The following is a 57671-nucleotide window of genomic DNA, read 5'->3' as shown; positions in this document are numbered from 1 at the left end:
AGCCGGGTTGATCCACACCAGCACGCTGATCGCCTCGGCCGTGGGTGGCTGGGTGGCCGGTATTCTTTCCGACCGCATCGGCCGGGTACGCACCCTGCAGTTGACGGTGCTGTGGTTCGCCTTCTTCACCTTCCTGTGCGGCTTCGCCCAGAACTATGAGCAACTGCTGATCGCCCGCACCTTGATGGGCTTTGGTTTCGGCGGCGAATGGACCGCCGGTGCGGTGTTGATCGGCGAAGTGATCCGTGCTCAGGACCGAGGCAAGGCGGTTGGCATGGTGCAGTCCGGCTGGGCCATCGGCTGGGGCCTCACGGCGATTCTCTATGCGCTGCTGTTCTCATGGTTGCCGCCAGAGCAGGCCTGGCGTGCACTGTTCCTGCTGGGGCTGGTACCGGCGATCTTCGTGATTTTCGTTCGCCGCCTGGTCAAGGACCCCGAGGTATACCGCGAGGCCAAGTCGGTGGAAAACGCCGAGGCACCTTCGCACTTCTACGAAATCTTCGCACCGGGCATGCTCTGGACCACTGTACGTGCGTCCCTGCTGACCACTGGCGCACTGGGTGGGTACTACGCCATCACCTCGTGGCTGCCGACCTTCCTCAAGAACGAGCGCGGTCTGAGCGTGCTGGGCACGGGTGGCTACCTGGCCATGGTGATCGTCGGCTCGTACGTGGGTTATGTGGTCAGCGCGTACTTGTCCGACCTGCTGGGGCGCAAGAAGAACTTCATCCTGTTCGCCGTGGGCTCGTTCGTCATCGTGCTGCTGTACACGCAGATGCCGGTCAGCGATGGGGTGATGCTGTGGCTGGGCTTCCCGCTGGGCTTCTTCGCATCGGGTATCTTCAGCGGCATGGGCGCATTCCTGACCGAACTGTTCCCCACGCGCATCCGGGGTTCGGGGCAGGGTTTCTGCTACAACATCGGCAAAGTCATTGCGGCGCTGTTCCCATTGCTGATCGGCATGCTCGGCCAGAACGTGCCCCTGGGCCTGGGTATCGGCGTGTTTTCTGCGGTGTCCTACGGCATTGTGATCGTGGCCGCCTTGAGCCTGCCGGAAACACGCGGCAAACAGCTGCTGGCGCGGTAAGGTAGGCCTATGAACAACAACAAGGGAGACCGCGTGGTGGAACGCCTGCTACTCAATTGCGACATGGGCGAGAGTTTCGGCAGCTGGCGCATGGGCCTGGATGCCGAGGTCATGCCTTATATCGATTGCGCCAATATCGCCTGCGGCTACCACGCTGGCGACCCCAGCATCATGCGCCGCACCGTGGCTTTGGCGTTGGAGCACGGCGTGACCATCGGTGCGCACCCGGCCTACCCGGACCTGGTCGGCTTCGGCCGCCGCTCCATGGCCTGCAGCCCCGAGGAAATCCGCGACCTGCTGCACTACCAGATCGGTGCGCTGGACGGCATCTGCAAAGTGCTGGGTGGCCGCGTGGCCTACGTGAAGCCCCATGGTGCGCTGTACAACGACATGATGGCCGACCCGCTCAAACTGCGCACGGTGCTGGAGGCCGTGGCAGCCTACGACAGCACCCTGCCGCTGATGTTGATGGCCACCGCCGACAACCGGGCCGCCCAGGCCTTGGGCGATGAAATCGGCGTACCGCTGTGGTTCGAGGCGTTCGCTGACCGCGCCTACACCGCCAGCGGCCACTTGGTATCGCGCCGCTTGCCGGGTGCGGTGCATCACGACCCGGCGCTGGTGGTGGAGCAAGCCGTGCGCCTGGCCCGTGGTGACACACTGGTAGCGGACGATGGTAGCGCCCTGCGCCTGCAGGCAAGCACGCTGTGCGTACATGGCGATAACGACAGCTCGGTGGCGGCGGTGCGGCAGATACGCCAGGCCCTCGATGCCTTGGAGCCGCGATGAAAGCGCGCATTGAAGTGGTGGCCATCGACAGCCTGATGGTGCGCTTGTTCGACCGTATCGACGAGGCCAACATGCCGTGGATGCTTGCAGCCAGCCAGCGTTTGAGTGCAGCGTTCGGCGAGCATCTGCTGGACCTGGTGCCGTCCTACACCACGCTGATGGTGCAGTTCGCCCTGCCGCCTGGCGAGGCGAGGGCACTGATTGATCAGGCGCTGGAAGGTTTGCAGCCCGACGCCGGCGGCGGCGGGCGCCGACATGAGATCCCGGTGTGGTACGACGCCAGTGTCGGCCCTGAACTGCCTGTGCTGGCGGCCCGTAGCGGGTTGACTGAAGCCGAGGTTGTTCACTTGCACAGCGAACGTGATTACCCGGTTTTTGCTTTGGGGTTCGCCCCCGGTTTCGGTTTCATGGGCCTGGTGGACGAACGCCTGGCCAGCCCACGCCTGAGCACCCCGCGCAAGCGGGTGGCGGCGGGTAGCGTGGGCATTGCCGAGCGCCAGACGGCGGCGTATCCGGCGGTATCGCCGGGTGGCTGGAACCTGATCGGGCGTACCCCGGTGCGCTTGTTCGACCGAGAGCGTGAGGGCTACAGCCTGTTGCAACCGGGTGATCGGGTGCGTTTCGTGCCGGTTTCGCGTAGTGAGTTCCTGGCCTTGGGCGGTGATGTGGAGGCGCAAGGATGACGCAGTTGAAGATCGAGGCCAGTACGCCGTTGTGTCAGTTGCAGGACGCCGGGCGTTTCGGCGTGCGCCATCTGGGGGTAACCCAGGGCGGCGCGTTGGACTGGGTGGCGATGCACTGGGCCAACTGGCTGCTGGGCAACCCGTTGGCGGCACCGGTGGTCGAGGTGGCGCTGGGGGGCTTTTGCGTGGTGGCCGAACAGGATTGTGTGCTGGCGCTGGCCGGTGCCGACCTGGACGCGCGCGTCGATGATCAGCCGATCGCACCTTGGCGCAGCTTTGCCCTGGGCCAGGGGCAGCGCCTGACCCTGAAGCAGCCCAGGCAGGGTGTGCGGGCATACCTGGCGGCACCGGGTGGGTTCATGGGCGAGGATGTACTGGGCAGTTGTGCCACGGTGGTCCGTGAAGAACTGGGTGGCATCGATGGCCAGGGTGCCGCGTTGGCTAAAGGCCAGGCATTAAGTTTCACCGGCAGCGATGCAACCCTGCGCGAGGTGCCGCACGCACTGCGTCCACAGTACCCGCAAAAGCCTGTACTTGACCTGGTGATGGGCGCGCAGATCGGTGAATTCAGCGGTACCAGCCTGTTCGAGGCCTTCAACCGGGAGTGGACACTGGACAGCCGGGCGGACCGCATGGGTATCCGTCTGTTGGGGCCGCAGCTGGTCTATCAGGGTGCACCGATGATTTCCGAAGGGATACCGCTGGGGGCGGTGCAGGTACCGCCGGATGGGCAGCCGATCGTGTTGCTCAATGACCGGCAGACCATTGGCGGTTATCCGCGGCTGGGGGCGTTGACGCCGTTGGCGCTGGCGCAGCTGGCGCAGTGCATGCCAGGGGCGGTGGTGCGGTTCAAGGCGGTGGTGCAGGACGAGGCTTGGCGGGAGCACCAGGTTTACCTGGACCGTTGGCGGTGAGGCTGCCAGCCCTTTCGCGGTAAACCCGCGAAAGGGCCCATAAAGGCTGCATCACTTGGACAGATACCGCATCCCTTCCTCCAACCCCTGCAAGGTCAACGGGTACATCTTGTCCTCGATCAAGTCCCTCACCAGATGGGTCGAAGCCGTGTAATCCCAAGCTTGCTTCGGATACGGGTTGATCCAGATGATCTTCCTGAATTTCTCCATGAACCGCTGCATCCACACGTACCCGGCCTCTTCGTTCCAGTGCTCCACGCTGCCACCTGGCTGGGTGATTTCGTAGGGCGCCATGGCCGCGTCGCCGACGAAAATCACTTTGTAGTCGTCGCCATACTTGTGCAGCAGGTCGAAGGTGGAATACCGCTCCGAGGTGCGGCGCAGGTTGTTCTTCCACACCGACTCGTAGAGGAAGTTGTGGAAGTAGTAGTACTCCAGGTGCTTGAACTCGGTTTTACAGGCTGAGAACAGCTCTTCGCAGACCTTGATGTGGGCGTCCATCGAGCCGCCGATATCGAACAGCAACAGCAGCTTGACGGTGTTGCGCCGTTCCGGGCGCATCTGGATGTTCAGCAACCCTGCGTCACGCGCGGTGTGGTCGATGGTGCCGTCGATGTCCAGCTCTTCGGCGGCGCCTTCACGGGCGAACTTGCGCAGCCGGCGCAGGGCCAGCTTGATGTTGCGTGTGCCCAGTTCCACCTGATCGTCGAGGTTCTTGTACTCGCGCTGGTCCCACACCTTTACCGCTTTGCCTTGGCGTTTACCGGCCTCGCCAACGCGAATGCCTTCGGGGTTGAAACCGCCCGAGCCGAACGGGCTGGTGCCGCCGGTACCGATCCACTTGTTGCCGCCAGCGTGGCGTTCCTTTTGCTCTTCAAGGCGTTTCTTGAATGCCTCGATCAGCTTGTCCAGGCCGCCCAGCGACTGGATCTGCGCGCGTTCCTCCTCGCTCAGCGAGCGCTCGAACTCCTTGCGCAGCCAGTCTTCGGGGATCAGTGCCTCGATATGCCGGTCGAGGTTTTCCAGGCCTTTGAAGTAGGCGGCAAAGGCCCGGTCGAACTTGTCGAAATGGCGTTCGTCCTTCACCAGGATGGCGCGGGCGAGGTAGTAGAATTCGTCCATGTCGGCGAACACCACGTGCTTTTGCAGGGCCTGATGCAGGTCCAGCAACTCGCGTACCGATACCGGCACCTTGGCCGCACGCATTTCATTGAACAGGTTGAGCAGCATGGCCCGGCTCCTGTCAGCGGTTGCCGCGCCGGCTCATGAAGGCCAGGCGCTCGAGCAGTTGCACGTCCTGCTCGTTCTTCACCAGCGCACCGGCCAGCGGCGGAATGGCCTTGGTCGGGTCGCGTTCGCGCAACACCGCTTCACCGATATTGTCGGCCATCAGCAACTTGAGCCAGTCGACCAGCTCGGAGGTGGACGGCTTTTTCTTCAGGCCCGGCACTTTGCGTACGTCGAAGAACACATCCAGCGCCTCACTGACCAGCGACTGGCTGATGTTCGGGTAATGCACGTCGACGATCTGCTGCAAGGTGGTGCGGTCGGGGAAGGCAATGTAGTGGAAGAAGCAGCGGCGCAGGAAAGCGTCCGGCAGCTCTTTTTCGTTGTTCGAGGTAATGATGATGATCGGGCGTTGCTTGGCCTTGATGGTCTCGTCGATTTCGTAGACGTAGAACTCCATCTTGTCGAGTTCTTGCAGCAGGTCGTTGGGGAACTCGATGTCGGCCTTGTCGATTTCGTCGATCAGCAGAATCACCCGCTCTTCGGCCTCGAAGGCCTCCCACAGCTTGCCCTTTTTCAGGTAATTGCGCACATCGTGCACCTTGTCCACGCCCAACTGCGAATCGCGCAGGCGGCTGACTGCGTCGTACTCGTACAGCCCTTGGTGGGCCTTGGTGGTGGACTTGATGTGCCAGGTGATCAGGCGAGCGCCGAACGAGGCGGCCAACTGCTCGGCGAGCATGGTCTTGCCGGTGCCCGGTTCACCCTTGACCAGCAGCGGGCGTTCGAGGGTGATAGCCGCATTTACCGCCAGTTTCAGGTCGTCTGTGGCGACGTAGTCGCGGGTGCCTTCGAACTTCATCGGTTTGTCCTCTGTTGTAAGCCTGTACAGGCCTCTTCGCGGGTAAACCCGCTCCTACACAGAACGGCGCAAGCTTGAGGGCTGCGCGGTCCTGTGCAGGAGCGGGTTTACCCGCGAAGAGGCCGGTACAGGCAACACATGAATTTATTTGTCACCGACTATAACGCGGGGTTAGGCAACTGAAAACGCAGACCGGGTATTCAGTCCCTGAATGCCCCGTCACGCCGACTCAGTCGGCATCCGGCGCCCCCCGCTCATACCGGGCATTGAACGCCTGGATAAACCCGTTGCGCAGGATCTGCAAGAACGCCTCGAAGGCGCTGATATCCTGCTTGTGCACGCTGCCACTGAGTTCCACGCGGGTGGCGAACTGGTTTTTCGGCTGGTTCTTCAGGACCGTCTCGGTCGCACCCACCAAGGCCTCCCACACCGAGCGGAAGAAGCCCTTGTCCTTTTTTTCGACGTCCTGTTGCCAGTCGAACACGTCGACATCGCGCAGCAGCGGCTTTATATAGCCATTTAGCCGGCCGTTTTCCGCCTGGGCCTCGATCACCACGTCACCATGCCCGGCATTGAAGTCGAACTTGCCATAGGCGCTGGCAAAATCATTCAGTTTGCGCAGTTCGATGCCGGTAGCGCGAAGCCTGAATTTGAAGTCATCGAAATCACTGAACGGGTCGAAGGTGGCACGGCTTTCTACCTTCGCATCGCCCGCGATGAGCGCCGTACCTTCGAAACTCGCATCGCGACGGCCTTTTTTGTCGCGAACATTGGTCAGGTTGCGGATGTTGGCGTTCAGTTGTGTGGCCTTGAGGTCGACCGGTGGTTTGGAGTTGAAGTTGCGGAAGGTCAGCACGCCGTTGTCGATTCGCACTTCGTTGAGGGTGATGGGCAGCAGTTTTTCCAGCTGCTGGCGCCAGTCGGTGCCCCGGCCCGTCTGCGATGCCTGTTTGCTGCCACCGTCGACGAAATTCAGCTCGGGGCGCACGAAGGTCACTTCGGCCACCACCGCTTTGTCGTACCACAGCGAACGCCAACTCACCGAAAGGTCGATCAGCGGCGCGTCGAGAAACGGTACCGGCACCTTGCCGCTGGTCTTGACGATTTTCAGGCCATTGATCTGGTATGCGCCGCGCCACCAGGCCAGGTCCACATCGGCTACCTGGCCGCGGTAGTCACCCATGTCGGCCAGTTTGTCGTTCAGGTAGTCGCGCACCAGGTAGGGCAGGGCCAGGTGCAGGGCAACCAGCAGCACGATCAGGCTGCCCAGGCCCAACAGCGGCCAGCGATAACGGGCTCTCATCGGAGCGTCTCCAAGGCAGGATGTGCGGTTGACCGCGACGCGCCCCGCTGAGTTCGAACAGGCTTTACGGGCCATCGGCCGGGGCTTACCCTTGAGGTCTTTCCCTGCTTTTTTTTCATGCCAAGGACCCCTGCCATGAGCCGTATCTTTGCAGACAACGCCCATTCCATCGGCAACACGCCGTTGGTGCAGATCAACCGCATCGCCCCTCGCGGTGTGACCATCCTTGCCAAGATCGAAGGGCGCAACCCAGGTTATTCGGTCAAATGCCGCATCGGCGCGAACATGGTCTGGGACGCCGAGAGCAGCGGCAAGCTCAAGCCGGGCATGACCATCGTCGAGCCTACCTCGGGCAACACCGGTATCGGCCTGGCCTTCGTTGCCGCTGCCCGTGGCTACAAGCTGATGCTGACCATGCCCGCTTCGATGAGCCTGGAGCGCCGCAAGGTGCTGAAGGCGCTGGGCGCCGAACTGGTGCTGACCGACCCGGCCAAGGGCATGAAGGGCGCCATCGAGAAGGCCAACGAAATCGTCGCCTCCGACCCCGCCCAGTACTTCCTGCCGGGCCAGTTCGAAAACCCGGCCAACCCGGCCATCCACGAAAAGACCACAGGACCGGAGATCTGGAACGATACCGACGGTGCGGTTGACGTGCTGGTGGCGGGCGTGGGTACCGGTGGCACCATCACCGGTGTATCGCGCTACATCAAGCACACCCAGGGCAAGGCGATCCTCTCGGTGGCCGTGGAACCCGTTTCGTCGCCGCTGATTACCCAGACCCTGGCCGGCGAAGAACTCAAGCCCAGCCCGCACAAAATCCAGGGCATTGGCGCCGGTTTCGTGCCGAAAAACCTCGACTTGTCGATCGTCGACCAAGTGGCGACGGTGACCGACGAAGAGTCCAAGGCCATGGCCATTCGCCTGATGCAGGAAGAGGGCATCCTGTGCGGCATTTCTTGCGGTGCGGCCATGGCGGCGGCCGTGCGCCTGGCCGAAAAGCCGGAAATGCAAGGTAAGACCATCGTCGTAATCCTGCCCGATTCGGGCGAGCGTTACCTGTCGAGCATGCTGTTCAGCGACCTGTTCAGCGAGCAGGAAAACCAGCAATAATCGGCGTTGCCGCTGATCCGGCGCAAGGTTGGGCGGCCTGGTTTATTGCAAAATCTTCATCAATGCGATCCCGCCCGGGTTGTTTTTACCTCGGCGGGATCGGTTTATGATGGCAGGATGATTTTTTGGAGAGCAGGCCGCGCAGCCCTGGCTCTTCCCCAAGGAGTGAAAGCATGACCTTTTCCTTTGCAGCCAAGGCGGGTGTCTTGCTGGTGTTTTTCGGCAGCGTGCTGTTCGTGCACCTGCGCGGCAAGGCCCGCCTGCCGGTGTTGCGCCAGTTCGTCAACCATTCGGCGTTGTTCGCCCCCTACAACGCGTTGATGTACCTGTTTTCCGGCGTGCCGTCCAAACCCTACCTGGACCGCCAGCGCTTCCCAGAACTGGACGTGCTGAAAGACAACTGGCAGGAGATCCGCGAAGAGGCCATGCGCCTGTTCGACGAGGGCTATATCCGCGCCGCCGAAAAGGACAACGACGCAGGCTTTGGCTCGTTCTTCAAGAAGGGCTGGAAGCGCTTTTACCTGAAGTGGTACGACAAACCCCTGCCGTCGGCCGAAGCTTTGTGCCCGCGCACGGTCGAGCTGGTCAGCAGCATCCCCAACGTCAAAGGCGCGATGTTCGCCCTGCTGCCCGGCGGCAGCCACCTGAACCCGCACCGCGACCCATTCGCAGGCTCGCTGCGCTACCACCTGGGCCTGTCCACGCCCAACTCCGACGCCTGCCGCATTTACGTGGATGGCCAGGAATACGCCTGGCGTGATGGCGAAGACGTGATGTTCGACGAAACGTACGTGCACTGGGTCAAGAACGAAACTGACGTTACGCGGGTGATCCTGTTCTGCGACATCGAGCGCCCACTGAGCAGCCCGCTGATGACCCGCATCAACCGCCAGGTCAGTGCCTTCCTCGGCCGTGCCACCGCGCCGCAGAACACCGACGACGAGCGCGTGGGTGGGATCAACCAGGCGTATGCCTGGAGCAAGCGCTTCAGCAACAAGATCAGCAGCCACGTGAAGCAGTTCAAGCGCGCCAACCCCAAGGCCTACCGCGTGCTGCGGCCGGTGCTGGCGGTGGTGGTGGCTTACGCACTGTACCGCTGGTTGTTCTGATTGCGGCCTGCGTAGAGCGCCAGATTGATGGGGCGCTCTACGTACAGGAACCTTCAGCCAAGCCCTTCCAGCAAGCCATCAGCGCGGACCAGATCGACGATTACCTGCTCATCTACCGCGTATACGCCCCGTGATGCCCTCCACACCAGATGCTTGTCCTGCAAGGCGATGAGCGCTTGCTGAACCCCCGGCACCTCGGCCTTGATTTCGCTTTCCTGCACACCCGCCCGTTCCATCGCTTTGGCGTACAGTGCCAGGGTTGGGGCCTCAAACGGTGCGTATTCATTACCCTTTACGCACATGACGCGTAGAACGGCGGATTGAATCGGAGTGAGGCTGTGGATCACCTTTTTCAGGTTCGCGTTAAGGTCATTGGCTTGCGCCTGAACAAGCTCTCGGAACCGTGCCGGTACGGCTTCGGGCTCGATGCTGAAGTCGAAGCGTATTTCATCTGCTGCCGCGCCCAGTAACTCAGGGCGGTAGCCGCTTTCTTTGAACAGTTGGAACACCTCTACCGGGTCGAGTGCGCAGGGGAGATCGATGTTGGCGCAAAGCCAGTCGATGAAGTCCTGATCCAGCGTTGGGAACTGCACCATCGCAGCGCCGAAGAACGCCTGATCTTTGCTATTGCGCAGCATGGCCAGTTTGTCCCGGTTCGAGCCCGTGCAAACGATGCGCAACCCATGGTGCTTCGAGCTGTTGAGTTCGTCCCGGGCCGCTTTGAGGGCGAACAAGGCTGCTATTCCCTGGTCGGTCGTGATTGCATGTTGCGCCTCGTCGATGATCAGCACGATGATCTTGCGTGATTCGTCGGAGAGCGCGACCAGCGCACTGGTGAGATCGACATCTTGCCCCAGCCCGATCTTGTCCACGCTGAAATTCAGGCCACCTACGGTTACCTTCTCCATGCCAGTGGACTTTGCCAGCCGCGTAATGAAGCCTTCGTTACGCCCGAGCGCCTCACGCACGGTTTCCACGATGACTTGGCCTGGGTCTTTGGTCAGGTCTTTCCAGAGGTCGGCGTACAGCACGATTGCCTGCGCAGCTTCGAGAGCGGGTCGAAGGTCTTCGCGTGCAAAGGTGGATTTACCGGTACGCCTGGGGGCCGCCAGAAACACCCCCGAGCTTGCTGCACTGCCCACGGCAACTTGCATGATCAATTTCGACAGCCGCGATGCTAGCGCTGGGCGGTGATAGACGGTTTCCGGCATTACGGCCTCCCATACAGCTTTATAGTCAATTATAGAGTGATTATAGAGCTATTATAGGCCGTATGAGAGGCGTGGTTTATAGGCAATTATAGGTCGACTATAGATCGATTATAGGGAGCGTAAAGGTGATGGGGCGCATAGCGCCCCTCGGTCACTCAAGCCGGCTCTAATGCCTCGACCACCTTCCCACGGCTCAGGTGCACCACCTTGTCCGCCGTATCGAAGTACCGGTCATCATGCGAGATCACGATGATGGTCTTGCCCAAACGCTTCAGGTCCGGCAACAGCTCGGTGTAGAACACCCGGCGGAAGGTTGGGTCCTGGTCCGCCGCCCACTCATCGAACACCAGTACCGGCCGCCCATCCAGCCAGGCATTGACCAGCGCCAGGCGCTTGCGTTGCCCGGTCGACAAGTCGGTGGTGGTGAAGGCGCCATCGCGTACGCTGACCTTGTGGGCAATTTCCAGCCGTTCCAGGTAACGCGTGGCATCGCTGGGCAGGCTGTGCTCGTGCTCGGGCAGGTCTTCGAACAGGTAGTAATCGGCGAACACGGTGGTGAACAGCTGGCGATAGTCGTCCAGCGCCTCCGGGCCGACGGCCTTGCCGTTCAGGCGCACTTCACCGCGTTGTGGGGCGTACAGGCCCAGTAGCAGCTTGATCAGCGAAGTCTTGCCGCAGCCGTTTTCCCCGACGATGAACAGGATTTCGCCCGGTTCGATGCTCAGGTTCACAGGCCCAACGCGAAACGGCTCGTTGCCGTCCACGGGTGGGTACGCGTATTCGACGTTGTGCAGCTCCAGGTGCGCGGTAGCCGGGGTTTCGCGCTTGACCGGCGGCTCCAGCAGCAGGTGCGGTTCGGGCGAGGAGAAGCGTTCGGACAGGTCGGCTATACGGCGGAACGCCACCTGGGCGCGGCCGAGGATCGGCAGGTTGCCGATCAGCGTTTCCAGCGGGCCTTTCATGTACAGCAGCACCAGCACGAAACCGCTCATCACCGCCGGGTCATTGCTCGGCCACAGCGATTGCAAGGCCAGGGTCAGGCCGATGACCACGAAGAACAGCATCGACCCCAGGCTCTTGGCCGCCACGAAGATGTTGATGGCGCGGATGTGAGTGTTGGCGATGAAGTCGGCGGTGCCCTGGATGTTGCGCGTCAGCATGGCATGGCGGCGACGGCGGTCGATGCGCAGCTCCTTGGCCCCTTCGGCAATGGCCGAATAGTGCTTCTGCAGGTTGTCTTCGGCATCGCGGGCGGCGTTGAAGCCAGCCACGCCTTTTTGCCGTGCCACGTACTGGATGCCGCTGCCGATGCCGATGGCTGCCAGGGTGATGAGGAAGATCGGCCACGACAGCCACGCCAGGTAGGCCATGCAACCGGTTACCGTGGTGAGCGAAATGGCCAGCGGTGCAAAGGCGAAGGCAAAGTCGCTGATGGTGTCGACGTCGCGGGTCAGCACGGGGATCAGGCGGTGGGTGCGGTAGCGCTCGATCTGCTCGATCGGTGCCGACAGCACCTTGGCGCCCAGGTCCTTGCGCAACCGGGCAATGACCTTCTGGCCGACGTAGTTGGTGCCGCTGTCGGCCGCCACGCTACTGACCAGGGCCAATACACAGAGGCCGGCAAAGGCCAGGATCACACCCTGGCTCATGCCGCCTTCAGCGTGCAGGCCCTGGTTGACGGTGGCCAGCAGCGCAGTGACGGCCAGGCCGCCGACCATGCCCAGCAGCACCGAGACGATGACCGCCGGGCGGTAAGGTTTGAGCAGGCCCAGCAGTTCGCGGATGGCCCCGGGGGAGGAGGTTTTCATGAAGCGTGATCTCGCTGGTGAAAGTGGGGGGCGGGGTCAGCTACCAAGGGTCAGGGTGCCCTTCATCAGGGTGCTGTGGAACGGGAACGAGCAGTAGAAGCTGTAGTCGGTACCGGCCTTCAGCGCCTTGGTATCGAGGGTGACGCTGTCCTTCTCGCCACCACCGATCAGGCGGGTATGAGCGATCACCCGTGTGTCGCCAGGCTTGACGTAGTCCTGCGCCTCGCCGGCCTTCAGGCCGTCATCCAGTACGCCCTGCATGTCGGCCTGGGTGCTCAATACCCAGTTGTGGCCCATCACGTTCTTGGGCATGTCGCCTGGGTGGGTGAGGGTAACGGTGAACGTGGTGCAGGTTTTGGGCACGCTGATGGCGGCCTTGTCGAAGGTCATCTGGTCGGTGCCGTGGATTTCCATGGCGCATGGCTCCGCCGACCAGGCGGCAGGGGCCGTGGCGAGCAGGGCTAGGAGCAGAAGCTGGCGAGTCATGTACGGTTCCTGGGCGATAAAAGGGTGCACATCGTTCAGACGAACCGGCACGCGCTGGCTTTACCTGTGAGTGCTGCCCTGGTGAATTTCCCGCGGGCCCGCTCGTTCACCTAGTCAGGCGCCGTGATGGCGCACAACCCGATTTCGCCGCCAACGCGGCCCTGGCTTGAGGTGACCGTACATGAGTGAACTGCTGAGCTTTGCCATCGAACCGCTGGACGCTGCGCGCGGCAACCTGCCGCTGCTGGTGCGCGCACCGGAGCCGGGGATCGACCTGCTGGAGGCTTTTACCGAATTGCAGCCGCTGGTGGATCGGCACCTGCTGCAGGCTGGCGGCATCCTGTTCCGCGGCTTCGAGGTGGGTGGCGCCGAAGCCTTCCGCCAGTTTGCCGCCTCCTTCGGTCACCCACTGCTCAACTACGAGTTCGGTTCTACCCCCCGCAGCAACGTGACCAAAGGCGTGTACACCTCAACCGAATACCCGGCGCACCAGAGCATTCCCCTGCACAACGAGCAGGCCTACACCCTGGAATGGCCGATGAAGATCTGGTTCTACAGCGTCATCCCCGCCGAGACCGGCGGCGAAACGCCAATTGCCGATAGCCGCGAGGTGTACCGACGCATGCCGGCGCGCATTCGCCAGCGCTTGGAGGAGAAAGGGCTGATGTATGTGCGCAACTATGGCAACGGCCTGGATGTGGAGTGGTCGCAGGTGTTCAACACCGAAGACCCGCGCCAGGTCGAGGCGTACTGCCGGGCGCATGCCATCGAGTGCATCTGGAAGGACGACGGCGAGCTGCGCACGCGCCAGCGCTGCCAGGTGGTGGCGCGCCATCCGGTAACCGGGGATGACGTGTGGTTCAACCAGGCCCACCTGTTCCATGTGTCGAACCTGCAGCCAGAGGTGCGTGAATCGCTGATGGACATTGTCGAGGAAGAGGACCTGCCACGTAACGTGTATTACGGCGACGGTACGACCATCGAGGATTCGTTGCTCGATGAAGTGCGCGGGGTGCTGGATGAATGCACCATCAGCTTCCCCTGGCTGACAAACGATGTGCTGATGCTCGACAACATGCTCGCGGCCCACGCCCGCTCGCCGTTTACCGGTAAGCGCAAGGTGGTGGTGGCGATGGCCGAGGGGCACAGCGAGGTGTTGGGCTGATAGGTGTTTGTCGTGGGAGGTGCAGCGCCTGTGAGATCGAGCGCCGCCCGCGCGGCGCTCGATCTCACAGGCGCCAAATTCCCAACGGCGGGCCCCTGGTGGCCCTGCTTCAATCCCCCCCTAAATCAGCCCCCCATGCCTTCGTCTGACAGTTACCGCTCGACTGCCAGGACACCGCTCGACATGAATGCTGATCAAACGCTCAAGCTCGCCCGCCGCTTCATCGAACTCAGCCCCGACAAGCGCCGCCTGTTCCTCAAGGCGCTGCAGGGCGAGGGCATGGATTTTTCCGTGCTGCCGATCGCGCACGGGGTGGAGGTGGCCGAGCGCGACCAGCTGTCGTATGCCCAGCGGCGCATGTGGTTCCTCTGGCAGCTCGACCCGCAGGGCGCAGCGTACAACCTGCCGATGGCCGTGCGCCTGCATGGTCCACTTGACCTGGCCGCTCTACAGCAGGCTTTCGATGCCCTGGTGGCGCGCCACGAAACCCTGCGCACTCGGTTTGTCGCCGACGGCGATGACGTGCGCCAGCAAGTAGACGCCGTGGCTGCTCCGTTGCAGCTGCGCCAGGACGCCTTGGCCAGCTTGGACGAAACCGCCCGCCAGGCCGCGGTCGAACGCATCGCCGAAGCCGAAGCTCTGGCCCCGTTCGACCTGGCCAGTGGCCCATTGCTGCGCGTACGCCTGCTGCAACTGGCCGCACAGGAGCATGTACTGCTGCTGACCCTGCACCACATCGTCGCCGACGGCTGGTCGATGAACGTGCTGATCGATGAATTCCTGCACCTGTACGAGGCCGCCGTAGCCGGCACCGAGGCCACACTCGACGCGCTGCCAATCCAATATCGCGACTTCGCCCTGTGGCAACGCAGCTGGCTGGAGGCTGGCGAGCAGGAGCGCCAGCTGGCCTACTGGCAGGCCCGCCTGGGCGAGGACCATTCGCCGCTGGAGCTGCCACTGGATCGTGCCCGCCAAGGCCGGCCCAGCTACCGGGGCGCGCGCCACGAATTCCCCGTCGCCGCAGACGTTGCCGAGCGCCTGCGCGGTGTGGCGCGCAAGCACAACGTCACCCTGTTCATGGTGTTGCTGGCTGCCTTCAAGCTGCTGTTGCAGCGCTACAGCGGTCAGGCCGCGATCCGCGTCGGCGTGCCCATCGCCAACCGCAACCGTGCAGAAGGCCAAGGGCTGATTGGCTGCTTCATCAACACCCAGGTGCTGCACACCGAGATCGACCCGCTGCTGGATATCGCCGGCCTGCTGCAGCGCGTGCGCGAAACCGCCGTGGGTGCACAAAGCCACCAGGACTTGCCCTTCGAGCAGTTGGTCGAAGCCCTGGACCTGCCGCGCAGCAGCGAAAGCCCGCTCTTTCGTGTGCTGTTCAACCACCAAGCGCAGGTGGCGGATGTGCAGGCCATCGAGACTCGCTCCGGCCTGAGCCTGGCGCCCATTGCCCTGGAGAAGCACAGCGCACGCTTCGACCTGGCGTTGGACACCCACGAACGCGCCGGGCAGTTGCATGCCGCGTTCACCTACGCGACGGATGTATTCGAGGCGGCCACCATCGAAGCCCTTGGCGAGCAGTGGCTGGCGCTGGTGCAGGCGCTGGCTGCCGAAACGGCTGGTGCTGTAGGCGAGCTGGCATTGCCGGGTCTGGCCGCAACCCTGGGCGCCCCCGCGCAGGCCGCCGAGTCGCCCAGTGTGCAGCAACGCTTTGCTGCAGCCGCCAGTCGTCACCCCGAGCGCATCGCGGTAGTGGCTGCGGGCGAACAGGCGAGCTTCGCCGAACTCGATGCCCGCGCCGAGGCCATTGCCAGCCGCCTGGTCAAAGCCGGGGTAGGGCCAGACACACTGGTTGGCGTACTGGCCGACCGCAGCGTCGGCATGCTCGCCAGCATTCTGGGGGTACTCAAGGCGGGGGGCGCCTACCTGCCGCTGGAGCCCGAGCAGCCGGCTGAGCGCCTCGCCTACATGCTGACCGACAGCGGCACCCGCCGGGTGCTGGCCCCCGGTAACTGGCAGGCCGAGTTGCCCGCGGCTGTGCAGCACCTTGACTGGGCGCAAGCGGGCAACGGCAGCGTCGCACGCACCGCGCCGGCTGCGGCAAACCTGGCCTATGTGATCTACACCTCTGGCACCACCGGCCAGCCCAAGGGCGTGGCGATCAGCCACGGCGCCCTGGCCAACTATGTCGATGGCATGAGCGCGCGCCTGCCTGTCGAGCGAATCCGCAGCATGGCCCAGGTCTCGACCCCGGCTGCCGACCTTGGCCACACCATGCTGTTCGGCGCACTGTGCGGCGGCCACACCTTGCACCTGTTGCTGCGCGAACAGGTGCTGGATGCCGAAGGTTTCGCCGCGTACCTGGCCGAACACCAGGTGGATGCCCTGAAGATCGTGCCTTCACACCTGGAGGCCATGCTGGTGGCTGGCCGCGCGGCGCTGCCGAGCCAGTGCCTGGTATTGGGTGGCGAGGCCATCAGCCCAGGCCTGCTGGGCAAGATCCGCCAACTGGCCCCGGCGCTCAAGGTGTTCAACCACTACGGCCCGACCGAAACCACCGTCGGCGTGCTGGTTGCCGAACTGAGCGAACAAAGCAGCCTCGGCCAGCCGTTGGCCAACACCCGCGTGGCAGTGCTTGACCGCTGCCTGCAGCCACTGCCGGCCAAGGCCAAGGGCGAGCTGTACATAGGCGGTGCAGGCCTTGCCCGTGGCTACCTGAACCGCCCGTCGCTCACTGCTGAGCGCTTCGTGCCCGACCCGCACGGCAGCCACGGCCAGCGCCTGTACCGCAGCGGTGACTGGGTACGCCAGGGCAACGACCTGCAATTTGCCGGGCGTATGGATGGCCAGGTGAAGATCCGTGGCTACCGTGTCGAGCTGGCCGAAATCGAAAACCAGCTGCGCGCACTGGACGGTGTGGCCAATGCCCTGGTCCGCGTGCAGGGCCAGGCGCCGCAATTGCAACTGGCTGCCTGGCTGGTGCCCAGTGAAATGCCTGCCGACTGCCAGGCCTGGCAGGATTCGACCCGCGCCACCCTCAAAAGCCGGCTGCCCGAACATATGGTGCCGACCCACTTGATGGTGCTGGAGCACCTGCCGGTCACCGCCAACGGCAAGGTCGACGTCAAGGCGCTGCCCGAGCCGGTCGCCACCCTGCAGGCCTACCAGGCACCAGAGAGCCCGCTGCAAGTGCAGTTGGCAACGATCTGGGCCGAAGTCCTGCAAGTGCCGCAGGTTGGCCTGACCGACAACTTCTTTGCCCTCGGTGGCCATTCGCTGCTTGCAACCCAGGCCGTATCTCGCGTGCGCAAGCAGTTGGGCGTAGATATCCCGCTGCGCACCCTGTTCGACACCGTCGACCTGCTGGCCTTCGCCCAGGCGGTGGCGGAGGGCGAGAAGGGCACGGGCCTGGACATCGAAATCCTCGACCGCCAGCAGCCGCTGCCGGTGTCCCGTTCGCAGAACCGCCAGTGGTTGTTCTGGAAGCTCAACCCACAAAGCCTGGCCTACAACACGCCGATGGCCGTGCGCATGCAGGGCAACCTCGATCGTTCGGCGGTGCAGGCCGCACTGGATGCACTGGTGGCCCGCCACGAGTCACTGCGCACGGTGTTCGTCGAAGCCGACGGCTTGCCGTGGCAGCGCATCCTGCCAGCCGCCACGGTGCCGATCGGCTTCGAAGACCTCAGCGGCCAGGACCACGCGGCGCAGCTGCGCAAGCTGGAAGCCGAAGCCTTTGTCCCGTTCGACCTGGAGCATGGGCCTCTGCTGCGTGCCCGTCTGTTCAAGGTGAATGCGCAAGAGCACCTGTTGTCGCTGACCCTGCATCACATCGTCTCCGATGGCTGGTCGATGAGCCTGCTGGTGCGCGAGTTCGCTGCCGTCTACAACGCGGCGGCCACAGGCCGGCAGCAGACCATCGAACCCTTGCCGGTGCAGTACGCCGACTTCGCCGCGTGGCAGCGCAAGTGGCTGGCCGAAGGGCAGATGCAGGCGCAGATCGATTACTGGAAGGCCCGCCTGGAAGACGACTTCGAAGTGCTCGAACTGCCCGCCGACCGCATTCGCCCGCAGGTCAAGAGCTACCAGGGCAGCCGCTTCGACGTGCGCCTGCCGCTGGCCCTGACCGAGCGCCTGCGGGCCCTGGCAGTGGCGTCCAACGCCACGCTTTTCCATGTATTCCTGGCGGCCTATGCCATCGTACTGTCGCGTTACAGCCGCAAGGACACGTTGAACATCGGGGTACCCGTCACCAACCGCAACCGCCTGGAGCTGGAGGGGCTGATCGGCTTCTTCATCAACGTGGTGGTAGCCCGCATCGGCGTCGATGGCAGCCAGCCGTTCCCGCAACTGCTGGCGGCGATCAAGGAAACCACCTTGCAGGCTCAGGCCAACAAAGATGTGCCGTTCCTTGAAGTGGCCGAGGCGCTGTACCCGGACCGCGACCAGGGTGTGAACCCGTTCTTCCAGGTGCTGTACAACCACTTGCGCGACCTGGGTGAGCAGGTATCCAGCGATGCCCTGCACGGCTTGCAGGTCAAGGAAGTGGACCTGCTGGAGCCCGGTGCGCAGTACGACATCTCGCTCAACACGCTGGAACGTTCCGATGGGGTGACGGCCTCGTTCAACTACTCCACCGACCTGTTCGACGCCGCACGCATCGAACGCATGGCCGGTCATTGGCAGGCGTTGCTGGAAGCTATCTGCGCCGAGCCGCAGCGCTGCATTGGCGAGCTGGGCTTGCTAGGCAGTGCCGAACACCAGCAACTGACCCATGGCTGGAACCCGGCGTCGCAGGCCAGTAGCGGCCTGTGCGCACACCAGTTGCTGGAGCACCAGGCAAGTCTGCGACCAGACGCTGTGGCGTTGATCTTCGACGACCAGCAAATGACCTACGCCGAGCTCGACCGCTGCAGCAACCAGCTGGCGCATCGTTTGCGGGCGCTGGGCGTGGGCCCGGACCGTCTGGTCGGCGTGGCTGTCGAGCGCGGCCTGCGCATGGCCCTGGCGCTGGTTGCCATCCACAAGGCGGGTGGCGCTTATGTGCCGCTGGACCCGGACTACCCGCAGGAGCGCCTGGCCTACATGGTCGAGGACAGCAGCATCGGTTTGTTGCTGGCCGACGTGCCTTCGCGTGAACGCCTGCAGTTGAGCACACCGCTGCCCTGCGTGGTGCTGGAGCCGGGTAACGACTGGCTGAGTGCCTGGCCTGCCGAGCCGCTGGCCAACCTGGCCGCGCCGGAGAACCTGGCCTATGTGATCTATACCTCCGGCTCCACCGGCATGCCCAAGGGCGTGGCCATCGATCACCATGCCTTGTCGGTGTTCTGCCAAGTGGCTGGTGACTATTCGCGGCTGAGCCCGAATGACCGCGTGTTGCAGTTCGCCACCTTCAGTTTCGACGGCTTCATCGAGCAGTTCTTCCCGCCGCTGGCCCAAGGCGCTTGCGTCGTGCTGCGCGATCTGCGGCTGTGGGACACCGCGACTCTGCTGGATGAAATCAACCGCCACGATGTCACCGTAGCCGACCTGCCAGCCGCCTACTGGCGTTTACTGGCACTGGAGCGCCGCGCACCGGAAGCCTATGGCCGGCTGAAGCAGATTCACGTCGGTGGCGAGGCGGTGCCAGAAGACGCCCTGCGTGCCTGGCTGGCCGATGGCCCAACCGCAGTGCGCCTGTTGAACACCTATGGCCCGACCGAAGCCACCGTGGTCGCCACCACCTATGACTGCTCGCAGATGACCCCGCAGCAGATCAGCCAGGGTGGCGTACCCATTGGCCGTGCCATACCAGGCCGCAGCCTGCATGCCCTTGACGATGGCCTGGCGCCAACCCCGGTGGGGGTGCCAGGCGAGCTGTTCATCGGCGGGGCAGGTTGCCTGGCACGCGGTTACCACCAGCGGCCATCGCTGACTGCCGAGCGCTTCATCCCTGACCCGTTCGACCCGGTTGGCGGCGGCCGCCTGTACCGCACCGGTGACCTGGGTTGCTATGACGAAAACGGCCAGCTGGCCTATCGCGGCCGGGCCGATCACCAGGTGAAAGTGCGCGGCTTTCGCATCGAACTGGGCGAGATCGAGCAGTACCTGCGCGCGCACCCGGACGTGCGCGAAGCCACTGTACTGGCCATCGACCTGCCTGCGGGCAAGCAGCTGTGCGCCTATGCCGTGCCGGTTGAAGGCCATGACGGCGACCTGCGCCTGGCCTTGAAGCACTACCTCAAGGCCAGCCTGCCGGACTACATGATTCCGTCTTATCTGGTGACCCTGCCGAGCATGCCGCTGACCCCAAGCGGCAAGCTCGACCGCAAGGCCCTGCCGCTGCCTGACCCGAGCCAGCCGCAGCATGACTACGAGGCGCCGCAGACCGAGCGGCAACAGCAGTTGGCCAATATCTGGGCGCAATTGCTGAGCGTCGCCAGGGTCGGCTTGAACGACAACTTCTTCGAGCTGGGCGGCCACTCCTTGCTGGCCGCCCAGGCAGTGTCGCGGATCAACGTCGAGCTGGGGCTGGACATCCCACTGCGGCTGATCTTCACCCACCCCGAGTTGCGCGCCTTCGCCCTGGCGCTGGATGAACAGGCCCTGTCGCTGACCGACGATGGCCTGAGCGATATCGAAAAAATGATGAACGCATTCACAGAGGCCTGACATGGAACTCACTGCAGCACAACGCATCGCCCAACGTTTCGTCGGCCTCCCCGTGGAGCAACGCCAGCAGATCCTGGAAAAGATGCAGGCCAGCGGGCAGAGCTTCCGCCTGCTGCCCATCGTGCCGGCACGCCAGGGCCTGGCACGCATTCCGCTGTCGTACGCCCAGCAGCGCCTGTTGTTCCTCTGGCAACTGGAGCCCGACAGCCCGGCCTACAACGTGCCCATTGCCGTACGCCTGAAAGGCGCACTGGACCAGGCGGTGCTGCAACAGGCGCTGGACGCGCTGGTGCAGCGCCACGAATCGCTGCGCACGCGCTTCGCCTCCGTGGAGGGTGAATTCCACCAGGAAATCCTCGACCCGTGCCCGCTGCCCCTGGAGCTGGTGATGTTCGACGGCGAGCCCGACGCAGCATCGCTGAGCGTGGCCGTGGACGCGGCCCTCAAGCAGCCGTTCGACCTGCTGAGCGGGCCGCTGCTGCGGGTGACCTTGCTGCGTGTGGCGGACCAGGAGCACGTACTGGCGCTGAGCATGCATCACATCATCTCCGACGGTTGGTCCAGCGATGTGCTGGTGCAGGAGTTCATCCAGCTGTACACCGCCCTGGCCGAGGGGCGGCAGGCCGATTTGCCGGCTTTGCCGATCCAGTACGCCGACTACGCCATCTGGCAGCGCGCCTGGCTTGAAGCCGGTGAAGCACAGCGCCAGCTGGCCTACTGGCAAGCGCAGTTGGGTGACGAGCAGCCGGTGCTGAGCCTGCCACTGGACTTCGAACGCCCGGCCACGCCAAGCCAGCGCGGTGCGGTGGTGCGCGTGGATATTGCGGGCGAACGGGCCGAGGCCCTGCGCAGCCTGGCACGCAAGGGCGGCCACACGCTGTTCGTGCTGGTACTGGCGGCCATGGCGGTGGTGCTGTCGCGCTACAGCGGCCAGGCCGACATCCGTATCGGTGCACCGAATGCCGGGCGTAACCGCAAGGAACTGGAAGGCCTGATCGGCTTTTTCATCAACACCCAGGTGCTGCGCGTGCAGGTGGACGAGCGCGCCACTTTCACCGCACTGCTGGAACAGGTGAAAGAGGTGATCGGCGGCGCCCAGTCGCACCAGGAGTTGCCGTTCGAGCACCTGGTCGACGCCTTGTTGCCTGAGCGCAACCTGGCCCACAACCCGCTGTTCCAGTTCAAGATCAACCAGCATGTGGCCACCAGTGAGGCGGGGCGTCAGCGCCTGGGCGCGCTGGAGGTGGAAGGCTTTGCCCGTGACGGCGGCGATGCTCGCTTCGACTTGGCCTTCGACTTCGCCGACAAGGCCGACGGTATCGAAGGCTACTTCACCTTCGCCACCGACCTGTTCGAGCAGGCCACCATCGAGCGCATGGCGGTTTCGCTGCGACAGGTACTGGAGGCACTGGTCCGCGACCCGCAGCAGGCGATCGTCGATTGCCCGGAAGTACCAGTAGTGTTGCCAATGGCCGGACAGGCCTATCCACAGGGCGACTTCCTGGGGCTGTGGCGCCAGGCAATGGTTCAAGGCCAGGCGCGCGGCGGCGTGCGTGCGGGTGACCGGTTCATGACCCAGGCCGGGCTGGAGGCCGGGTCCAACCGCCTGGCCAATTACCTGCGCCAGCGCGGTGTTGGCGCAGGCAGCGTCGTTGCCTTGTGCCTGCCGCGCTCCATCGAATGGGTCAGCGCCTTGCTTGCGGTGCTCAAGACCGGTGCGGCCTACCTGCCACTGGACACCCAGCAACCGCAGGAGCGCCTGCAACAACTGCTTGCCGACAGTGCTGCCACAGTGCTGCTGCACGAGCCAGGTGATTCGCGTTTCGTGGGCCTGGATGGCCTGCAGGTGATTGCCTGCGACCACAGCGCCTGGGCAACCTGCAGCGACAGCCCGCTCGACGTGGCAGTCGCCCCCGAACAGCCGGCTTACCTCATCTACACCTCGGGCTCGACCGGGCAGCCGAAAGGCGTGGTGATCAGCCATGGGGCGCTGGCCAGTTATACCCAGGCGGTGCTGGAGCGCCTGCAATTGCCGGCAGAGGCAAGCATGGCAATGGTCTCCACCACGGCGGCCGACCTTGGCCATACCGTGCTGTTCGGCGCCTTGGCCTCGGGCCGCCTGCTGCACTTGCTGCCACAGGAATTGGCTTTCGACCCGGATGGTTTCGCCAGTTACATGGCGCAGCACCAGGTTGGCGTGCTGAAACTGGTGCCGAGCCACCTGCAAGGCTTGCTGCAAGCAGCCCGCGCTGCCGATGTGCTGCCTGGCGAAGCGCTGATCCTTGGCGGCGAAGCATGCAGTTGGGGCCTGTTGGAAAAGATCCGCGAGTTGCGCCCTGGTTGCCGGGTGATCAACCACTATGGCCCGACCGAAACCACGGTTGGCGTGCTCACCTTCGAGCCCGGCCAGCCCGTGCCAGGCTGCCGCACGGTGCCGGTCGGCCGCCCACTGGGCAACGCTAGCGCGCAGGTGCTGGATGGCTATCTCAACCCGCTGGCGGCGCATGTGCCCGGCGAGTTGTACCTGGGCGGGCAGGGCGTAGCCCAGGGTTATCTCGGCCAGCCTGGGCTGACGGCCGAACGCTTCGTGCCCACCGAGGACGGTGCCCGCGTGTACCGCACCGGCGACCGTGCGCGGCTGACTGCCGATGGCCTGATCGAGTTCATCGGCCGTGCCGACGACCAGGTGAAGATTCGTGGCTACCGCGTGGAGCCGGGCGAAGTGGCTCGCCTACTGGCGGGCTTGCCCGCAGTCCGTGAGGCCGTGGTGCTGGCCCTGCCGCTGGACAGTGATGCCGAGCGCCTGCAACTGGTGGCTTATGTGGTCGCCGAGGCTGGCGTCACCGAGCAGCAACTGCTGGCACAGTTGCAAGCACGCTTGCCTGAGTACATGGTGCCGGCACAGATGCTGCTGCTCGAACGCCTGCCACTGACCGCCAACGGCAAGCTCGACAAGCGCGCACTGCCGGCACCGGGCGCTGTCAGCCGAGGCTTCGTGGCGCCGCAAGGTGAAATCGAAGAGAAGCTGGCCGCCGTATGGGCCGATGTGCTCAAGCTGGAGCGGGTCGGCAGCAGCGACAACTTCTTCGAGCTGGGCGGCGACTCGATCCTCAGCCTGCAGATCATTGCCCGGGCCAAACGCCAGGGCATCAAGATCACCCCCAAGCAGTTGTTCGAACAACAGACCATCGACCAACTGGCGCAGGTGGCCAAGCGTATCGAGGCCAAGCAGCCAGCGGCGGCGCTCGTGGACACGGCTCTCAGCGGCGAGGTAGCCCTGCTGCCGGCCCAGGCGCGGTTCTTCGAGATGGATGTGGCGCAACCGGCGCACTGGAACCAGTCGGTACTGCTCAAACCCGCCAGCCCGGTACAGTTGCAACAGCTGGAGGCCGCCTTGCGTGCGGTGGTCGAGCAGCATGATGCCCTGCGTCTGCGCTTCACCCGTGGCGATGGCCAGTGGCGGGCACGCTTCCAGCCGTTGGGCAGCGCACCGTTGCTGCACCAGCGCCAGTTGGCTGCGCTAGGCGAGCTGGATGCTGCCGGCAACGAGGTACAAGCCAGCCTGAACCTGGAACAGGGGCCATTGCTGCGTGCCGAACTGTTCGATTTCGCCGATGGCCAGCAGCGTTTGCTGCTGGTGGTTCACCATCTTGTGGTCGACGGCGTGTCGTGGCGGGTGCTGCTGGAAGACCTGCAAGAAGCCTACAAGCAATTGCTGAACGGCCAGGCCGTAAACCTGCCCGCCAAGACCGCTGCAGTACAAACCTGGGCCGAACGCCTGGTCGCCCACGCCGGCAGCCCTACGCTGCAAGCCCAGTGCGACTACTGGTTGCAAGCGCTGGCCGACAACAATGCCGAATTGCCACGCGATAATCCGCAGGGCAGCCTGGACAATAGCCATGCCCGCACCGCCGCTACACGGTTGGATGCCGAGCGCACTGCCAAGCTGCTGAAGCAGGCTCCGGCAGCCTACCGCACGCAGATCAACGACCTGCTGCTGACCGCACTGGCGCGCACGCTGTGCCAGTGGAGCACGCAAGACAATGTGTTGGTCCAGCTCGAAGGCCATGGCCGCGAAGACCTGTTCGACGACCTCGACCTAAGCCGCACCGTGGGCTGGTTCACCAGCCTGTTCCCGGTGCGCCTCACGCCGGGCGTGGACCTTGGCCAGTCGATCAAGGCCATCAAGGAGCAACTGCGCGCCGTACCGGACAAAGGCATTGGCTACGGCCTGCTGCGCTACCTCGGCGATGCCCACGTGCGTGGGCAACTGCAACGCGCCGCCCAGGCCCGTGTCACCTTCAACTACCTGGGCCAGTTCGATGCCAGCTTTGCAGGTGAGGCTGGCGCACTGTTCACCCCAAGCGGCGAAAGTGCGGGCCGCACTCAATGTGCAGGCGCGCAGCTAGGCAACTGGCTGAGCATCACTGGTCAGGTGTATGGCGGCGAGCTGTTCCTGGAATGGACCTACAGCGCCGACGTGCACCACCCGGAAACCATCGAAGGCTTGGCTAACGCCTATGAACTGGCCCTGGTCGAGCTGGTCGAGCACTGCTGCGATACCCGCCACCAGGGGGTGACCCCGTCGGACTTCCCGCTGGCCGCGTTGACCCAGGCGCAACTGGACAGCCTGCCGCTGGCGGCAGCGCAGATCGCCGATGTTTACCCCCTGTCGCCCATGCAGCAGGGCATGCTGTTCCACACCCTTTACGACCAGCAGGCCGGCAATTACATCAACCAACTGCGCGTGGAAGTGCAGGGGCTGGATGTGCAACGCTTTCAGCAAGCCTGGCAGGCCACGCTGGACGCCCACGACATCCTGCGCAGCGGTTTTGTCCTGCAGGGTGAGCTGGTGCAGGCCGTACAGGTGGTGCGCCAAGCCGTCGACCTGCCCTTCAGCGAGCACGACTGGCGCGGCCAGCCTGCCCTGGAGCAAGCCCTGCAGACGCTGGCCGAGGGTGAGCGCCAGCGCGGCTTCGACCTGGCCGCCGCGCCGCTGCTGCGTCTGGTTCTGGTGCGCACCGGCGATGCCAGCCACCACCTGATCTACACCAACCACCATATCCTCATGGACGGCTGGAGCACTTCGCGCCTGTTGGGTGAAGTGCTGCAACGCTATGCAGGTGTGGCGCCGCAAGCGCCGGCCACGCATTACCGCGACTACATCGCCTGGCTGCAAGGCCAGGACGCAGCCGTTGCCGAAGCGTTCTGGAAGGCCCAGCTTGCCACGCTGGACGAGCCGACCCGCCTGGCCCAGGCCATTGCCGGCAGTGCTGGCGCCGGTGGTAGTGGCTACGGCGACTACCGCCTGGCCTTCGACCGCGTGCAGACCGCACGCATCGAAGCCTTCGCCCGGGCCAATCGGGTCACGGTCAACACCTTGGTGCAGTCTGCGTGGCTGCTGTTGCTGCAGCGCTGCACCGGCCAGGCCAGCGTGTGTTTCGGCGCCACCGTGGCCGGGCGCCCAGCAGACCTGCCAGGCGTGGAAGAGCAGATCGGCCTGTTTATCAACACCTTGCCGGTGATCGGCGCGCCGCGTGCCGAGCAGCGCGTGGCCGAGTGGATCGGCCAGGTGCAGGCCGGCAACCTGGCCGTGCGCGAGTTCGAGCACACGCCGCTGTACGACGTGCAGCGCTGGGCGGGGCAGGGCGGCGAAGCGCTGTTCGATAGCATCCTGGTGTTCGAAAACTACCCGGTGGCCGAAGCGTTGCAACAGGGCGCGCCGGGTGGCCTGCGCTTTGGCGACGTCGCGGTGCAGGAGCAGACCAACTACCCGCTGACCCTGGTGGTGGAACTGGGCGCCACCTTGTCGATGCACTACAGTCACGACCGTGCGCTGTGGAGCGACGAGACGATCGGCCGCCTGGCTGGCCACTTTGCCAACTTGCTGCAGGCGCTGGTCGAGCGTCCAGATGCCGTTATCGGCGAGCTGCCAATGCTGGGCCAAGCGGAACAACAACGAATGGTCGAAGGCTGGAACGATACCCAGGCCGCGTACCCGGATGAGCGCAGCATTCATCAGCTGATCGAGGCCCAGGTGTTCGCCACCCCGGACGCCCCGGCGCTGGTGTTTGGCGAGCAGAGCCTGAGCTATGCCGAACTGAATGGCCGTGCCAACCAGCTGGCGCACAAGCTGCGCGAACAGGGCGTTGGCCCCGATGTGCTGGTGGGCATCGCCATGCAGCGCAGCCTGGAGATGGTCATCGGCCTGCTGGGTATCGTGAAAGCCGGCGGCGCTTACGTGCCGCTGGACCCTGAGTACCCGCAGGACCGCCTGAGCTACATGTTCGACGACAGCGGCATTGCCTTGCTGCTGACCCAGTCGCACCTGCGCGAGACCCTGCCGATTCCAGCCGGCCTGCGCAGCCTGGACCTGGATACCGAGGACCTGAGCAGCTATAGCGATGCCAACTTAAACTTCGACGTGGCGCCGCTGAACCTGGCCTACGTGATCTACACCTCCGGCTCCACCGGCCGCCCGAAAGGCGCCGGCAACAGCCATCAGGCCCTGGTCAACCGCCTGTGGTGGATGCAGAAGGCCTATGGCCTGGACGCCAGCGACAGTGTGCTGCAGAAGACCCCGTTCAGCTTCGACGTGTCGGTGTGGGAGTTCTTCTGGCCGCTGATGACCGGTGCCCGCCTGGTCATGGCCCAGCCGGGTGCTCATCGCGACCCGCAATTGTTGGTGGAAACCATCAATCACCATGGCATCAGTACGCTGCACTTCGTGCCGTCGATGCTGCAGGCGTTCATGACCCACGAAGCGGTCGAGAGCTGCGTCAGCCTCAAGCGCGTGGTGTGCAGCGGTGAAGCGCTGCCGGCCGAGCTGGCGCGCCAAACCTTGCAACGCCTGCCAGCGGCGGGCCTGTACAACCTCTACGGCCCGACCGAAGCGGCCATCGACGTCACTCACTGGACCTGCCAGCCAGACGAAAGCATCAGCGTGCCGATCGGCCAGCCGATCGACAACCTGAAAACCCACATCCTGGAAGGCAGCCTGCAACCCGCCGTGCGCGGCAGTGCCGGCGAGCTGTACCTGGGCGGCGTGGGCCTGGCCCGTGGTTATCACCAGCGGCCAGCACTGACCGCCGAACGCTTCGTGCCGGACCCGTTCATCGACAACGGTGGCCGCCTGTACCGTACCGGCGACCTGGCGCGCTACCGCGCCGACGGCGTGATCGACTATGCCGGGCGTATCGACCACCAGGTGAAGATCCGTGGCCTGCGCATCGAGCTGGGCGAGATCGAAGCGCGCCTGCTGGAGCTGCCGAGCGTGCAGGAAGCCGTGGTGCTGGCCCAGGACGGGCCGAACGGCCAGCAACTGGTGGGCTACGTGGTGCCTGCCGACAGCACGCAAGACCAAAGCGCATTGCGCGACAGCCTGCGCGAGGCCCTCAAGGTTGGCCTGCCGGACTACATGGTGCCGGCGCACCTGCTGCTGCTCGGCAAGCTGCCGGTGACGCCGAACGGCAAGCTGGACCGCAAGGCCCTGCCGCAGCCGGATGCCAGCTTGCTGCAGCGTGAATACGTTGCTCCACAGAGCCAGCTGGAGCAGCAGATCGCGGCGATCTGGGCGGATGTGCTGAAACTGGAAAGGGTTGGGCTGACCGATAACTTCTTCCAACTCGGCGGGCATTCGCTGTTGGCCACACAAGCGGTGGCGCGCCTGCAGATGGAACTGGGGGCCGAGACACCACTGGCCCTGATTTTCCAGACCGACAACCTACGCGATTACGCCGCCGCGGTCAGCGCTGCAAGCACTGACCGCACGGCTGACCTGGACGAGTTCCACGACTTCATGAATGAGCTTGAGGCAGTTTGAGATGAGCACCGATACCCGCAACACCGACCTGGTTCACCGCTTCATTCGGCTGCCACTCGAGCAGCGCAGGCTGTTTCTGGAAAAGCTGGCCTCCAAGGGCAGCAGCCTGGCGCAGTTGCCCATCCCGCAGGTGCGTGGGGAATTTGCGCAACTGCCGCTTTCCTTCGCCCAGCAGCGACAGTGGTTCCTGTGGAAGCTCGACCCGAACAGCGCGGTGTACAACATCTCTTCGGCCTTGCGCTTCAAGGGCGAGCTGGACCGGGCCGCTCTGCAGCGTGCCTTCGACACGTTGCTGGTCCGGCATGAAGCGCTGCGTACAACCTTCAGCCAACAGGGCGAGAAGGTGGTACAAGTGGTTCACCCGAGCCTGCCATTGACCGTGGCCTACGAGCACTTGAACGGTGCCGGCGAACATGCCCTGCGCGAGCAGGTGGAGCGTGAGGCCCGTCAAACCTTCGACCTGGAAAACGGCCCATTGCTGCGGGTGAAACTGCTGCAATTGAATGCTCAAGAGCATGTGCTGGTGTTGGTGCTGCACCACATCATTGCTGACGGCTGGTCCATGCCAGTGATGGTGGAAGAGTTGGTGCGCCTGTATGCAGCATACAACCAGGAGGGCGACGTGCAGTTGCCTACCCTGCCGATCCAGTACGCCGACTATGCTATCTGGCAACGCAGCTGGATGGAGGCCGGTGAGCAGGAGCGGCAGCTGGCTTACTGGACCGCCCAACTGGGGGGCGAGGCCCCCGTGCTGGAATTGCCGACGGACCGCCCGCGACCTACGGTCAGCAGCCTTAAGGGCGAGCGGCTGGCGATCGACCTGCACGAGCAGCAAGCACATGCACTCAAACAGTTCGCCCAGCAACAGGGCGTGACGCCATTCATGGTGCTGCTGGCCAGCTTCCAGACCCTGTTGCACCGTTATTCGGGGCAATCTGATATCCGCGTCGGAGTGCCGGTGGCCAACCGCAACCGTGTGGAAACCGAGCGCCTGGTGGGGTTGTTCGTCAACACCCAGGTGCTGCGCGCCGAGTTCGATGTGCAGATGTCTTTCAGCGAGTTCCTCGGCCAGGTCAAACAGCGGGTCGTCGAGGCCCAGGCTCACCAAGACCTGCCGTTCGAACAGCTGGTAGAGGCCCTGCAGCCAGAGCGTAGCCTTAACCACAGCCCGCTGTTCCAGGTGATGTACAACCATCAGACCCAGGCCCAGGGCGAGCAGCACAGCTTGCCGGGGCTGGAAGTGCAAGCCGTGGCGTGGGACAACCATACCGCCAAGTTCGACTTGACCCTGGAAACCTACGAGCATGACAAGGGTATTGGCGCGGCGCTGATCTACGCCACCGACCTGTTCGATGCTTCGACTGCTCGCACGTTCGCCCGGCATTGGCAGAATCTGCTGACGGTCATCATTGAACAGCCTGCTCAGCGCATCGCCGACCTTGCCCTGCTGGACGATCATGAGTATCAGCAGATCGTCGAAGGCTGGAACGCGACCCTGGCCAGCTACCCTGATGACAGCTGTATTCACCAGCTGTTCGAAGCACAAGTGACGAAAGCCCCAGATGCGCCAGCGCTGATTTTTGGCGAGCAGACGCTGAGCTATGGCGAACTCAATCGCCGGGCCAATCAACTGGCGCACAAGCTGCGCGAGCAGGGTGTCGGCCCGGATGTGCTGGTGGGCATTGCCATGCAGCGCAGCCTGGAGATGGTCGTGGGCTTGCTGGCTATCCTCAAGGCGGGTGGCGCCTACGTGCCGCTGGACCCGGAATACCCGCAGGACCGTCTGGAATACATGCTCGATGACAGCCAGGCGATCCTGCTTTTGTCAGAGACCAGCCTGATCACGCGCATGCCTGCGCAGTTCCAGTCGCGTACGCTGCTGCTCGATCAGTTGACGCTCGACGGCTACCCGGATACTGACCTGGCCTGTTTGACCACCGCCCGCAACCTCATCTATTGCATCTACACATCAGGCTCCACCGGCAAGCCCAAGGGGGTGCAAATCGAGCACCGCAGCGTGGCGGCCCTGATCGGCTGGTCGCTGTCGGTATACAGCCAGGCGGACCTGTGCGGTGTGCTTTTCTCCACCTCGATCTGCTTCGACCTGTCGGTATGGGAGCTGTTCGTCACCTTGTCGGCTGGTGGCTATGCGGTGTTGGCTGCCAACGCCCTTGAACTGCCTGACCTGGCGGCCAGGGACCGGGTGCGGCTGGTGAATACCGTGCCGTCGGCCATCAAGCAGCTGTGCGAAACCGGCAACATTCCGCCGTCGGTAAAAATCATCAACCTTTGCGGCGAAGCGCTAAAGCAGTCGATCGTCGACGATTTGTACCGCTTGGAGCATGTGAGCGATGTGTACGACCTTTACGGCCCGTCCGAGGACACTACCTACTCTACCTGCACGCTCAGGGCCGCTGGCGGCAAGGCCAATATCGGCCGGCCGTTGGACAACAGTGCAGCCTATGTGCTGAGCGGCGGCTTGCAACCTGTGCCGGTGGGGGCGGTAGGCGAATTGTACCTGGCCGGTGCCGGGTTGGCCCGTGGTTACCTGAAACGCCCGGGGCTCAGTGCTGAGCGGTTCTTGCCCAACCCTTTCGATGAGCAGGGCGGGCGTATCTACCGTACCGGTGACCTTGCCCGCTATCGCCCCGACGGTGTGCTGGAGTACGTCGGCCGGGTGGATCATCAGGTGAAGGTCCGCGGCTTTCGGATCGAACTGGGTGAGATCGAAACCCGCCTGCAGCAAGAGGCGGTGCGTGAAACCGTGGTCATGGCCATCGACGGGCCGGCGGGGCAACACCTGGTGGCCTATGTCGTGCCTACCGATGCCCGCGTGATGGCCGATGTGGCCGCACAGGAGACGCTGCGTGAAAACCTGCGGGCTGCGCTGCGCAAGAGCTTGCCGGAGTACATGGTGCCCTCCCACCTGGTGCTGATGGACAGACTGCCACTCACGCCTAACGGCAAGCTGGACCGCAAGGCGCTGCCGCGCCCGGACACTGCCCAGCTCGCAGAGGCCCATGTGCCGCCGCGTACGCCGCTGCAGCAGCAGGTGGCCGCTATCTGGGCCGATGTACTGAAAATCGAACGGGTTGGCCTGAACGACAATTTCTTCTTCCTTGGCGGGCACTCGCTGATCGCCACTCAGGTGACCGGTCGCGTCCAGGAGCAGGCGGGGTTGGCGGTCAGCCTGAAGGCACTGTTCGAAAACCCTGTGCTTGGCGACTACTGCACGCAGTTGGAGCAACTGGCACCGCTGGCGGACCCCGTTCAGAACGAACTGGCTAAATCCCTGGAGGCCTTGAAACGTCTATCTACGGAGGAAATTGAAAAGCTGCTTTCTTAGGAGATTTTTACTGTGCAAGAGCTGCTTGAGTCTGTAAAGCTACTGTCCACCAAAGAGCGCCAGGCCCTGGCAGCCTTGCTCAAGCAGCAGGGGGTGAACCTTTATGGCGTCACCCCGATCTTCAAGCGTGAGCCTGAAGCCTCCCTACCGCTGTCGTATGCCCAGCAGCGGCAGTGGTTTCTGTGGCAACTTGACCCTGGTGCACCGACGTACAACGTCCCGGCTGCGCTGCGTCTGCGCGGCCGCTTGGATGCCGAGGCTTTGCAGCGCAGTTTCCAAGCCTTGATCGCCCGCCACGAGACCCTGCGTACACTCTTCAGGGAAGAGGCGCAGGGTACCGTCCAGGTCATTCACCCCGAAATCACCTTGGTGCTCGACATCCTGATGCTGCAGAGCGCCGCTGAGCGTGACGTGCTGGAGCAGGTGCAGGCCGAGGCGCGTCGCCCATTCGACCTGCAGCAGGGGCCGCTGCTACGGGTCAAGTTGCTGCGCCTTGCGCAGGACGAGCATGTGCTGGTGGTGACAATGCATCACATCGTCTCCGATGGCTGGTCGATGCCACTGATGATCGACGAGCTGATGCAGCTGTATGCGGGATACAGCCAAGGTGAAGGCGTGCAGCTGCCAACGTTGCCAGTGCAATATGCCGACTATGCGATCTGGCAGCGTCAGTGGATGGAGGCGGGTGAGCAAGAGCGCCAACTGGCGTACTGGAAGGCGCAGCTTGGCGATGACCAGCCGGTGCTTGAGTTGCCGACCGACCGCCCACGTGCTGCCGCCAATAGCCACCGTGGCGCCCGGCACGAGGTTCGGCTGCCGGACGCGTTGGTGCATTCACTCAAGCAGCTTGCCCAACAGCAGGGTGCGACCTTGTTCATGCTGCTGCTGGCCAGCTTCCAGACATTGTTGCACCGCTATAGCGGGCAGCCGGACATTCGCGTCGGGGTGCCGGTTGCCAACCGTAATCGGGTAGAAACCGAGCGGCTGATCGGCTTTTTCGTCAACACCCAAGTGTTGCGCGCTGAGTTCGATCTGCAGATGACCTTCAGCGAGTTGCTGGAGCAGGTCAAGCAGCGAGCGTTGGGGGCGCAAAGCCATCAGGACTTGCCCTTCGAGCAACTGGTCGAGGTTTTGCAACCAGAGCGTAGCCTGAGCCACAGCCCGCTGTTCCAGGTGATGTACAACCACCAGATGCAGGCCAAGGGCAAGCAACGCAGCGTGCAAGGGTTGCACGTGGAGGGGCTGAGCTGGGATCACGACACGGCCAAGTTCGACCTGACCCTGGATACCTTCGAATACGAACACAGCCTTGGCGCCGCGTTGAGCTACGCGGTCGACCTGTTCGATGCTGCCACCATCGAGAAGATGGCACGGCACTGGGTGAACCTGCTGGAGGCCATCGTTCGCCAGCCTGGGCAGCGGATCGTCGAGCTGCCGTTGATCGGCCAGCAGGAGCAGCAGCAGATCCAGCGCGCCTGGAACCCGGCGCTGGCCCACTACCCGGCAGAGCGGCCACTTCACCAACTGATCGAAGCCCAGGTCGAGGCCGCCCCAGATGCCGTGGCGCTGGTGTTCGGTGAGCGTTCCCTGAGTTACGCCGAGCTCAACCGCCGCGCCAATCAACTGGCACACAAACTACTGGAACTGGGCGCCGGGCCGGATGTGCTGGTTGGCCTGGCTGTGGAGCGCAGCCTGGAAATGGTCATCGGCCTGCTGGGCATACTCAAGGCTGGCGCTGCCTATGTGCCGTTGGACCCAGAGTATCCACAGGACCGTCTCAGCTACATGTTCCAGGACAGCGGCATTCATCTGTTGCTGACCCAGCAGCATTTGCGTGATGCGCTGCCAGTACCGGCAGGGGTGAAAACCCTTGTGCTGGATGGCCACGCCGGCCTCGCGGGCTACAGCGACGCCAACCCCGTGTGCCGAGTGACCCCGGACAACCTGGCCTATGTGATCTATACCTCCGGCTCAACCGGCAAGCCCAAAGGCACGCTGTTGCCACACCGCAATGTGGTACGCCTGTTTGCGGCCACCCAGCACTGGTTCAACTTCGATGCCAGCGATGTGTGGACGGTGTTCCATTCCTACGCCTTCGACTTCTCGGTGTGGGAGTTGTACGGCGCGTTGCTGTATGGCGGTAAGGCAATCATCGTACCCAAGGATGTGGCGCGCTCCAGTGAAGACTTCCACGCATTGCTGGTTCGCGAGCAGGTCACCGTACTCAACCAGACACCTTCTGCGTTCAAGCCGCTGATCCCGGTGGCCTGCGAGGCGATGAAAGCGGGGCAGGGCCTGGCCCTGCGGCACGTGGTGTTCGGTGGCGAAGCCCTGGAAGTGAGCAGCCTGAAGCCTTGGTTCGAGGTATTCGGCGACCGTCGGCCGCGCATGATCAACATGTATGGCATCACCGAAACCACCGTGCACGTGACGTATCGGCCGGTCACTTTCGAAGACTTGCACAAAGGTGCCAGCAGCCCGATTGGCGAGGTGATTCCCGACCTGTCGTGGTACTTGCTCGATGCAGCATTGAACCCGATTCTGCCGGGTTGCACGGGGGAAATGTTGATTGGCCAGGCGGGCCTGGCGCGTGGCTATCATGGCCGCCCCGGGCTGACAGCCGAGCGCTTCGTACCGAACCCGTTCGATGGCAATGGCGGGCGCCTGTACCGCTCGGGCGACCTGGCGCGTTACCGCAGCGATGGCGTCATCGAGTACATCGGGCGAATCGATCATCAAGTGAAGATTCGCGGTTTCCGTATCGAGCTGGGCGAGATCGAAGCACGCCTGATCGAACAACCAGCGGTACGGCAAGTGGCGGTGCTGGCGGTGGATGCCGCCAGTGGCAAGCAACTGGTGGGTTACGTGGTGCCAGTTGAGTCTGAGGTGCTGCAGGACACCGAGCAGCAGGCCAGGCTACGTGACAGCCTGCGAAGCGAACTGAAGGCAAGCCTGCCCGAGCATATGGTGCCCGCGCATTTGCTGTTCCTGGAGCAGCTGCCGCTGACCGGCAACGGCAAGCTCGACCGCAAGGCCTTGCCTGCGCCTGATGCGAGCTTGTTGCAGGGCGAGTACGTGGCACCGCAAACCGAGCTGGAACGAGAGATCGCGGCCATCTGGGCCGACGTGCTCAAGCTGGAAAGAGTCGGCCTTGCCGACAACTTCTTCGAGCTGGGCGGCGATTCGATCATGTCGCTGCAGGTGGTCAGCCGTGCTCGCCAGGTGGACATACAGTTCACGCCCAAAGACCTGTTCCAGCACCAGACCGTGCAAGGTTTGGCTGCGGTTGCTCGGCGTGAGGTGAGTACGTTGATCGACCAGGGACGGGTAGTGGGGAGCATGCCGCTGACGCCGATCCAGCACTGGTTCTTCGAGTCAGATATCGTCGAGCGCCACCACTGGAACCAATCGGTGATGCTGCAAACCAGCGAGGTGTTGGACGAACATCACCTACAAGCGGCCGTGCAGGCGTTGGTGGCGCACCATGATGCCTTGCGCTTGCAGTTTACCCAGGCGCATGGCCGCTGGCAGGCCGAGTTCGGCGATGCAGAGCACGCCCTGTTATGGCGTCGTACGGTGGTAGATTCCGAGGCGTTGACGCAGCTGGCTGACGAGGCGCAACGCAGCTTGAGTCTGACGCATGGGCCGCTGCTGCGCGCCGTTCTGGCCGATTTGCCAGACGGCGGCCAGCGCTTGCTGCTGGTCATCCATCATCTGGTGGTGGACGGTGTGTCGTGGCGTGTGCTGCTGGAAGATCTGCAGCAGGCTTATGAGGCGCTGCGCGATGAGCAGCCGTTGAAACTGCAGCCCAAGACCACCTCGTTCAAGGCCTGGGCCGAGCAGCTGCAGGACTATGCAGCCAGCGCGCAGCTGCAAGCGGAACTGGGGTATTGGCAGGCGCAACTGCAAGGCGCCAGTGATGCCTTGCCGTGCGACCGCCCGCAAGGCAGCAACCTCGAACGCCATGCCGCCTCGGTCAGCACCCAGCTGGACCGCGAACTGACCCGACAACTGCTGCAGGAAGCGCCGGCCGCCTACCGAACGCAGATCAATGACTTGTTGCTGACAGCCCTGGCGCGAGTGATCAGCCGCTGGACCGGTCGTGCCGAGGTACTGGTACGCCTGGAAGGCCATGGCCGTGAAGACCTGTTCGAGGGCGGCGACCTGAGCCGCAGTGTGGGCTGGTTCACCAGCATGTACCCGGTCAGGCTCAGCCCACAGGCCGGGCTGGTCAACTCGCTCAAGACCATCAAGGAGCAGTTGCGCGCGGTACCCAACAAAGGCCTTGGCCATGGCCTGCTGCGCTACTTGGGTAGCCCTGAAGCGCAAGCGACCCTGGCGGCATTGCCACGGGGTGAGGTCGTGTTCAACTACCTCGGCCAGTTCGACGCCAGCTTCGACCAGCAGGCAGGGTTGTTCGTGCCGGCCAAGGAGTACGGCGGTGCCACCCAAGATGAAAGTGCCCCGTTGGGCAGCCTCTTGGCACTGAACGGGCAGGTGTACGGTGGGGAGCTGAAACTGGGTTGGCGCTTCAGCCGGGACATTTTCGATACAGCCACCATCCAGCACCTGGCCGACGATTATGCGCAAGAGCTGGCGCTACTGGTCGATCATTGCCGCCAACCGCAGCACCGTGGCGTGACGCCTTCGGACTTCCCGTTGGCTGACCTTACCCAGGCGCAACTGGACAACCTGCCGATAGAGGCCGAACAGATAGCCGATGTGTACCCGCTGTCGCCGATGCAGCAGGGCATGTTGTTCCATACGCTTTACGAACAGCAGTCCGGCGACTACATCAACCAGTTGCGCGTGGATGTTCAGGGGCTGGACGTGGAACGCTTCCGCCAGGCCTGGCAGGCGGCGGTGGATAAGCACGCGATCCTGCGCAGTGGCTTTATCTGGCAGGGAGAGCTCGACCAGGCTGTGCAAGTGGTACACAAGCAGGTCGTGCAGGCCTTGGCCGAGCACGATTGGCGTGGTCAGCCAGCGTCGGAGCAGCTGCAACGTCTGGCCGAGAGCGACCGACAAACCGGCTTCGCGCTGGACCAGGTTCCGTTGCAGCGGCTGACCCTGGTGCGCACGGCAGATGACAGCCACCACCTGATCTATACCAACCATCACATCCTGATGGATGGCTGGAGCACTTCGCGCCTGCTGGGCGAGGTGTTGCAGCATTACGCCGGGCAGCAAGCAACGGCGCCGGCCGCACCTTATCGTGACTATATCGCTTGGCTCCAACGCCAGGACGCGGCAGCAGCCGAAGCGTTCTGGAAGGACCAACTGGCACCGCTGGAGGAGTCGACCCGGCTGGCTCAGGTAGTACGCCGAAGCACTGCGCCGCAGTCAGGCCAGGGTGAGCACTATCAGTTGTTCGACCACTCGACGACCCAGCGCATCGAAAATTTTGCACGTGCCAACCGGGTCACCGTCAATACCTTGGTGCAATCAGCCTGGTTGCTGCTGCTGCAACGCTATACCGGTCAATCTGCCGTTTGCTTTGGCGCCACTGTGGCTGGGCGTCCGGCGGATCTGCCAGGGGTGGAAGAACACATCGGCCTGTTCATCAATACCCTCCCAGTCGTCGGTGCGCCGCGCAGCGAACAGACCGTTGCCGAATGGGTTGCCCAGGTGCAAGCCTGCAACCTGGCCTTGCGTGACTTCGAGCATACCCCGTTGAATGAGGTACAACGCTGGGCCGGCTTGGGTGGCGAAGCGCTGTTCGACAGCTTGCTGGTGTTCGAGAACTACCCGGTTTCCCAGGCCTTGCAGGAAGGTGCACCCGATGGTTTGCGCTTTGGTCCGGTGGCCAACCTGGAGCAGACCAACTACCCGCTGACCCTGGCGGCCACCTTAAGTGACACCTTGGCCATTCAGTACAGTCACAACCGCGGCAGTTGGGACGACGAGGCTATCCAGCGTTTGGCCGAGCACTTCGGCAACCTGCTGCGGGCGCTGGTAAATGATGCCTCGGTGGCGATCGGCGAGCTGCCGATGCTGGGAGATGCAGAGCGCCAACTTTTGCTGCATGACTGGAGCCAAAGCGAGGCAGTTAGCCCGTCGGGCCTGTGCGCTCACCAGTTGTTCCAGTTGCAGGCCCGAGAGCGCCCCGGTGCGACAGCGCTGGTGTTCGGCGAGCAACAGCTGACTTACCGAGAGTTGGACCTGCGCACCAATCGTCTGGCGCATCTGCTGACTGCGCACGGTGTTACCGCCAACAGCCTGGTTGGGGTTGCCGCCGAGCGTGGGTTGGCGCTGGCCGTGGCCTTGATTGCCATCCACAAAGCCGGGGCGGCATACGTCCCGCTGGATCCGGATTACCCGCAGGACCGCCTGACCTACCTGATCGAGGACAGTGGCATCGGCCTGCTGCTGGGTGACGCCGAGGCGATGGCGCGCATGCCGGTCCCTGCTGAGTTGCCATGTATCGAGCTACAGTCAGGTGAGGACTGGCTGCAAGACTGCAGTGAGCAGCCGCTGTCATGTGAGGTCTCGCTCGACAGCCTGGCCTATGTCATCTACACCTCCGGCTCCACGGGCATGCCGAAAGGGGTGGCCATTGCTCACCAGGCACTGTCAGTCTTCTGTGAAGTTGCCAGTGGTTATTCGCGACTGACGCCGGATGACCGGGTGCTACAGTTCGCCACGTTCAGTTTTGACGGGTTCATCGAGCAGTTCTTCCCGCCATTGTCACGGGGCGCCTGCGTGGTGATGCGCGATCAGCAGCTGTGGGACACAGACACATTCAGCACGCAGGTCATCCGCCACGGCATTACGGTGGCTGACTTGCCGGCAGCCTACTGGCGCTTGTTGGCGCTGGACCGTCGCGCTGCAGCTGCCTATGGCCAGCTGAAGCAGATTCATGTGGGGGGTGAGGCGGTGGCCTTGGACGGGTTGCAGGCCTGGCTGGAGGATGGGCCGGCGCAGGTGCGTCTGCTCAACACCTACGGCCCTACCGAGGCCACCGTGGTGGCGACCACGTACGATTGCTCACGGCTTGCGCAGGTGCCTGCGGCACATAGCGGTGTACCGATTGGCCGCGCGTTGGCCGGGCGTACCCTGCGTGCCTTGGACGACGGCCTGTTGCCTACACCGATTGGCGTGCCGGGTGAGTTGTACATCGGTGGTGACGGCTGCCTGGCACGCTGTTATCACCAGCGCCCGTCGTTGACGGCGGAGCGCTTCATCCCTGACCCGCTGGCCGAAACAGCGGGGGCTCGCTTGTACCGCACCGGCGATTTGGGTTACTTCGATGAGCAGGGTGAACTTGCCTACCGTGGTCGGGCCGACCATCAGGTGAAAGTTCGCGGTTTCCGCATCGAGCTGGGGGAAATCGAGCAGCACTTGCAGGCGCACCCACAGGTTCGCCAGGCTGCAGTGATCGTTGTCGACCACGCCGGCGTCAAGCAGCTGTGCGGCTATGTGGTCGCGGTTGACCAGGGCGCGGATCAGGCGGAGCTGCGGGCAACGCTGAAGCAGTCTCTGAAGGCCGGCTTGCCGGATTACATGGTGCCGACCTACCTGATGCTGCTCGAGCACATGCCCATGACGCCAAGTGGCAAGCTCGACCGCAAACGCCTCCCGGATATCGATCAGACGCAGTCGCAGGGCGAGCATGTGGCTCCGCGCAACGCGCTCGAGCGGCAGTTGGCGGATATCTGGGGTGCCGTATTGAAAGTGGCGCAAGTCGGGGTAACGGACAACTTCTTCGAGCTCGGTGGTGACTCGATCATTTCGATACAAGTGGTGAGTCGCGCGCGCCAGGCGGGTATCCGCTTCACACCCAAGCAATTGTTCCAGTATCAGACCGTTGAGCAATTGGCCGCTGTAGCCGAGGTGGGTGAGCAGGTTGCCGATGACCCGGTGACAAGTAGCCAACAACCTTCGCTGGCCGGCCTGACCCAGACGCAGTTGCAGCACTTGCCGGTGCCGGTGGCGCAGGTTGACGCTATCTACCCTCTGTCGCCGATGCAGCAAGGCATGTTGTTCTACAGCGACCAGGGAGGGGACGCTGCGCTCTATCTCAACCAGACATCGGTTGCGGTCGACGGCCTGGATATCGAACGCTTCACCCAGGCATGGAAGCAGGTGGTGGCGCGTCATGACATTCTGCGCACCAGCTTCTGGTCAGACGCGCAACTGACACAGCCACTGCAAATCGTCCATCGCCATGTCGAGCTGCCGATCCGTGTGCTGGACTGGCGTGCGCGTGATGACCAGGCCGACGCTTTGCAGGCACTGGTCGATGCTGATGCCGAGCTGGCCTTCGACCTGTCGCAGGCACCGTTGATGCGGGTAACGCTGGTGCGCCTGGATGAACAGCGCATGCAACTGATCTGGACCCGCCATCACATCCTGATGGATGGCTGGAGCAACTCGCGGCTGTTGGGTGAAGTGTTCCAGGCTTATCACGGGCAAGCGCTGGATACCCTGGTACCGCGCTTCGGAGACTATATCCGCTGGCTCGAGGCGCAGCCCCAGGATGAGCTGGAGGCGTTCTGGACGCGCAAGCTTGGCAGCCTTGAAAGCTCGACCCTGCTGGAGCAGACGTTGCTGCCACGACCGGATGCCAACTTGCCTGGGCATGCCGCGCTGTACCTGCATTGGGATGCCAGGCGAACCGAGCGCCTGCGCGCCCAGGCTCAACGCTTGCGGGTAACGCCCAATACGCTGGTACAGGCTGCCTGGTTGCTGCTGCTGCAGCGCTATAGCGGGCAGCAGGCTGTCTGTTTTGGCGCCACCGTGGCTGGCCGGCCGGCGAATTTGCCGGGGGTGGACAACATGCTCGGTTTGTTCATCAACACACTGCCTGTCGTCCAGGCGCCTGCTGCACATTGGCGTGTCAACGACTGGTTGCAGCAACTGCAAGCCTACAACCTTGAGCTGCGTGACCATGAACATGCCACGCTGTCGAATGTTCAGCGCTGGGCGGGGCGCCCGGGGCAACCGTTGTTCGATAGCATTATCGTGTTCGAGAACTACCCGCTGGACGAACGCCTGAACGACAGTGGCGACAGTGCGTTGCAGTTTGGTGCAGTGAGCGAGCGCGGCGTCACCAACTATGCGATGGACCTGGCCGTGCACTTGAGCGAGACACTTTCGGTAGAGTTCATGTACCTGCGTGGCAGCTTCAGCGAGGCCGCAGTGGCTGTTATCCGCGGCAGCTTCGAGCGGCTGCTCGAGGGCATGCTGGATAACCCGGATGCCACGCTGGGCAGCCTCGACATGCTGACACTGGAGCAGAGCCAGCAGGCCCGTCAGCGCAACACGCTGGCGGCAGCTACGACGCATGTTGCGCATCTGGCCCGGAGCATTGCCGAGCACGCTCGGTTGCGGCCTGACGCCCTGGCCGTCGTATGTGGTGATCAGCAGTTGAGCTATGCGCAACTCGACCAGCGCGCCAACCGCCTGGCGCACCATCTGATCGCCTTGGGCACCAAGCCGGAGAGTACGGTCGGTATTGCCCTGGAGCGTTCGGTCGAGGTGATCGTTGCCTTCCTTGCCGTGATGAAGACCGGTGCTGCCTATGTACCGCTGGACATTGATTATCCGCAGGACCGTTTGCAATGGATTGTCGAAGACTCGGCCATGCACCTGCTGCTGACCAACAGTGCCTTGAGCCAGCGTTTCGACACGGTTGGGCGAATCGTAGAGCTTGACCGCCTGGCGCTGGCGGGCCTGCCCGACGGTGTGCCACGCGCGCGGGTGGAAGATGACAACCTGGCGTACCTGATCTACACCTCGGGTTCGACTGGCAAGCCCAAGGGGGTGGCCGTCAGCCATGGGCAGATCCGCATGCACTGCCAAGCCATTGCCGAACTTTATGAGATGGACGAAAGCACCCGTGAGCTGCTGTTCATGTCATTCGCTTTCGACGGCGCGCAAGAGCGCTGGCTGTCGACGCTGTCGTCGGGTGGCTGCCTGGTGATCCGTGGCAATCGCCTGTGGACGGCAGAGGAAACCTGGCAGGTGCTGCATGAGCAACGCATCGATATCGCCTGCTTCCCTCCGGCGTATCTGCAGCAGTTGGCCGAGTTCGGCGAGAGCCAGCAACAGGTTGCACCGCCAGTGCGTATCTACTGCTTTGGTGGCGATGCGGTGCCCGATGCGTTGTTCGAGCTGGTCAAGCGCACGCTAAGGCCACAGTACCTGACCAACGGGTACGGGCCTACCGAGACGGTGGTGACACCCCTGCTGTGGAAGGTATCGGCCGATCAGTCCTGTCAGGCGGTGTATGCGCCGATTGGCGATCGTGTGGGCCTGCGGACCTTGCAGGTACTCGACCAGGACCTCAACCCGTTGCCTGATGGCGTGGCGGGTGAGCTCTATATCGGCGGTGAAGGGCTGGCGCGGGGGTATCACCAGCGTGCAGCGCTTACCGCCGAGCGTTTTGTCGCGGACCCGTTCGCGGAAGGCGCGCGTCTTTATCGCACTGGTGACCGCGTACGCCGCCGTGCCGATGGCACCTTGGACTTCATCGGCAGGCTGGACAACCAGTTGAAAATCCGCGGGTTCCGTATCGAGCCGGGCGAGATCGAGGCGCGCTTGCGCAACTTGGCCGATGTCCGTGATGCGGTTGTGGTGGCGCGTGAAGGCGCCACCGGCAAGCAGCTGGTGGGTTATGTGGTCAGTGGCAGCGAGAATACGAACCCGGCACAACTGCGTGAAGCCCTGCGTACCGAGCTGCCGGACTACATGGTCCCGGCGCAACTGGTGGTGCTGGAGGCGATGCCGTTGACGCCCAATGGCAAGGTCGACCGCAAGGCGCTGCCGGCGCCTGATTTTGCCGCGCATCGGCAGCACCGGGCACCGCGCAATGAAGCCGAGTTGGCCTTGGCGCACATCTGGCAAGACGTGCTGGGTGTTGAGTCGATTGGAGTCGACGACAACTTCTTCGAGCTGGGGGGGGATTCGCTTCGGGTGCTGAAAATGCTCTCCAAAGTGCGTGCGCACAGCGATTTGGCGCTGGATCTGAAGTTGCGTGACGTGATGGCCAAACCGACCATTGGTGAGCTGTCAGGTTATTCGGCGGATGAAGCCTGCCTGGATCCTGTGTTGTTGCTCAACACCCGCGTGGCCCATGCCACACCGTTGTTCTGCCTGCATGCAGGTTTCGGCACGGTATTCGATTATGAGCCGCTGGCGCGTCGCCTGGAGGGGCATTGCAGTGTTTATGGCGTGCAGTGCCGAATGCTGCTCGACCGCACGTGGCAAGATGAATCGTTGCAGGCGATGGCCATCGACTATGCCCAATACATCCGCCAGAAGCAGCCGGCAGGCCCATACCGCTTGGCAGGCTGGTCGTTGGGGGGAACCCTGGCGGTGCTGGTAACCAAGGAGCTGGAGCGTCAGGGCCAGACGGTAGCATTGCTCGGCCTGGTGGACAGCTTCGTGCCCTGTGCATTGCACACCGAGGTGGCCGAGGACTGGACGGAGGATTTGCAGGGCTTCCTCAGTGTATTGCTGTGTGTGCCAAAAGACCGCCTGGCAGTCCCTGAGCTGGCCGTGGGGACGGACGTTTCGACGTTGCAGGGTGCCATCGAGGCCGTTCGTGCTGCGCAGACCGAGCCATCGCTTTATGCCGATATCGACAGTTCGGAGCTGGCCCATACCTTTGCGGTGGCGATGCGTCTGAAAGCCTTGTCATTGAACCTGACCAGCCTGCCTCCCACCCAAGCCTTGGCGACATGCTGGTGGGCGGGCCGCAATGGCGACGCGGCCTGGGCTTTCGCAACGAAGGCAAGCCATGCAGTGGAGGCAGGGCACTACGACATTCTCAGGCAGCGTGAAGTTATCGACGGTCTGGCCATGCACTGGTTGAAAGAGGGCTCCATGGTCGAGTAACGGTCACTGTCAGGTTTACAGGGCACCATCACCTCTCGCCCCACGCCGACAGCACACAGGCTGTCGGCGTGGGGCGATGTCGTTTGCTCAGCGCGTAGACGTGACCTTGCTGTCCTGGGTAAACATGCGCAAGGGCAGCGCTTTAGGTGTGCGGCGGGAAGTTGAACGCAGTGACGGGGAGGTGACGCGGGGAGTGTGTGGCCAGACCCAGGACTTGCGTGGGTCTGGCCAGCGCGGCTTAGAAGTCGTAGCGCAGTGACACCGTAGCGTTGCGTGGTGCACCGTAGTGGCCATAACTGCCGGCCATGCCTGCATAGTACTTCTTGTCGAATACGTTGTTGACGTTAAGCGTGGCCGCCAGGTTCTGGTTGATGCGGTAGCGAGCCATCAGGCTGGTGACGAAGTAGTCATCCTGGGTGACGTGGCTGTTATAGCGCGCATATTGCAGTGTGGATTTGGAGTTCCAGTTCACGCCCCCACCCACAGTCAGCTTGTCCCATTCGCCTGGCAGGCGGTAGGTGTTCCAGAGGCGGAAGGTGTCCATTGGCAGTTGGGTGGTCAGCCTGTTGCCGTCAGCATCCTCGGTGCGGGAGTGGCTGTAGCCGGTGAAAACGTTCCAGCCAGGTAGCACTTCGCCCGAGAGCTCCAGATCCACGCCTTTGGTTTGCGCACCATCCACTGCTTTGTAGGCATTACCGCCGTTGGGTGCAGGTTCGGTGGTCTCTTCGGCGAAGTTATCCCTTTGTACCAGGTAGATGGCAACGTTGGCGTTCAAGCGGCCATCCAGGAATTCGCCTTTCCAGCCCATTTCGTAGTTCTTGCCGACTTCCGGGTCAAGTGGTTTGCCGCTGGCGTCGATATTGCTTTGTGGCTTGAAGATGTCGGTGTAGCTGACGTACACCGATTGCTCATGGGTCAGGTCATAGACCAACCCCGCATACGGCGTCACTACACCATGCTCTTTCATGTTGTAGGTGGTCGGCGCATCGGGGCTGTCGATGATGCCAAGGCTGTAGTCGAAGCGGTAGTCGGAAGCTCGCGCGCCCAGAATCAGATGCAGGTCATCGGTGAAGTTGAACCGCCCGGCTAGGTAGTAGCCGCTTTGGCGGTTGAAAATGTCATATTTGATGCTTGGCGAAAGCTCGTCTTTACCGGGTTTTGGGGTCACGTTTTCCCACGTGAAGTAGTTGATATCCTGATCAGGCCCGGCGTATTCGCGATGTTTGTTCTCGTACTCAAGATAGTTGTAGCCAAAAATGAGTTCGTGACTTTGGCCAAACAGTTGAAACGGCCCTTGCAGGGAGGCGTCAACACCTTTTTGGTATTGATCCGCCGAGGCCACGCCAGCACTGATGGTTGTTGAGCCATCCGGTTCCAGGTATGACCTGTTGGTTCTTGTCGAAACGTAGGAAGAGAACGTATTGCGATCAACGTCCATGTACAGGGTCGAGACTTTCAACTGCCAGTCGTTGGCCAGTTGCTGTTCGAGCGTCATGGTGTAGTTGGTGGTTTCGTAGTCGTCATAACCCCAGCGAGCGTCGGAACTTTTCGAACGAGAAAAGTGGGTGGGCTGGCCGTTGGTGAAAATGAGTGGAACACCCGAGGCACCGTTGACCTTGTAAGTTTGCCGGTCAATGCCGAAGCGAACCAGGGTGGTGTCGGTCAGGTCGGCCTCCAGGGCACCGTACAGGATGCTGCGGTCCTGGGTGTACCAGTCCATGAACGTGTGGTTGTTTTGCTGCGCAGCGACAAAACGCCCGCGCACGTTGCCTTCCTTGGTCAGGGGACCAGAAACGTCAGCCTCGGCACGGTAGTAGTCCCAGGAGCCGATATCGCCCTGGATGTAGGACTTGAACTCGCGCGTCGGGCGCTTGCGGATCAGGTTGACCACCGCACTGGGGTCACCGGCACCCGTCATCAGGCCCGTTGCACCACGGACGATCTCCACTCGGTCATAAAGGGCCATGTCCAGCAGGGTGCTGGGCATGTTGCGAGTCTGGTTGTCCTGAAACGTGGTAACACCATCGAACTGGTACGTGTTGATGGCACTGCCACGAGAATAGATGTTGAAGCGCTCACCACCATCCTGGGACATGGTGATGCCAGGTGTCTGCTTCAGCACATCGGTCATGCTGCTCAGGTGCTGGTCATCCATTCGCTGGCGGGTCACCACAGTGATGGTCTGTGGCGTCTCGCGGATCGACAGGTTCATTTTGGTGGCTGTATTGGTCACACCCGTGGTGTAGGAACCAGTGCCTTCGGTAGTGGCGCCAAGGCCAGTGCTATTGACGTTGGTCGCCGAAAGCTCGACCTGACCGTCCTTTCCCGCCGAACTCGCCGTCACGGTCACGGTGTTGCCATCGATCTGATAACGCAGCCCGGTCCCCTGCAGCAGGGTGCGCAGCGAGGACTGCAGGTCATGCCGGCCCTTGAGCGCCGTGGAACGCAGCCCGCTGATGTCCTCCGGGCTATACAGCAATTGCATATCGGTCTGCTTGGCCAGTGCCTGCAACGCCGAATTCATCGACTGTGCCGGAATATCCAGGGTCCACTCCTGTGCCTGCACCTGGGCAACCAGCGCCGTGGACAGCGCCAGGCCCAGACCGACGCGAGACAACGCGTGCCGGGGGCGAAGGGAGTGACGGATCAGTAACGCTTTGGCAAGCGGGTTGAGCGGGCCGGGCAAGGACTTGGACATCTATTGCGGTCTCGTTGGCAGAGGGGTTTTTTTCTATGTCTGGTATGTGACGCAGCAACCGTGAAAAACCGGAACGATTCTTATTGACTGTATTTTTCACCACTGCTGCGTTAACCGCGTCACAACTTCACAATTCGCGTGCTACACGAAAACCGAGGAAGTCGCCGCGGGTGGTCTTGAGGCGGTCGTTGCGGTTGGCTGAGCGCGAGAAGATCGGCGGCTCGCCCCAGTCGTTGCCACGCATGTGCGCGCGGATGCACGTGGGGTCCTGGATCCAGGCGCTGCCGTCGCTTGGGGCGCCTTCGTAGCTTTCGTGGTAGCAGTCGGCAACCCACTCGTAGACGTTGCCGTGCATGTCGTACATGCCGAAGGCATTGGCCGGGTAGCTGCCCACCGGCGCGGTGTAGGTGTAGCCGTCGCGGGGGCCGTAGGTGTTGGCGTGCTTGCTGATCTCATACTTGCCCGGCTCGTCGAAGGGGAAGGGGAACGGCCCGGTGGAACCACCGCGGGCGGCGTATTCGCGCTCGGCCTCGCTGACCATGCGGTAGGGTTTGCCGGTGGTCTTGGCCAGCCACTGGGCGTAGGCCTGCACTTCGTCGTAGTCGACGCACACCGCCGGCTGGCGGGGGCCTTGCTTGTAGGTCGGCTTGCTGGCCTCGCACCAGCGGCCGGGGCGGTCGTCACCGCTTTTGATGACGGTGCCGGTGGCCTTGATATAGGCATCCAGTTCGCCGGCGGTAACCTGGTAGCGGCTCATGGCGAACGGCTTGGCGAAGGTCACGGTGTGCAATGGGCCTTCGTCGGGCTGGCGGCCGACTTCGTCGTCGGGCGCGCCCATCACGTAGCTGCCGGCGGGCAGCACGACCATTTCCGGGCAGTCCCTGCAGTCTTTGAACACGTCGCCGGGCTTGGCGGCGTGGGCGTAGGCGCTGACCAGCAGCAGGCAGGTGATCTGGGCTGGCCGGTAGAGCCAGGTGGATACGTTCATCGGTGATCCTCGAAACGGGTGAATGCGTGCTGCGTTTCGCATTCAGACGAGCCGGGGCGGTGGAAAATTAACCAGCACTGGCGCCGCACCTATACCGACGAGGTTGTCAGCCGTGAGTCGCCGGGCTATAGTCCAACCCATTGTTCTCTTCCCGAAGACCTGTTCATGCCAGCCAGCCCTTCCACCCCATGCTTTGCCATCGCGCCCGTCGCGGGCATGGTCGTGCGTGGTAGCCAGCAGCCGGTCATGATCAGTCATTACCCACCACCTGTCAGTGGCGTTGTAGGCGGCGTAGCTCCGCCTCCTTGCGTGGTCGTGCTGGGCTGATCGGCTTCTGGCCGCCCCCTTTCGCACACGCAACCTACTGAACACGGTCGGCTACTTCCCTCGCTGAAGCGCACGCCGTCCGTTTGGCTTATCTGCCTATATCAGGTGGCAATACATGTCTGTCTTTAACAAAGCATCCGTGGCCTCGGCGGCCACTACCAGCCTGTTCGTCCTGCTGTGGAGCAGCGGGGCGATCGTCTCCAAGCTGGGCCTGGCGCATGCCAGCCCGTTCGCCTTTCTGCTGTTGCGCTCGGCGCTGGCCCTGGCCGGCCTGTTGATGGTCAGCCCGCTGCTGGGGCTGCGCTGGCCGCGTACACGCGGGGGCATTCTGCGCGCCCTGGGTACTGGGTGTGTGCTGCTCGGCGCTTACCAGATCTTCTACTTGCTGGCGCTCAACACCCACGTCACCCCTGGCGTCATGGCCACGGTGATGGGGGTACAACCGATTCTCACCGTGGTGCTGATGGAGCGTCAGCGCTCCTGGAGCCGCCTGTTCGGCCTGGGGTTGGGGCTGGGCGGCTTGATCATGGTGGTCTACCAGGGCATCAACCTGGGCGGGGTGTCGCTGGCGGGGATGCTGTTCGCCCTGCTGGCGCTGGTCAGCATGACCTTTGGCTCGATCCTGCAGAAGCGCATTACCGACAACCCCATGGGCACGCTGCCGCTGCAATACCTGGCGGGCTTCGCCATGTGCGCGCTGTTCGCACCGCTGCAGCCACTGCAGGTGGCGTGGACCGGCGGTTTTGTCGGTGCGCTGCTGTGGATGGGGCTGGTGGTTTCGCTGCTGGCGACCTTGCTGCTGTACCGCTTGATCGCCAAAGGCAACCTGGTCAACGTCACCAGCCTGTTCTACCTGGTGCCAGCGGTAACCGCGGTGATGGACTTCCTGATCTTCGGTAACCGCCTGGCACCGCTCAGCCTGCTGGGCATGGGGCTGATCGTGGTGGGCTTGCTGTTCGTGTTTCGCAAACCCGCCGCGCGCTTGGCAGAGGCGTAGGCCTTAGCGGAACTCTTCGGGGATGGCGTGGTGCAGTACGCCTTCCTCGAAGTCCAACAAGCCGGCCTCGCGCTGGGTGAGCAGGTAATAGAGCAGGGTGTCGAGCGAACGCTGCGGCGGGACCTCGACCGCCAGCATCTTCACTGCCTGCTCGGTTTCGCAGTTGCAGCCGAAGTCCTGCAAGGCGGCGCGCACCTGGTCGAGGGTTTCCGGTGGTTTGACGATCACCCGGAACACCGAGCTGCCGCTGCTGTGGCACAGTTCGGCGAACCAGGTCTCGCCTTGTTCTTCACGGGTAGCGATGACGTCACCCGGGGCGATGCCGTAGACATGGAAGGGAATGTTGTCGACGGCGTAGCCACCTTCCACGGCCTTGGCCCACAGGCCCTCGACCGAGGCCGGTGGGTAGCCGTTTGCGTCCTGCTCCAGGCGGAACAGGACCTTCTTGTTCGCGCTGCTCATCGTATGCTCCGCCTCAACTGCGCGCCGGCCGCAGTACCAGCCACAGTGCCATGCCAATCAGCAAGCCGCCGTACAGGTGTGCCATCGACAGCGGCTCGTCCAGCAACCACGCCCCCCACAATACGCCGAATACCGGGATCAGGAAGGTCACGGTGCTGGCTTTGACCGGGCCGATTTCTTCGAGCAGGCGGAAGTACAGGATGTAGGCGAAGGCGGTGCACAGCAGGCCCAGGCCCAGCAACGACAGCCATACCTGCCAGCCGCCCCAGCTGGCGGGCGGCTGGCTGAGCGCGCTCCAGGCGAACACTGGGCTTAGCAGCAAGGTGGCGCCAAGCATGCTGCCCAGCGCCGACAGGCGGCTGTCCAGGCCGCTGACCCAGCGGCGCGCGAGGAACCCGGCAAAGCCATAGCAGGTGGTGGCCGCCAGGCAGGCGAGGGCGCCTTGCAGCAAGGCCATGTCCAGCTCTACCGGGCCGGCGCCGCTGAGGATGCCGACGCCAAACAGGCCCAAGAAGATGCCGCACAGCTTCGGCAGGGTCATGGGTTCGCGGAAGAACAGCATGCCGATCAGCACGCCCATCAGCGGCGTGGTGGCATTGAAAATCGCCGAGTAACCGGCCGGCAATACCTGAGCGGCGACGGAATAGAAGGTGGCGGGGATACCGGAGTTGATCATGCCCAACACCAGGCAGGCGCCGAGCTTGCCCTGGAAGTCCCAGCGCACGCGGGCGGCGGCAACGATGGCGACCAAGCCGAGGCAGGCGATGGACACACGGAAGAACGCCGTCGGCACCGTGCCGAGTTCGGGGGCGATGATGCGCATGAACAGGAAACTCGCCCCCCAGACGGCGGCAAGGGTCAGCAGGCGGGCTAGGGCGATGGGGCTCACGGCGGTCTCCGGGTACAGGGCAGGGGCGCGAGTGTACGTCAGGGGGCAGGGGGATTCTTGTGCTTTCTTGCGGTGCAATTCGGATCCCTCGAACAGGCCGGTGCTGGCGACACTCCCTCGAGAGTGCGGCTAAGCTGTCTATCTCACCCCGCACCGAGGTGTCCCGCATGACTCAGCACTGGCCTGCCGGCGAGATCGCCCGGATGATCCTCGATGGCTTCGACGACTATCGCGAGCACTTCCGCCGCATCACCCTCGGCGCGCGCGAGCGCTTCGAACAGGCGCGTTGGCAAGATATCCAGCGGGCCGCCGCTGCACGGATCAACCTGTACGAACAGAAGGTCGGCGAGGTCAATGGCTGGTTGCGTGATGCATTCGATGATGAGGTGCTGCTGGAGGTGGAGCAGTGGCCTCTGGTGAAAAGTGCCTACATCCGCCTGATCGACCCACGGCTGGACGATGAACTGTCGGAGACCTGGTACAACTCGTTGTTCTGCAGTTTGTTCAGCCATGACCAGATCAGCGACGGCTGCATGTTCATCCACACCACCCGGCCATCGATCCGCAGCCACCAGCGCGCTGCGCAAACCCGTACCTATTGCCTTGATGCCAGCCTCCAGAGCCTGTTGCGGGCAATCTTCGCTGACTACGCGTTCGCTTATGGCGACCTTGAAAGCGACGTGTCACGGCTTGAAGCGCAACTGCGTGAACACCTGCCGGACTGGGTATGCAAGGACTCGACGCTGACGGTTGAGCTGTTTTCGCCTGTGCTGTACCGCAACAAGGGGGCCTACCTGGTCGGCAGGCTGTACAACAGCGATGAGCAGTGGCCGCTGGTGATCCCGCTGCTGCACCGCGAAGGCCATGGGGTGGAGGCCGATGCGTTGATCACCGACGAGGCCGAGGTGTCGATCATCTTTTCCTTCACCCGCTCGTACTTCATGGTCGATGTGCCGGTGCCGGCGGAGTTCGTCAACTTTCTCAAGCGTATCCTGCCGGGCAAGCATATTGCCGAGCTGTACACGTCGATCGGTTTCTACAAGCACGGCAAGTCGGAGTTCTATCGGGCGTTGATCAACCACCTGGCCAACAGCGATGACCGCTTCATCATGGCGCCGGGGGTGCGTGGCATGGTCATGAGCGTATTCACTCTGCCGGGCTTCAATACGGTGTTCAAGATCATCAAGGACCGTTTTTCGCCGTCGAAAACAGTCGACCGGGCCACGGTGATCGACAAGTACCGGCTGGTGAAAAGCGTCGACCGAGTGGGGCGCATGGCCGATACCCAGGAGTTTGCCGATTTTCGCTTCCCACGTGACAAATTCGAGCCGGAGTGCCTGGCCGAACTGCTCGAGGTAGCACCGTCGACGGTGGTGCTGGAGGGCGACACGGTGCTGATCCGACATTGCTGGACCGAGCGGCGCATGACGCCGCTGAACCTGTACCTTGAGCATGCCAGCGAGGGCCAGGTGCTGGAGGCGCTGGAGGATTATGGCCTGGCCATCAAGCAGTTGGCGGCGGCGAACATCTTCCCCGGCGACATGTTGCTGAAGAACTTCGGCGTTACCCGCCATGGCCGGGTGGTGTTCTACGACTATGACGAAATCAGCTTTTTGACCGAGGTGAATTTCCGCCACATCCCGCCGCCGCGTTACCCGGAGGACGAAATGTCGGGCGAGCCGTGGTACTCGATCGGGCCCCATGACGTGTTCCCCGAGGAGTTTCCGCCGTTTCTGTTTGCCGATATGGGCCAGCGGCGGCTGTTCAGCCGTTTGCATGGTGAACTGTATGACGCGGATTACTGGAAGGGGCTGCAGGCGGCGATACGCGAGGGGAAGGTGATCGATGTGTTTCCCTATCGGCGCAAGGGGCGTTAGGCCTCAGCGAGCGTTGGTCCGCCGAGACCTGGGGTGTTGTTACAGCAGCCTGAGTACGAGGTTGGCACCGGCCCGCAGGTACTCGACCTGGGCCATCAATGCATCGCGGACAATCGCTTCGCCAGTATCCGTGAGTTTGGCGTTCTTGGCCTGTAGCGCTGTCAACTGCAGCAGTTGCATGGTGACGTCCATGGAGTTCATGTAGGCTTTCAGCGTGCTGTTGCGTGTGCCGAACAAGCCAATGAGGTTTTCCATGCGTTTGTCCGCTTCTTCGCGGACCTGCTGGTATTCTTCTATTGATATCACACCGTCTGACGCTATGGTCTTCAACAGTTCGTCAAGCGTGCCTGAAATGAAAGGGTTGAACTCTTTTTTGATTGTCGATTCAGCGTTCATGCACCTGATCCTCGCGATAATGGTAGGGGCATGGCCTGGGTTTCAGGCCAAGCCGACAGCGTGCATGAGCCGATCCAATGCTTGTGTTAGATAGCTGCCACACCGCTACCGCATCAAGGTGATAGCTCAGGCGGGTGCACCTTTCAGGCACTTCAAATCACTGAAATCGGTACGTACTTTGCCCAACCGCTCCTGTAAGAACCGCCGCTGCTGCGGGGTGCTTTGCTGCACCAGATCCACCAGCAAGCTGCGCGCCTGCCGCTCGGTGTTCTGATAGGCCGCCTGGTATTCGGGTGTCCACAAACTCTCCTTGTGCTGCAACAAGGTCGCCAGGCGCGGCTCGAAGCTCGCGTCGTTGCGTTGGTTCATCGCCAACAGCAATTGCTGCTGCCAGTGGGCCCGGTTGGCGATCCATTCTCGGTTCTGATCGCCCAGCGCTTCGGACCAGGCCCGCACACGTTGTTTTTGCACCGGGGTCAGCTCGCCAAACCACGGTGTCAGGCGTTTTTCCATACGTTCGGTTCGGCGGGCGATCTGCTTCGGCAGAGGGGTATCCACGTATTGCTTCTGCCGCTCACTGATGTCGTCGCGGAAGGCCGCGCGCATCTCCGCTACCTGGCTGTCGCTCATACCACGCAGCAACTCGGTGGCCGAAGGGGTGATTTCCTCGGCCACCCGGCCAATCGCTTCGCGGGCCTCGCGGGTGCGTTGCTGCAGGGCCTGGTCGGTAACCTGGTCGTCGGCGACCATGCCGCGTATCCGGTCCAGCCAGTCGAGGTAGCCGGGCAGCTGAGTCTTGCAATGCCAGGCCAGGTGCTCCTTGAGCCGGTCGTCGAGCAAAGCCTTCTGCTCGCGGTTCATGTCCAGGTAATCACCCAGCGACCATGGCACCAGGCGGTCGAGGTTGCGGTAGGCCAGGTCGATACGGCTGCAGGCGGCCAGGGCCGCAGCGAAGCCGATGGTGATGAGCAGGGCTTTGGACAGGCGTAGGGGCATGTGCTGTTCCTTGCATTGGCAACCAATCGGTAGAGGTAAGGGTAGCCGCAGGGTTCCACCGTATCGTTGCAATGGCGGTTTCCTTCCATCGGCAATCTCACTATTATTGCGACTAATTCTTATCCGCATCGTTACAAGGATGATTGCGTGTACAAGGTCCCGCCTGCACCGCACGATGACATGCACTGCCTGTACCGCGACCACAGCGGCTGGCTGCAAGGCTGGCTGCGCCGGCGTCTGGGCGATCGCGAGCGGGCGGCGGACCTGACCCATGACACGTTCCTGCGCCTGATCGCCAGCACGGTGGCCCACCCGCTGCGCGAGCCGCGTCATTTTCTGGCGACGGTGGCCAAGCGGGTGATGGTCGACCATTTGCGCCGGCGCTCGCTGGAGCAGGCCTATCTGGAAGCCTTGGCGCTGGAGCCAGAACTGGTTGAGGCGTCACCCGAGCAACGGGTGCTGCTGCTGGAAACGCTGTTGCAACTCGATGCCATGCTCGATGGCTTGAACCACAAGGTGCGCCAGGCGCTGTTTCTTTCCCACCTCGAAGGCTTGAGCTACGCCGAAATTGCCGAACGCCTTGGGGTGTCTGTCAGTTCGGTGACCAAATACATCGCCAAGGCCACCGAGCAGTGCCTGCTGTTTGCGCTGGATGCCGAACTGTGAGCCCGGCGCAGCAACGCCAGGCCCTGCGTGATGCGGCGCAGTGGCATGCCCGCTTGAGTGCCGGGGCGGACTATCAGACGCTGTACCAGCGTTGGCAGGCCTGGCATCAGGGCGACCCGATTCATCAGTGGGCCTGGCAGCGCCTGGAGGCCTTTCACGCCGAGTTGAGCAGCGTGCCGTCGACTGTGGCACAACGAACGTTGGCGGTGGAACAGCCGTTGACTGGCCGGCGCACTGTGCTCAAGGGCCTGGTGCTAGGCCTTGGCGTGTCGGGCCTGGCCTGGACCGGCTACCGCCAGACGCCACTGTGGCTGGCCGATGTACGCACCGCTACGGGGGAACGGCGCCAGCTGCGGTTGGAGGATGGCACACAGCTCACGCTTAACACGGCCAGTGCCGTGGACATACGCTATGACCACCAGCAGCGGCTGATCATCCTGCGCGCTGGAGAAATCATGGTGACCACGGCCAAGGATGCACGGCCACTCAGCGTGCGCAGCCAGCAGGGCGAGATGCGTGCGCTGGGCACGCGCTTTGTCGTGCGCCAGTTGGACGGGCAGACCGAACTGGACGTGCTGGAACATGCCGTTGCCGTGCGTAACCGCCCAGAGACCGAGCCGTTGCGGGTGGAGGCGGGCATGAGCCTGCGCTTTGGTTCCGGGCCACTGCCTGCGCCACAAGTGCTCGACCCCAATCGGGATGAGTGGGTGAATGGCCGGCTGGTGATCGACAACTGGCCGCTGGGCCAGGTGCTGGATGAGTTGCAGCGCTATCGCCCCGGCTTTATCGAGTGTGCCAAGGAGGTTGCCCATCTACGCCTGTCTGGGGCCTTCCCGCTGGACGATACCGCGCGCGCGTTGCAGGCGATTGCCCAGGCGCTGCCGGTGCGGATCGAGACCCGCACGCGATTCTGGGTGAGGGTGCGGCTTTTGGCCTGAAACTGTCATTGGGGCAGCAGATCGTTTTTAAAAATATTTCTCGTTTGCATTGTCGGTTTTCCAATTTCACACGACCCCTCCTGCAAACCGCCACCACAGGCCTTTGAAGGAGCCCCTCATGCCACGCCGCGTTACCCCTCACTGCTACCCCAGAAAACCCCTCGTCGTTGCCATGTTCAGTGCCGCCTTGCTGCTGCAGGCCACGGTGATTCATCCGCTGAGTGCGGCAGGGCAGGCCCGTGCCGTCGAAGCCACTCGCAGCTATGCCATTGCCAGCGGGCCATTGGGCGCGGTGCTCAGCCGCTTTGCCAGCGATGCCGGGGTGGTGCTGTCGTTCGAGGCCGAGCTGACCCAGGGTAAGCACAGTACGGGTTTGCAGGGGACATACAGTGTCGACCAAGGGTTTGCCCGGTTGCTGGCAGGGAGCGATCTACAGGTGATGGCCGCCAGTAATGGAAATTACCTGCTTTTGCCGCGTACGAAGGATGGCGCACTCGAGCTGGGCGCAACCAGCATCAATGCCTCGGGCCTGGGGGCTACGACGGAAGGGACGGGGTCTTATACGACCGGGTCGACCAATACGGCGACCAAGATGAACCTGTCGATTCGAGAGACACCGCAGACGATTAGCGTCATTACCCGCCAGCGCATGGATGACCAGCAACTGCATACCATGAGCGAAGTGCTGACACAGGCCCCCGGAATTACCATGTCCCAGGACGGCGGCGAGCGCTTCAATATCTATTCACGCGGCAGCCAGATCAATACTTACCAGATTGATGGGGTGACCACGACGCAGGAAAACCAGACACGCACCATGCCTGGCACCTTGTTGGACATGGCCCTGTACGACCACGTGGAAATTGTGCGTGGTGCTACCGGCCTGATGACCGGTGCAGGCGACCCCAGCGGCGTAGTCAACGTCATTCACAAGCGCCCGACTGCGTATTTTCAATCCTACGTGCAAGGCACAATCGGCTCTTGGGACTACAACCGCCTCGAAGCAGACGTCTCCGGTCCGCTGATCGACAGCGGCAAGCTGCGTGGCCGCTTCGTGGCTGCCAAGCAGGACAACAACACCTTCATGGACTGGTACAGCCAGGATAAGAACATTGCCTATGGCGTCATCGAAGCCGATGTTACCGATACCACCTTGGTGCGTTTCGGCGTCGACTATCAGACCTACAAGGCCACTGGCGCCCCTGGCGTACCCTTGATGTACAACAATGGCCAGCAAACCAACTTCTCGCGCTCGACCAGCGCCGGGGCACGCTGGGCCTACGATGACTATGAAACCTTCAACTACACCATCAATGTCGAACAGCAGCTTGCCAACGATTGGCAGTTGAAAGTGGCCGCAAACTACATGGACGTAGACCGGGACGTCGGCGTAGCCTACTACGCAACCAACAGCCTGACCTCCAGCCTGGACCCGGCAACCAACCGTGCTAACGCTGAGCGAGGGAAATCGTGGGCTGACCAGACCCAAAAAGGGGTGGACGTGACCCTGCAAGGGCCATTTCAAGCGTTTGGACAGACCCACGAGCTGATAATCGGCTACAACTACCAGCAATATGACAACACGCACTTTTCCTACACCGGCGGCACCCAAGGTTTCGATTTCGATACGTGGGATAACGAACTGCCGAAACCGGCCAGCTACACGCCACTGCTGGACTTCAACATCAACTCACGGCAAAGCGGTTACTTTGCGGCAACACGCCTCAACTTCACCGATGATCTCCACGTGATCCTGGGGGCGCGCGGCAGCAACTACGAATACAACTATTACTCTAAGGTGCTCAATGCCATCCCCGAACGGGACCCTACCGTGTATGGAATGCGCGAACGTGGCGTGGTCACACCCTATGCCGGCATCGTCTACGACTTGACGCCTGAGCAATCGGTTTATGTCAGCTACACCGACATTTTCAAACCGCAATCGAACCGGGACATCGACAACAAACCACTGGATCCCGTGGAAGGCACCAACTACGAGGCCGGTTGGAAGGGTGAGTTCTTCGACCGCCGCCTCAATGCCAACGCCGCGATCTACTACATCAAGCGTGACAATCTGGGTGTTGCCACGGGCGAGACGATTCCAGGTACCAGCGACATCGCCTATAAAGCTGTCAGTGGTGCCGAAACCAAAGGTGTCGACCTGGAGCTTTCCGGCGAGGTACTGCCAGGCTGGAGCGTACAATCCAGCTACAGCTGGTCCCGTACCGAAGACTCCGATGGCAACCGCCAGCTGACCCAGTTGCCCACAGACACGTTGCGTTTCTGGACTACCTACCGCCTGCCTGGCGAATGGGACAAGCTCACCGTCGGCGGTGGCGTCAACTGGAACTCGGGTACGTCACTGTACTTTAGCCGCTACCAGACTCGGGCTAAACAGGATGACTACTATGTGGCCAGCCTGATGGCACGCTACCAAGTCACCGATCACCTCAGCACCACCCTCAATATCAACAACCTGTTCGACGAAAAGTACTATGCGGGCTTTGCTGGCAACTACGGGCACTACGGTGCACCGCGTAACGCCATGTTGAACCTGCGCTACGATTTCTGATCCAGCGCCCCAAAAGCTCAAGCGCAAAGGGGCAACCGTCCGGAAGCTTTGACACCACCCCATGTCTATCCGGAAAATAGCCCCCTTGTCTTGAGGATCATCGGAAATGGCTCTGCTTGGGCGTTACAACAGTTTGCAAATCGTGAAACACGTGGACTTCGGTCTGTACCTGGACGGCGGCGCCGATGGCGAGATCCTGCTGCCCGGGCGCTATATCCCGAAAAACGCCGAGACCGAGGTCGATGACTGGCTGAACGTGTTCATCTACCTGGACAGCGAAGACCAGCTGATCGCCACCACCGAGAAGCCCAAGGTGCAGGTGGGCGAGTTCGCCAGCCTCAAGGTCAAGGACATCAACGGTGCCGGTATCTTCCTTGACTGGGGCCTGTCCAAGGACCTGCTGATGCCGTACTCGGAAGAGGCACGGCCGCTGAAGATCGGCGATTACTGC

General features: G+C 62.9%; 30 protein-coding genes (2 of these 30 only partly in view). 18 read left to right on the top strand and 12 right to left on the bottom strand.

Annotated elements, in window-relative coordinates:
* The 4 genes in view from ACNQP3_RS21400 to ACNQP3_RS21385 are tightly spaced (at most 9 nt apart) and all read left to right on the top strand, a layout consistent with a single transcriptional unit that may run on beyond the window.
* Nucleotides 1-1087, top strand: partial view of an MFS transporter gene (locus ACNQP3_RS21400; RefSeq protein WP_012273672.1) — the 3' portion only. 200 nt of this gene lie to the left of the window's left edge; 1087 of the gene's 1287 nt are visible here — the last part of the coding sequence; the start codon falls outside the window, past its left edge; it ends in the stop codon at nucleotides 1085-1087.
* 9 nt (nucleotides 1088-1096) lie between these two features.
* Nucleotides 1097-1876 carry a 5-oxoprolinase subunit PxpA gene (locus ACNQP3_RS21395; protein ID WP_012273671.1) on the top strand — a complete coding sequence of 260 codons (780 nt, stop codon included), beginning with the start codon at nucleotides 1097-1099 and terminating at the stop codon, nucleotides 1874-1876.
* Nucleotides 1873-2559 carry a 5-oxoprolinase subunit PxpB gene (pxpB, locus tag ACNQP3_RS21390; RefSeq protein WP_012273670.1) on the top strand — a complete coding sequence of 229 codons (687 nt, stop codon included), beginning with the start codon at nucleotides 1873-1875 and terminating at the stop codon, nucleotides 2557-2559. The genes ACNQP3_RS21395 and pxpB overlap by 4 nt, the downstream gene beginning before the upstream one ends.
* The gene (locus ACNQP3_RS21385) at nucleotides 2556-3473 is read left to right on the top strand and encodes a biotin-dependent carboxyltransferase family protein (protein WP_264316467.1); all 918 of its coding nucleotides are present in this window, start codon (nucleotides 2556-2558) and stop codon (nucleotides 3471-3473) included. Before pxpB ends, ACNQP3_RS21385 begins: the two co-directional genes overlap by 4 nt.
* A 51-nt stretch (nucleotides 3474-3524) precedes the next feature.
* On the opposite strand, the gene ACNQP3_RS21380 is transcribed toward ACNQP3_RS21385, so the two are convergent.
* The 3 genes from ACNQP3_RS21380 to ACNQP3_RS21370 form a co-directional block, all read right to left on the bottom strand.
* Nucleotides 3525-4703 (bottom strand): vWA domain-containing protein, encoded by a 1179-nt coding sequence (locus tag ACNQP3_RS21380; protein WP_012273668.1) that lies wholly within the window; start codon nucleotides 4701-4703, stop codon nucleotides 3525-3527.
* Between the two features lie 13 nt (nucleotides 4704-4716).
* Nucleotides 4717-5562, bottom strand: coding sequence for an AAA family ATPase (locus tag ACNQP3_RS21375; RefSeq protein WP_012273667.1), 846 nt, complete (start codon nucleotides 5560-5562; stop codon nucleotides 4717-4719).
* 229 nt (nucleotides 5563-5791) lie between these two features.
* Nucleotides 5792-6865: a DUF748 domain-containing protein gene (locus tag ACNQP3_RS21370; RefSeq protein WP_264316466.1), complete on the bottom strand. Its 1074-nt coding sequence runs from the start codon at nucleotides 6863-6865 to the stop codon at nucleotides 5792-5794.
* Between the two features lie 135 nt (nucleotides 6866-7000).
* Here ACNQP3_RS21370 and cysK point away from each other — a divergent pair, with 135 nt between their 5' ends.
* Both cysK and ACNQP3_RS21360 read left to right on the top strand, forming a co-directional pair.
* Nucleotides 7001-7975 carry a cysteine synthase A gene (gene cysK / locus ACNQP3_RS21365; RefSeq protein WP_012273665.1) on the top strand — a complete coding sequence of 325 codons (975 nt, stop codon included), beginning with the start codon at nucleotides 7001-7003 and terminating at the stop codon, nucleotides 7973-7975.
* 173 nt (nucleotides 7976-8148) lie between these two features.
* The gene (locus ACNQP3_RS21360; RefSeq protein WP_012273664.1) at nucleotides 8149-9084 is read left to right on the top strand and encodes an aspartyl/asparaginyl beta-hydroxylase domain-containing protein; all 936 of its coding nucleotides are present in this window, start codon (nucleotides 8149-8151) and stop codon (nucleotides 9082-9084) included.
* A 53-nt stretch (nucleotides 9085-9137) separates the two neighbouring features.
* On the opposite strand, the gene ACNQP3_RS21355 is transcribed toward ACNQP3_RS21360, so the two are convergent.
* From ACNQP3_RS21355 to azu, 3 genes are all read right to left on the bottom strand, one after another.
* Complete coding sequence (locus ACNQP3_RS21355) at nucleotides 9138-10295, bottom strand: ATPase (protein ID WP_060515013.1); 1158 nt, start codon at nucleotides 10293-10295, stop codon at nucleotides 9138-9140.
* Nucleotides 10296-10450: 155 nt separating this feature from the next.
* Nucleotides 10451-12103 (bottom strand): cyclic peptide export ABC transporter, encoded by a 1653-nt coding sequence (locus ACNQP3_RS21350; RefSeq protein WP_012273662.1) that lies wholly within the window; start codon nucleotides 12101-12103, stop codon nucleotides 10451-10453.
* Nucleotides 12104-12139: 36 nt separating this feature from the next.
* Nucleotides 12140-12589 carry an azurin gene (gene azu / locus ACNQP3_RS21345; RefSeq protein ID WP_012273661.1) on the bottom strand — a complete coding sequence of 150 codons (450 nt, stop codon included), beginning with the start codon at nucleotides 12587-12589 and terminating at the stop codon, nucleotides 12140-12142.
* 181 nt (nucleotides 12590-12770) lie between these two features.
* On the opposite strand from azu, the gene ACNQP3_RS21340 reads away from it, so the two are divergent.
* From ACNQP3_RS21340 to ACNQP3_RS21320, 5 genes are all read left to right on the top strand, one after another.
* The gene (locus ACNQP3_RS21340) at nucleotides 12771-13754 is read left to right on the top strand and encodes a TauD/TfdA family dioxygenase (RefSeq protein ID WP_060493679.1); all 984 of its coding nucleotides are present in this window, start codon (nucleotides 12771-12773) and stop codon (nucleotides 13752-13754) included.
* 183 nt (nucleotides 13755-13937) lie between these two features.
* Nucleotides 13938-20405 carry a non-ribosomal peptide synthetase gene (locus tag ACNQP3_RS21335; protein WP_264316465.1) on the top strand — a complete coding sequence of 2156 codons (6468 nt, stop codon included), beginning with the start codon at nucleotides 13938-13940 and terminating at the stop codon, nucleotides 20403-20405.
* 1 nt (nucleotide 20406) lies between these two features.
* On the top strand, nucleotides 20407-28227 hold the full coding sequence (locus tag ACNQP3_RS21330; protein WP_264316464.1) for a non-ribosomal peptide synthetase: 7821 nt from the start codon (nucleotides 20407-20409) through the stop codon (nucleotides 28225-28227).
* Nucleotide 28228: 1 nt separating this feature from the next.
* On the top strand, nucleotides 28229-31573 hold the full coding sequence (locus tag ACNQP3_RS21325; protein ID WP_264316463.1) for an amino acid adenylation domain-containing protein: 3345 nt from the start codon (nucleotides 28229-28231) through the stop codon (nucleotides 31571-31573).
* A 12-nt stretch (nucleotides 31574-31585) separates the two neighbouring features.
* Complete coding sequence (locus ACNQP3_RS21320) at nucleotides 31586-43414, top strand: non-ribosomal peptide synthetase (protein ID WP_264316462.1); 11829 nt, start codon at nucleotides 31586-31588, stop codon at nucleotides 43412-43414.
* A 238-nt stretch (nucleotides 43415-43652) separates the two neighbouring features.
* On the opposite strand, the gene ACNQP3_RS21315 is transcribed toward ACNQP3_RS21320, so the two are convergent.
* Nucleotides 43653-46112: a TonB-dependent siderophore receptor gene (locus tag ACNQP3_RS21315; protein WP_012273655.1), complete on the bottom strand. Its 2460-nt coding sequence runs from the start codon at nucleotides 46110-46112 to the stop codon at nucleotides 43653-43655.
* 127 nt (nucleotides 46113-46239) lie between these two features.
* The gene (locus ACNQP3_RS21310; RefSeq protein ID WP_177336855.1) at nucleotides 46240-47100 is read right to left on the bottom strand and encodes a formylglycine-generating enzyme family protein; all 861 of its coding nucleotides are present in this window, start codon (nucleotides 47098-47100) and stop codon (nucleotides 46240-46242) included.
* A gap of 165 nt (nucleotides 47101-47265) precedes the next feature.
* Here ACNQP3_RS21310 and ACNQP3_RS21305 point away from each other — a divergent pair, with 165 nt between their 5' ends.
* Nucleotides 47266-47427, top strand: a complete 162-nt coding sequence (locus ACNQP3_RS21305) for a hypothetical protein (protein ID WP_171577262.1) — start codon at nucleotides 47266-47268, stop codon at nucleotides 47425-47427.
* Between the two features lie 115 nt (nucleotides 47428-47542).
* Nucleotides 47543-48424: a DMT family transporter gene (locus ACNQP3_RS21300; protein ID WP_012273653.1), complete on the top strand. Its 882-nt coding sequence runs from the start codon at nucleotides 47543-47545 to the stop codon at nucleotides 48422-48424.
* Nucleotides 48425-48427: 3 nt separating this feature from the next.
* Here ACNQP3_RS21300 and ACNQP3_RS21295 read toward each other — a convergent pair whose 3' ends face one another.
* Together ACNQP3_RS21295 and ACNQP3_RS21290 are read right to left on the bottom strand one after the other, a co-directional pair.
* Entirely contained in the window at nucleotides 48428-48886 is a 459-nt protein-coding gene (locus ACNQP3_RS21295; RefSeq protein WP_264316461.1) for a DUF4265 domain-containing protein, read from the bottom strand.
* Between the two features lie 13 nt (nucleotides 48887-48899).
* Nucleotides 48900-49775 carry a DMT family transporter gene (locus ACNQP3_RS21290; RefSeq protein WP_264316460.1) on the bottom strand — a complete coding sequence of 292 codons (876 nt, stop codon included), beginning with the start codon at nucleotides 49773-49775 and terminating at the stop codon, nucleotides 48900-48902.
* A 167-nt stretch (nucleotides 49776-49942) separates the two neighbouring features.
* Here ACNQP3_RS21290 and aceK point away from each other — a divergent pair, with 167 nt between their 5' ends.
* Nucleotides 49943-51652: a bifunctional isocitrate dehydrogenase kinase/phosphatase gene (aceK, locus tag ACNQP3_RS21285; RefSeq protein ID WP_012273650.1), complete on the top strand. Its 1710-nt coding sequence runs from the start codon at nucleotides 49943-49945 to the stop codon at nucleotides 51650-51652.
* Nucleotides 51653-51691: 39 nt separating this feature from the next.
* On the opposite strand, the gene ACNQP3_RS21280 is transcribed toward aceK, so the two are convergent.
* Entirely contained in the window at nucleotides 51692-52048 is a 357-nt protein-coding gene (locus tag ACNQP3_RS21280) for a hypothetical protein (protein ID WP_264316459.1), read from the bottom strand.
* Between the two features lie 126 nt (nucleotides 52049-52174).
* The gene (locus ACNQP3_RS21275; protein WP_012273648.1) at nucleotides 52175-53044 is read right to left on the bottom strand and encodes a DUF6279 family lipoprotein; all 870 of its coding nucleotides are present in this window, start codon (nucleotides 53042-53044) and stop codon (nucleotides 52175-52177) included.
* A gap of 147 nt (nucleotides 53045-53191) precedes the next feature.
* On the opposite strand from ACNQP3_RS21275, the gene ACNQP3_RS21270 reads away from it, so the two are divergent.
* From ACNQP3_RS21270 to ACNQP3_RS21255, 4 genes are all read left to right on the top strand, one after another.
* Entirely contained in the window at nucleotides 53192-53710 is a 519-nt protein-coding gene (locus tag ACNQP3_RS21270; protein ID WP_305728966.1) for a sigma-70 family RNA polymerase sigma factor, read from the top strand.
* Nucleotides 53707-54648: a FecR domain-containing protein gene (locus ACNQP3_RS21265; RefSeq protein ID WP_264316458.1), complete on the top strand. Its 942-nt coding sequence runs from the start codon at nucleotides 53707-53709 to the stop codon at nucleotides 54646-54648. The genes ACNQP3_RS21270 and ACNQP3_RS21265 overlap by 4 nt, the downstream gene beginning before the upstream one ends.
* 118 nt (nucleotides 54649-54766) lie before the next feature.
* The gene (locus ACNQP3_RS21260; RefSeq protein WP_264316457.1) at nucleotides 54767-57220 is read left to right on the top strand and encodes a TonB-dependent siderophore receptor; all 2454 of its coding nucleotides are present in this window, start codon (nucleotides 54767-54769) and stop codon (nucleotides 57218-57220) included.
* 106 nt (nucleotides 57221-57326) lie between these two features.
* Nucleotides 57327-57671: the 5' portion of a S1 RNA-binding domain-containing protein gene (locus tag ACNQP3_RS21255; RefSeq protein WP_264316456.1), read on the top strand. The gene runs 492 nt beyond the window's last position; only the first 345 of its 837 coding nucleotides appear in the window; the start codon lies at nucleotides 57327-57329; its stop codon lies beyond the right edge, outside the window.

The organism is Pseudomonas sp. LFS074, assembly GCF_047978165.1.
Lineage (GTDB): Bacteria > Pseudomonadota > Gammaproteobacteria > Pseudomonadales > Pseudomonadaceae > Aquipseudomonas > Aquipseudomonas putida_P.
Note: the sequence above shows the minus strand (reverse complement) of the source record. Positions and strands in the feature narration are given on the sequence as shown.

Bases quoted from the DNA above. Each gene is read 5' to 3' on its own strand.
- pxpB (WP_012273670.1), top strand. From the start codon at position 1,873: ATGAAAGCGCGCATTGAAGTGGTGGCCATCGACAGCCTGATGGTGCGC.
- ACNQP3_RS21260 (WP_264316457.1), top strand. From the start codon at position 54,767: ATGCCACGCCGCGTTACCCCTCACTGCTACCCCAGAAAACCCCTCGTC.
- ACNQP3_RS21370 (WP_264316466.1), bottom strand. From the start codon at position 6,865: ATGAGAGCCCGTTATCGCTGGCCGCTGTTGGGCCTGGGCAGCCTGATC.
- ACNQP3_RS21315 (WP_012273655.1), bottom strand. From the start codon at position 46,112: ATGTCCAAGTCCTTGCCCGGCCCGCTCAACCCGCTTGCCAAAGCGTTA.
- ACNQP3_RS21375 (WP_012273667.1), bottom strand. From the start codon at position 5,562: ATGAAGTTCGAAGGCACCCGCGACTACGTCGCCACAGACGACCTGAAA.
- azu (WP_012273661.1), bottom strand. From the start codon at position 12,589: ATGACTCGCCAGCTTCTGCTCCTAGCCCTGCTCGCCACGGCCCCTGCC.
- ACNQP3_RS21305 (WP_171577262.1), top strand. From the start codon at position 47,266: ATGCCAGCCAGCCCTTCCACCCCATGCTTTGCCATCGCGCCCGTCGCG.
- ACNQP3_RS21350 (WP_012273662.1), bottom strand. From the start codon at position 12,103: ATGAAAACCTCCTCCCCCGGGGCCATCCGCGAACTGCTGGGCCTGCTC.
- ACNQP3_RS21310 (WP_177336855.1), bottom strand. From the start codon at position 47,100: ATGAACGTATCCACCTGGCTCTACCGGCCAGCCCAGATCACCTGCCTG.
- ACNQP3_RS21380 (WP_012273668.1), bottom strand. From the start codon at position 4,703: ATGCTGCTCAACCTGTTCAATGAAATGCGTGCGGCCAAGGTGCCGGTA.
- cysK (WP_012273665.1), top strand. From the start codon at position 7,001: ATGAGCCGTATCTTTGCAGACAACGCCCATTCCATCGGCAACACGCCG.
- ACNQP3_RS21335 (WP_264316465.1), top strand. From the start codon at position 13,938: ATGAATGCTGATCAAACGCTCAAGCTCGCCCGCCGCTTCATCGAACTC.
- ACNQP3_RS21295 (WP_264316461.1), bottom strand. From the start codon at position 48,886: ATGAGCAGCGCGAACAAGAAGGTCCTGTTCCGCCTGGAGCAGGACGCA.
- ACNQP3_RS21385 (WP_264316467.1), top strand. From the start codon at position 2,556: ATGACGCAGTTGAAGATCGAGGCCAGTACGCCGTTGTGTCAGTTGCAG.
- ACNQP3_RS21360 (WP_012273664.1), top strand. From the start codon at position 8,149: ATGACCTTTTCCTTTGCAGCCAAGGCGGGTGTCTTGCTGGTGTTTTTC.
- ACNQP3_RS21280 (WP_264316459.1), bottom strand. From the start codon at position 52,048: ATGAACGCTGAATCGACAATCAAAAAAGAGTTCAACCCTTTCATTTCA.
- ACNQP3_RS21340 (WP_060493679.1), top strand. From the start codon at position 12,771: ATGAGTGAACTGCTGAGCTTTGCCATCGAACCGCTGGACGCTGCGCGC.
- ACNQP3_RS21275 (WP_012273648.1), bottom strand. From the start codon at position 53,044: ATGCCCCTACGCCTGTCCAAAGCCCTGCTCATCACCATCGGCTTCGCT.
- ACNQP3_RS21325 (WP_264316463.1), top strand. From the start codon at position 28,229: ATGAGCACCGATACCCGCAACACCGACCTGGTTCACCGCTTCATTCGG.
- ACNQP3_RS21330 (WP_264316464.1), top strand. From the start codon at position 20,407: ATGGAACTCACTGCAGCACAACGCATCGCCCAACGTTTCGTCGGCCTC.
- ACNQP3_RS21300 (WP_012273653.1), top strand. From the start codon at position 47,543: ATGTCTGTCTTTAACAAAGCATCCGTGGCCTCGGCGGCCACTACCAGC.
- ACNQP3_RS21395 (WP_012273671.1), top strand. From the start codon at position 1,097: ATGAACAACAACAAGGGAGACCGCGTGGTGGAACGCCTGCTACTCAAT.
- ACNQP3_RS21355 (WP_060515013.1), bottom strand. From the start codon at position 10,295: ATGCCGGAAACCGTCTATCACCGCCCAGCGCTAGCATCGCGGCTGTCG.
- aceK (WP_012273650.1), top strand. From the start codon at position 49,943: ATGACTCAGCACTGGCCTGCCGGCGAGATCGCCCGGATGATCCTCGAT.